Source organism: Streptomyces ipomoeae 91-03 (assembly GCF_000317595.1).
GTDB lineage: Bacteria > Actinomycetota > Actinomycetes > Streptomycetales > Streptomycetaceae > Streptomyces > Streptomyces ipomoeae.
Genome location: NZ_AEJC01000303.1, coordinates 1 through 41916 on the forward strand (window position 1 = coordinate 1; position 41916 = coordinate 41916).

General features: G+C 68.3%; 30 protein-coding genes, 1 tRNA gene and 2 pseudogenes. 19 read left to right on the forward strand and 14 right to left on the reverse strand.

Annotated elements, in window-relative coordinates; all coding sequences use genetic code 11:
* Positions 1-162: pseudogene (locus STRIP9103_RS46740) on the reverse strand (arginase family protein); the annotation flags it as partial.
* 24 nt (positions 163-186) lie between these two features.
* Entirely contained in the window at positions 187-636 is a 450-nt protein-coding gene (locus tag STRIP9103_RS20330) for a DUF5707 domain-containing protein (protein WP_048820637.1), read from the reverse strand.
* A gap of 373 nt (positions 637-1009) precedes the next feature.
* Here STRIP9103_RS20330 and STRIP9103_RS51665 point away from each other — a divergent pair.
* The 3 genes and pseudogenes from STRIP9103_RS51665 to STRIP9103_RS20345 all read left to right on the forward strand — a co-directional run.
* A pseudogene (locus STRIP9103_RS51665) lies at positions 1010-2137 on the forward strand (sensor histidine kinase); the annotation flags it as partial.
* Positions 2134-2814: a response regulator gene (locus STRIP9103_RS20340; protein WP_009315863.1), complete on the forward strand. Its 681-nt coding sequence runs from the start codon at positions 2134-2136 to the stop codon at positions 2812-2814. The pseudogene STRIP9103_RS51665 and the gene STRIP9103_RS20340, both read left to right, overlap by 4 nt.
* Positions 2815-2859: 45 nt before the next feature.
* Positions 2860-3189 (forward strand): SCO4225 family membrane protein, encoded by a 330-nt coding sequence (locus tag STRIP9103_RS20345; protein ID WP_009315832.1) that lies wholly within the window; start codon positions 2860-2862, stop codon positions 3187-3189.
* A gap of 337 nt (positions 3190-3526) precedes the next feature.
* Here the strand turns inward: STRIP9103_RS20345 and STRIP9103_RS20350 are convergent, their stop codons facing one another.
* Together STRIP9103_RS20350 and STRIP9103_RS20355 are read right to left on the reverse strand one after the other, a co-directional pair.
* The gene (locus STRIP9103_RS20350; protein WP_009315867.1) at positions 3527-4213 is read right to left on the reverse strand and encodes a response regulator; all 687 of its coding nucleotides are present in this window, start codon (positions 4211-4213) and stop codon (positions 3527-3529) included.
* A complete protein-coding gene (locus tag STRIP9103_RS20355; protein ID WP_100243949.1) occupies positions 4210-5385 on the reverse strand; it encodes a sensor histidine kinase in 1176 nt (391 codons plus the stop codon). Before STRIP9103_RS20355 ends, STRIP9103_RS20350 begins: the two co-directional genes overlap by 4 nt.
* A gap of 144 nt (positions 5386-5529) precedes the next feature.
* Between STRIP9103_RS20355 and STRIP9103_RS20360 the strand changes: the two genes are divergently transcribed.
* Complete coding sequence (locus STRIP9103_RS20360; RefSeq protein WP_009315874.1) at positions 5530-7323, forward strand: PDR/VanB family oxidoreductase; 1794 nt, start codon at positions 5530-5532, stop codon at positions 7321-7323.
* A gap of 1000 nt (positions 7324-8323) precedes the next feature.
* Here STRIP9103_RS20360 and STRIP9103_RS20365 read toward each other — a convergent pair.
* Positions 8324-8746: a PIN domain nuclease gene (locus STRIP9103_RS20365; protein WP_009315880.1), complete on the reverse strand. Its 423-nt coding sequence runs from the start codon at positions 8744-8746 to the stop codon at positions 8324-8326.
* Positions 8743-8958: a type II toxin-antitoxin system VapB family antitoxin gene (locus STRIP9103_RS20370; RefSeq protein ID WP_033320602.1), complete on the reverse strand. Its 216-nt coding sequence runs from the start codon at positions 8956-8958 to the stop codon at positions 8743-8745. The genes STRIP9103_RS20365 and STRIP9103_RS20370 overlap by 4 nt, the downstream gene beginning before the upstream one ends.
* A 293-nt stretch (positions 8959-9251) precedes the next feature.
* Between STRIP9103_RS20370 and STRIP9103_RS20375 the strand changes: the two genes are divergently transcribed.
* The gene (locus STRIP9103_RS20375) at positions 9252-11285 is read left to right on the forward strand and encodes a TerD family protein (protein WP_009315845.1); all 2034 of its coding nucleotides are present in this window, start codon (positions 9252-9254) and stop codon (positions 11283-11285) included.
* A gap of 452 nt (positions 11286-11737) precedes the next feature.
* Here the strand turns inward: STRIP9103_RS20375 and STRIP9103_RS50015 are convergent, their stop codons facing one another.
* A complete protein-coding gene (locus STRIP9103_RS50015; RefSeq protein ID WP_141586245.1) occupies positions 11738-12031 on the reverse strand; it encodes a hypothetical protein in 294 nt (97 codons plus the stop codon).
* Positions 12032-12586: 555 nt separating this feature from the next.
* Between STRIP9103_RS50015 and STRIP9103_RS20385 the strand changes: the two genes are divergently transcribed.
* The 4 genes from STRIP9103_RS20385 (at position 12587) to STRIP9103_RS20400 (ending at position 25084) form a co-directional block, all read left to right on the forward strand.
* Positions 12587-16237 (forward strand): laminin G domain-containing protein, encoded by a 3651-nt coding sequence (locus STRIP9103_RS20385; protein WP_408995605.1) that lies wholly within the window; start codon positions 12587-12589, stop codon positions 16235-16237.
* A 233-nt stretch (positions 16238-16470) separates the two neighbouring features.
* Positions 16471-22935 (forward strand): RHS repeat-associated core domain-containing protein, encoded by a 6465-nt coding sequence (locus STRIP9103_RS20390; RefSeq protein WP_009315852.1) that lies wholly within the window; start codon positions 16471-16473, stop codon positions 22933-22935.
* Between the two features lie 572 nt (positions 22936-23507).
* A complete protein-coding gene (locus STRIP9103_RS20395) occupies positions 23508-23945 on the forward strand; it encodes an NfeD family protein (protein ID WP_009315856.1) in 438 nt (145 codons plus the stop codon).
* A 29-nt stretch (positions 23946-23974) separates the two neighbouring features.
* Positions 23975-25084 carry an SPFH domain-containing protein gene (locus STRIP9103_RS20400; protein WP_009315865.1) on the forward strand — a complete coding sequence of 370 codons (1110 nt, stop codon included), beginning with the start codon at positions 23975-23977 and terminating at the stop codon, positions 25082-25084.
* Between the two features lie 119 nt (positions 25085-25203).
* Here STRIP9103_RS20400 and STRIP9103_RS20405 read toward each other — a convergent pair whose 3' ends face one another.
* From STRIP9103_RS20405 to STRIP9103_RS20415, 3 genes are all read right to left on the reverse strand, one after another.
* Positions 25204-25938, reverse strand: coding sequence for a hypothetical protein (locus STRIP9103_RS20405; RefSeq protein WP_009315834.1), 735 nt, complete (start codon positions 25936-25938; stop codon positions 25204-25206).
* Between the two features lie 128 nt (positions 25939-26066).
* Positions 26067-27074 (reverse strand): thiopeptide-type bacteriocin biosynthesis protein, encoded by a 1008-nt coding sequence (locus STRIP9103_RS20410; RefSeq protein ID WP_009315830.1) that lies wholly within the window; start codon positions 27072-27074, stop codon positions 26067-26069.
* A gap of 21 nt (positions 27075-27095) precedes the next feature.
* Entirely contained in the window at positions 27096-28100 is a 1005-nt protein-coding gene (locus STRIP9103_RS20415) for a glycoside hydrolase family protein (RefSeq protein WP_009315843.1), read from the reverse strand.
* A gap of 510 nt (positions 28101-28610) precedes the next feature.
* Between STRIP9103_RS20415 and STRIP9103_RS20420 the strand changes: the two genes are divergently transcribed.
* The 5 genes from STRIP9103_RS20420 (at position 28611) to STRIP9103_RS20440 (ending at position 31135) form a co-directional block, all read left to right on the forward strand.
* On the forward strand, positions 28611-28868 hold the full coding sequence (locus tag STRIP9103_RS20420; RefSeq protein ID WP_048820639.1) for a helix-turn-helix domain-containing protein: 258 nt from the start codon (positions 28611-28613) through the stop codon (positions 28866-28868).
* 140 nt (positions 28869-29008) lie between these two features.
* The gene (locus STRIP9103_RS20425) at positions 29009-29221 is read left to right on the forward strand and encodes a helix-turn-helix domain-containing protein (protein ID WP_009315848.1); all 213 of its coding nucleotides are present in this window, start codon (positions 29009-29011) and stop codon (positions 29219-29221) included.
* A complete protein-coding gene (locus STRIP9103_RS20430) occupies positions 29221-30372 on the forward strand; it encodes a tyrosine-type recombinase/integrase (RefSeq protein WP_009315846.1) in 1152 nt (383 codons plus the stop codon). Before STRIP9103_RS20425 ends, STRIP9103_RS20430 begins: the two co-directional genes overlap by 1 nt.
* Positions 30373-30461: 89 nt before the next feature.
* Positions 30462-30740, forward strand: a complete 279-nt coding sequence (locus STRIP9103_RS20435; RefSeq protein WP_009315873.1) for a hypothetical protein — start codon at positions 30462-30464, stop codon at positions 30738-30740.
* Positions 30737-31135 carry a type II toxin-antitoxin system VapC family toxin gene (locus STRIP9103_RS20440; RefSeq protein WP_009315853.1) on the forward strand — a complete coding sequence of 133 codons (399 nt, stop codon included), beginning with the start codon at positions 30737-30739 and terminating at the stop codon, positions 31133-31135. The genes STRIP9103_RS20435 and STRIP9103_RS20440 overlap by 4 nt, the downstream gene beginning before the upstream one ends.
* A gap of 582 nt (positions 31136-31717) precedes the next feature.
* On the opposite strand, the gene STRIP9103_RS46760 is transcribed toward STRIP9103_RS20440, so the two are convergent.
* Positions 31718-32592 (reverse strand): IS5 family transposase gene (locus STRIP9103_RS46760; protein ID WP_234022174.1). Its coding sequence is split into 2 segments (ribosomal slippage): positions 31718-32211 and positions 32211-32592, totalling 876 coding nucleotides; the frame shifts between segments, so codons are not numbered across the junction.
* Between the two features lie 1031 nt (positions 32593-33623).
* On the opposite strand from STRIP9103_RS46760, the gene STRIP9103_RS20455 reads away from it, so the two are divergent.
* The gene (locus STRIP9103_RS20455) at positions 33624-33959 is read left to right on the forward strand and encodes a CU044_2847 family protein (RefSeq protein WP_009315836.1); all 336 of its coding nucleotides are present in this window, start codon (positions 33624-33626) and stop codon (positions 33957-33959) included.
* An 8-nt stretch (positions 33960-33967) separates the two neighbouring features.
* The gene (locus STRIP9103_RS20460) at positions 33968-38179 is read left to right on the forward strand and encodes an nSTAND1 domain-containing NTPase (RefSeq protein ID WP_158696896.1); all 4212 of its coding nucleotides are present in this window, start codon (positions 33968-33970) and stop codon (positions 38177-38179) included.
* Positions 38180-38716: 537 nt separating this feature from the next.
* On the opposite strand, the gene STRIP9103_RS20465 is transcribed toward STRIP9103_RS20460, so the two are convergent.
* From STRIP9103_RS20465 to STRIP9103_RS20475, 3 genes are all read right to left on the reverse strand, one after another.
* Positions 38717-39283, reverse strand: coding sequence for a PIN domain-containing protein (locus tag STRIP9103_RS20465; protein ID WP_009315876.1), 567 nt, complete (start codon positions 39281-39283; stop codon positions 38717-38719).
* Between the two features lie 3 nt (positions 39284-39286).
* Positions 39287-39745 (reverse strand): helix-turn-helix domain-containing protein, encoded by a 459-nt coding sequence (locus tag STRIP9103_RS20470; RefSeq protein ID WP_009315871.1) that lies wholly within the window; start codon positions 39743-39745, stop codon positions 39287-39289.
* Positions 39746-40119: 374 nt separating this feature from the next.
* Positions 40120-40190: transfer RNA gene (locus STRIP9103_RS20475), tRNA-Gly, on the reverse strand.
* A 327-nt stretch (positions 40191-40517) separates the two neighbouring features.
* Here STRIP9103_RS20475 and STRIP9103_RS52815 point away from each other — a divergent pair.
* The 3 genes from STRIP9103_RS52815 to STRIP9103_RS20490 all read left to right on the forward strand — a co-directional run bounded on the left by STRIP9103_RS52815 (position 40518) and on the right by STRIP9103_RS20490 (position 41830).
* Positions 40518-40640 carry a hypothetical protein gene (locus STRIP9103_RS52815; RefSeq protein ID WP_258540036.1) on the forward strand — a complete coding sequence of 41 codons (123 nt, stop codon included), beginning with the start codon at positions 40518-40520 and terminating at the stop codon, positions 40638-40640.
* Positions 40641-40733: 93 nt separating this feature from the next.
* Positions 40734-41309: a dCTP deaminase gene (dcd, locus tag STRIP9103_RS20485; protein ID WP_009315825.1), complete on the forward strand. Its 576-nt coding sequence runs from the start codon at positions 40734-40736 to the stop codon at positions 41307-41309.
* 2 nt (positions 41310-41311) lie between these two features.
* Positions 41312-41830: a phosphoribosyltransferase gene (locus STRIP9103_RS20490; RefSeq protein WP_009315861.1), complete on the forward strand. Its 519-nt coding sequence runs from the start codon at positions 41312-41314 to the stop codon at positions 41828-41830.
* The last annotated feature ends 86 nt before the right edge of the window (positions 41831-41916 follow it).

Genomic DNA, 41916 nt, shown 5'->3' on the forward strand with positions numbered 1-41916 from the left:
GTACAGCGGGCCGCGCGTGCCCACGTGCGAGAGGGCCGAGGTGTCGAGGATGCCCTCCTCCGCCGCCCGCCGGAACGGCGTGCCGTGCGTGTACTCGGCGCCGAAGTACGTGTCCCAGGTGTCGAGATGCGCGTCGAAGTGGAGCAGGGCCACCGGGCCTCTCGACCTGGGGGCTCGACGTGTGGGTCAGTGTGTGACGTCGAAGGTGGCGGCGCGGGGCACGAACGTCGTGTCCCCGTCCGTGGCAGTCGCCAGTGCCGAGACGTACCAGGTGCCCTTGGCCAGTTCGGCCGCCTCCCGCTTCGTGACCTTCAGCGTGTAGGTGCAACGGGTGGTCTCGTCCGAGGTGCCCTTGCACTTGGCGCTCTCCGCCGAGCGAAGCTCCGCCTCGGTCGGGTCGAGCTTCGAACTCGCGGGCCAGGCAAGGACCTTGAGGTCCCGGACGCCCGAGTCGTCACTCACCGCCACGGTGTAGGTGAGCGAGCCCGCGCTGCCTTCGGACGGAGCCACGTAGCGGGCCGAGCCATTCTCCAGGGTCGGTTCCGTGGAGGCAGAGGCCAGGGCAAGGCCGCCGCCGGCCACTCCGGCGAGGGCGACGGCGCCGATGAGCGAGGAGAACAGAACGCGCTTGGACATGGGAGATCCCCCTGAATTCGTTGGAGCGTCGGATACGCGGAAAAGCGTGGAAGAACTGCTGGAAGAACCGCTGGTGGAAGCAGCCTTGGAAGTGGTCGTAGAAGCGGTGGCCGACCGCGTTCTCGATGTGATCGAGCCTATGGCCGAGGCCCTGGCACCGTCCTCGCGCTGCGGGACGATTGGCGCGTCGAACCGCAGGCAGAGCATCTGCAACCCAGGTAAGAGACCGGGATCCGCCTCCAGCCCGAGTCGGGCCGCTCACCTGCGGCCATAGCCTTGATCCGCCATGAAATCCGTCATGAACCGAACCGACGACCGGCTTCTCCCGGTCCTGCTGATCTGCGCCCAGGCCGTGGTCTGGCCCGGAGCGGCGCTGGTCATCCGGGCGGAGGACGTGTCGAGCGGGACGCGGGTATCGGCGGGCGTCTTCTTCGCCCTGCTGTGGCTACGGAGGGCACCCCGGACGGCATACGGCGCGCTGCTCGGCCTGGCCCTGCTGTGGCCGGTGGCGATGGCGGTGGGGGACTACAACGGCCCGATCCTCCTCCCACCCGCACTGAGCCTGCTGGCCACCTGCGCGGCGCTGGGCTCGGACGAACTCCGGGGGACAACCCCCGGACCCCCAGCGGAAGAGCAGGTCGGCCGGCGTGACCGGCGCGGACGTCGCGAGGCACGTCTGACTGACATCGCCGCTCTCCCGGCGGAGTCCTCCGCCGTGCTCGTGCACGCGGCAGCCGCCACCGCCGCGGTCCTGGACCGGGGCACAACGGTTCCCACATGGGCGGTACCCGCGTTGGCCGCACTCGCCGCATCCCTCGCGGTCGCCGCGGCCCGCTGGGCCGGGGCCCTGCGCGATCGGCGCGAACGAGCCGACCGCGGCGCCCGGGACGAGCGCCTCGCCACCTGGACCGAGGAAGCCGTCCGGGACGCCTGGGCCGAGCGTCGCCGTATCGCCGCCGGCCTGGAAACCACCGTGCTGGCCCGCACCGCCGACATGGTCACCGAAGCGGAGGCCGGCCGGCTCGACGCGGCGGCCGACCGCGCCCGCGAGGCCCTGGCCGCGGCGCGTGCCCTGCTCGACACGGTCCGGGAGGGCGAGACAGCGCCCGAGCTGCGGCCGCAGCCCACCCTCCAGGCGCTCGACCTGCTCGCCCACCAACTCCGGGCCACCGGCCGCGACGTCGAGATACGGCTGACCGATCGAGTACCGGAACGACTGCCCACCGCCGTCGACTTGGCCGCCTACCACGCCGCCGAGACAGTGCTCGCGACCGGCGGTGAGGAACCGGCGGCGCTCGAACTCGACGTGGACGACGATACGTTGACGCTCACGGCCACCGGGGTGCCCCGCGCCGCCGACCCGGCCGTACGAGAACGGCTGACCACGCGGGTCTCGGCACTCGGCGGCACCCTGACCACCGGCCCGCAGGGCACCGTCCGTCTCTGGCTGCCACTCGCCGTCGCGCAGGGCAACTCGGACAGCGAGGAAAGGCAACGATGAGCCTCAATGTGCTGGTCGTCGACGACCAGGGCATCGTACGAGCGGGATTCGCCGCCGTGATCGACGCCGAAGAGGACATGAGGGTCGTCGGCGAGGCCGCGGACGGCGCGGCAGCGGTGCGGCTGGCCGAGGAACTGTCCCCCGACGTGGTCGTCATGGACGTACGCATGCCCGAACTGGACGGCATCGCCGCCACCCGCATCATCACCGGCCGCCAGGACGCGCCCCGTGTCCTCGTCCTGACCACCTTCGACCTCGACGCGTACGTCTTCGACGCCCTGCGCGCCGGCGCCTCGGGCTTCCTCCTCAAGGACGTACACCCTTCCGAACTGCTGCAGGGCATCCGGGTGGTGGCGGCCGGAGAGAGCGTGCTCGCCCCGTCCGCGACCCGCCGCCTCATCGGCCACTACGCGTCCGGACCGAGCGCCGCGGTCCCGGCCGGGAGCTCCCCCGAGCTGGACATCCTGACCGGCAGCCAGCGGGGCGTCCTCACCCTGGTCGCGGCCGGCCTCACCAACGCGGAGATCGCCGAGCGACTCGGCATCACCGTGGGCACCGTGAAGTCCCACGTGAACGCGCTGCTCCGCAAACTCGGCCTGCGCGACCGCGTACAGGCGACGATCCTCGCGTACGACCTCGGCCTCGCCCGCCCGAACCCACCCGGCACCCACCTCTGACCACCGTCCTCCGACCACCGCGACGCAACCTAAGGAGTCCGTCCCGTGACCGGTACCGATCATGATTCCGTCAAATCCGACTTCCGCCGCTTTCGTGACCACCTCGGCGTCATCGGCCTCCTCTACCTCGCGGTCTGCGCCGTCCTGCTCGTGTGGGCGCTCATGGCGAACGCGGGCGACAGCTCGGGCGAGTCCATGGCGGGTGTCATCCCGCTCCTCGCCACCGCCCCCGCCAGCCTCGTGTACCTCGTGCTGCCGGACAACACCGTGATGTTCATCAGCGCCGTCGCTCTCGGGGCAGAGGTCAACGCCGAGATCATCGGCTGGTGCACCCGCGCACTGCGCCGCGGCGGTCGCCCGGACTCAGCGTCCTGAGCCGCGGCACCACTCGCTCGCCCGCAAACCCTTTGGGGCGCGCGGAGGGCACGAACCTGCGAATTGGACTAGACAACAAACAAACCCCAGGGCTACTGACCTGGGCATACGTGCTCTGGGGTAGCGCTCGGGAGCGTAGGATCGCACCGCTGTTGACCGTGGTTTACCGGTCTTGTGGGCACGCTATGGGCACGCCGTCGGCTCGGGGACGTCGGGAGCCCTTCTGGGAGGCTGACGACGGCCCAAGCCCTGGAGGCGAGCGCCGGCCGGAAGGGCGCCATTGCAGGAGCACACGCAGGAGGGGGCAGCGGCGGCCGACCAACTCGGGGCGGAGGTGTCAGTCGAGCAAGCCGGCTTGGTGAGCCAGGATCGCCGCCTGCACCCGGTTGGCGAGGTCCAGCTTGGTGAGGATCCGGCTGACGTGGGTCTTCGCCGTCGCCTCGCTCATGTAGAGCGTGGCCGCGATCTCGGTGTTCGACAGACCGCCGCCGACGGCGACCAGCACCTCTCGTTCCTTGTCCGTGAGCGCTGCGAGCCGCTGCTCGGCGTCGCTGCGCCGAGCCGGTACCGGCTCGGCGAATTTCCGCAGCAGCCTGCGGGTGATGCGCGGGGAGATCATCGCGTCGCCGCGCGCTGCGCTGCGCACCGCGGCGAGCATGTCGTCGGCCGACGCGTCCTTCAGCAGGAACCCGACGGCGCCGTTGCGGAGCGCGGTGTGCACGTACTCGTCGAGGTCGAACGTGGTGAGCACGACGACGTACGGCGGCGGGTCGAGCCGTGTCATCCGCTCGGTTGCCGTCAGCCCGTCGCCTCGTGGCATCCGGATGTCCATGAGCACGACGTCGGGCTGGAGCGTCCGTGCGAGGTCGACGGCCTCGACGCCGTCGGACGCCTCGCCCGTCACCGTGATGTCGGGTGCCGCCTCCATGATGGTGCGCAGCATCGAACGCACCATCCACTCGTCGTCGACGATCAGCGTCCTGATCGGACTGATCGGACTGATCGGATTGACCGGAGCGGTCATCGATCCTCCCCCCGAGAGATCGGTATCTCGGCGATCACCTCGAAGCCGTCGTCGGAGGTGGGACCCCCGGTGAACTCGCCGCCGACCAGCCGCACCCGCTCCGCGAGCCCGAGCAGTCCATGGCCGCCGGCCGGCAGTGAGGCATCGGTGGCCCGCCGCCCCCGGCCATTGGTGACCGACAGCCGCAGCAGCCGCGGAGTCTGCTGGATGCGTACTCGGGTCCGTGCTCCCGGCGCGTGCTTGTGCACGTTGGTCAGCGCCTCCTGTACGAATCGGTAGGCCGTGTGTTCCACGAGCAGCGGGGGCCGCTCCCCCGCGCGGTTCGCCACGTCCAGGGTGACGGGGACGCCGATCCGGCGGGACTCCTCGATCAGGGCGTCCAGATCGGCGAGCCCCGGCTGCGGAGCGAGCGGCGCGTCGTCGTCGTTGCGCAGGACCTCCACCAAGGAGCGGAGTTCGGCGAGTGCCTCGCGCCCGGTCGCTCCGATCTGTTTTCCGATGGTGACCGCGTCTTCGCCCTTGGACACCTCCAGTGCGGTGGCCTGAAGCACCATCAGCGAAACTCGGTGAGTGACCACGTCGTGCATGTCGCGAGCGATGTGAGCCCGCTCGTCGCTTCGGGCCCGTGCGATGCGCTGCTGCTGCTCGCGTTCGATGCGTTCCGCCCGCTCGCGGATCCGTTCCACCAGTTCGTGCCGGGTGCCGACATACATGCCCAGAAGCGCCGGGGCGACGCATACCGCGATGCTGATCGGGATCGCGCCGTCGCCGCCGGCGTGCCGCCAGATCGGAATGCCGACCACGATGGCCGAGGCCAGCATGCCGACGACAATCCTGGGCCAGGCGGTGGTGCGCTCGGCCAGCGTGTACAGCGCGACCACGACGGCCGCATGAGCTGACACGAGAGCATTCGCCAGCAGTGATCCCACCAGAAGGATCACCGGAAGCCCGTGCCGCCACCTGGTCAGCAGCCCGACCCCCACCGCAAGCGGGACGCCGAGCCACAGCGGCGGGAAGCGGTCGTCGAATCCGGCGAAGCTGGGCCCGAAGAAGTCGTTGGTACCGAACTCGCCGGTCGCCGTGAACACCACGACGACGAGCGCCACTGCCGTATCGATCACAGGGCGGCGGCGGTACCGGGGCGTCGCCAGGTGTGGGTCCTGCGTAGTCATCGTGCTCTCAGGCTAGGTGTCCCCCACCCGTGCGCGCGTCAGCAGAAAGTTGTACGCGACGCCGGAGAGTCACAGCCGATCCGGTGACCCGCTTTCCCGGATCGGCCGATGCCCCGGCAGGGCACTACCGGCAACGCTCATCGCATGGTCATCACAGAACGTCTGGGCCGGTGGCTCAGCCCCAGAAGCCTGCAACTCGCCTTCGGTGTCTTCTCACTCGTCGCGGGCGCCTTGATCGCGCTGCGGCAGGACGTCAACCATCCCCTGTTCCAGACCGCCGGGACGGTGGGCTACGCGGTTGCCGCGGTGCTCTCGTTCTGCGGTCGGATCGCGCTCGGCCGCGCGGCGAGCGCCGCCCGCGCCCGGCGGATCCTGATCGTCTTCCACCTGCTCTTCATCCCCGCCCAGTTCCTGTTCCTGCTCGCCCACCAGATGCCGTGGCTCGGCATGCTGCTGTCGACGATGATCACGGTCGGGCTGAAGCCGCGTTTCCCGCGGCTCGGGCGGATGTCGCGCAAGATGTGGCTGACGCTGCACGTCGGCGTCGGCGTCGGCTGGCTGGGTGTCTCCCTCGCCATGCTCGCCCTGTCCATCGTTGGCGTGACCACGGACAGCCATGAGGTGCGGCACAGCTCTTATGTGCTCATGAACACGTTCGATGTCGCCCTGGCGATCCCGAGCGTCTTCCTGGCGATCATCACCGGCGTCGTGGTGTCGCTCGGCACGCCCTGGGGGCTGGTCAAGCACCGCTGGGTACTGGCCAAGCTGATCATCGCGCTCAGCCTTCCGGTCCTCGCCACCTTTGAGGGTGAGTGGATCGACACCCTGGCAGCACGCACCGAGAACCCTGCCGCCGAACCGGGAGAGACCGGGATCCTGCTGGTCGGAGCCATGTCGCTGTTCCTGGCCCTGCTCTGGACCGCGGTAATCCTCTCCGTCTTCAAGCCCGGCGGCAAGACGCGCTGGGGACGCAGGGAGGGCAGGCGGCGACGCCCTTCGGAGACCGCGGTCACCGTGGCAGCCGTCCAGCCGGTCGCGGACGGCATCATCGCGCTGGACCTGGCGCCGGCCGACGGCGCCCGGCTGCCGACCTGGAAGCCCGGCGCGCACATCGACCTCGTACTGCCGTCCGGCCTCGTGCGACAGTACTCCCTGTGCGGCGACCCAGCCGTCGCGGACCGCTACCGCGTCGCGGTCCTGCACGAACCGGACGGACGCGGTGGATCCACCGAAGTCCATCAGCTCGCACCGGGCACCACCCTCAAGATCCGCGGGCCCCGCAACCACTTCCCGCTGGTCGACGCGCCCTCGTATCTTTTGGTCGCCGGTGGTATCGGGATCGCCCCGTTCGTGCCGATGATCGAGCAGTTGGCGGCTCAGGACGCGGACTGGCACCTCGTCCACCGCGGCCGGTCCCTGGCCGAGATGGCCTTCGTCGAGCAACTCGCCCGGTCCCACCCACAGCGGGTGACGATCTCGTCGGCCGACAAGCAGCAGCGGCCCGACCTCGAGGCGATTCTGCGCGCGGCGTCCGCCGGGACCGCGGTCTACTGCTGCGGCCCAGAGGCGATGCTCGACGCGGTCGAGGCATTGATGCCCATCGCCTGCCCGCGGGGCACGCTCCACGTGGAGCGGTTCACGGCGAGCTCTCGCGCGGGTGAGACCCCCAGTGCACCGTTCGAGGCCGAACTGCGGAGGTCGGGCCGGGTGGTGCGGGTGCCGATCGGCCAAAGCCTGCTGTCGGCGCTGCAGGACATCGATCCGAGCCTGGACTTCTCCTGCGAGAACGGGGTGTGTGGCAGCTGCGAGATCCGCGTGCTCGGCGGCGTCCCGGATCACCGCGACCACGTGCTGCAGCCCGACGAACGCGACCGTCACGACGTCATCTACCCATGCGTCTCTCGCGCGCACGGCGCCCGGATAGTCCTCGACGCCTGACCGACGGCACGCTGAGTATGAAGTTCCGGGCAGTGAAGCCCCCTGAGGGGCTGGAGCAGCTGCCCAGCAAGGTGCCGGCTTTCGCGCAGCTGCTCCCACATCCCGGCGTTGCCGGGCGTCTTGTCCACGATGATCTGCTTGCCGCTGCGCACGAGCTCCCGGTGCGTGATCGGCTCGCCGAGCCACAGGTGGCCACTGCCGCATGGTCCGCAGATCGAGGCGGAAGCGCACTGGTTTGCGGCCGCGAGAGGTTCTGAGCCGACCAGACATAAGCACCGCACACCGAGGTGCCGTCCGGGCCGGAAGCCCTTCACCGGGGCGTGAGGTGGGTGATGTCGACCCGGCGACGGACGGATGACCGACACGGAAGGGGCCGGTCGGTCCGGAGGAGAGGCGGCCACGGGCCGGACGGTGTCCGTCGACTCACTCGTCGACGGCCTGTGGGAGAGAAACCGCCAGCCGACGTGGCCAACTCTCTTGCGGGCGCTGGTGTCCCGGCTGCGCAGGGCGCTGCGCGGGTCCGCGACGGTGGAGTCCGTGTCCGGCGGCTACCGGCTCTCGCGGGCCGGGGACGTTCACCGCTTCGGTGATCTGATCGATCGGGAACAGGCATGGACAACAAACAAACCCCAGGCCGCTGACCTGGTGTTTCTCTCTGGAGTGGGTGACGAGAATCGAACTCGCGCTCTCAGCTTGGGAAGCGACGGCGCTTGGGTGGGCGTTATGGCTCTGACCTGCACAGATGCTTTCCCTGCCGGGTGGTCGTGCGGGTCGGATCGCACCGGTGTTGACCGTGGTTGTCCGCTCCTACGGGCACGCTATGGGCACGGCTTCGAAGAACGGCAGGCAGGAGGCGTGCGCGAACGGGCTCTTGGCCTGACTCGACCGGTTCGGAGGTCCGGTTCGGAGGACCTTCGCGTGCGCACAGGAGGTCCGGCGAAGCGCGTGCCTGTCAGGGGTTGGTTGTTGCGTTCCTCGGAGCAGCCGACGCGGCCCTGATTCACTTTCCGGCTTCTGGGCCGTACCACTGGAGTGCCTGGCCGGTGACGGCGGCGATGCACTCGAAGTCCCGGTCACGGTGCAGGAGGGTCAGCCCCTGTAGTTCGGCTGTGGCGGCCACGACGAGGTCGACGGGTCCGGCGCTGCGGTGCTGTCCGCGCTGGGTGAGGATCTCCTGGACCTGCCAGGCGCGGTCGTAGGCGCGGTCGTCGACCGGCACCCAGCCGAAGAGCAGGCGCATGTCCTCGATGCCCTGCGCACGGTCGGCGGCGGAGCGCGCGCTGTAGAAGAACTCAAGCTCGGTGATGGGGCACGTGGCGACGAGTCCGGCTGCTGCTGCCTGATCCCATCCGTACTGTTCGGCGTCGCCGCGCAGCAGGCGAGCGAGCGCGCTGGTGTCGATCAGGTATTGCGCGGCGTTCACCGGCGGTAATTCCCCTTGTCCTCGAAGAGGTCCAGGTCGAAGGCGCCTTCTTCCGCCGCCGCGCGCAGGCGGGTGAGTGCCAGAGCGCGCCGCCGGTTTTCGAGCACCTCGCGCAGGGCGGTGTTGACCGTTTCCTTCTTGGTGCTGGTGCCGAGGGCCTTGGCCACGTCAGCGACCAGCTGATCGTCGAGGTCGATCACCGTTCGACTCATGGGGCACCTCCATAGATATAGTCCATGACACAGATGATATCCGTACTGGTGCATCGGGTCACTTCCTGCGAACCGTGCGGTGGGCCGGGGCTCCTGATGGTCGTACTCAGCGGACCGCGGGTCACTGTGCCCCCCGGCGCTCTTCCTGACGTTTCTTGCGGACAGCCGGAGCCTGCGTTCGTCGAGTACTACAGTTCCGCTGTGCATTGAGTGTGCGGCACGTCACACGGGATTCGCCGACAGTGGTGAAGGGCGGGCGATTCAGGTCTGACGTGCCCTATTGGGGGTGGGGCATGTACGAGTTGACCAAGGGTGCCAATGTGGGGCTGACGAGCCTGAGCGAGAGCGTCGACTCCGTGATGGTGAGTCTGGACTGGACCAGTCCGACGGGTGAGGGCGACGCGGACGTATCCGTACTGCTGCTGGATGCGGGCGGCAAGGTCCGCAGCGACGCCGACTTCTACTTCTACAACAACCCGGTCGCCGCCGACGGGAGCGTCCAGCTCCTCGGCAAGACGCCCACGGGGAGCGGCAGCAAGGACCAGATCAGTTTCGACCTCACCTCGGTCCCGGACGACATCGACCGGATCGTGGTGGCCGCGAGCCGGTACGGCGGAGCTCACTTCGGGGAGCTGGACGATCTGCAGCTGACGTTGGCCGACAGCTCCGGCGAGGGGCTGCTCCGGTTCGCCATCGATGACGCCGACTCGGTGAGCGCGTTCATCTTCGGTGAGCTCTACCGTCGCGGCGGAGAGTGGAAGCTCCGGGCTGTCGGGCAGGGCTACGACGCGGGACTGGCAGGTCTGGCGACGGACTTCGGCGTCGACATCGACGATGACGCGGCTGCCGAGGAGGCGCCCGACGGCACAGCAGGCGACGAGCAGGCGGATGCCGCGGGTCCGGATGCCGTTCCCGAACCACACGCGAGACTGGAGGCCGTCCCGGCACCCCGGCGGCCCGACGCGGACACGGAACCGAAGAAGGTGCCTTCACGGCCCCGCACGGCCAAGAAGAAGGTCACCTTGCCCAAGGCGGTCAAGAAGTCCTTGGCGGAGAACGAGTCGTGGAAGGAGGCCAGGCTCTTTCCGGTGTCCGCGCTCAAGAGCGATCGGGACCGTGAGATGCGGGCCACCTCGGTGCTGTTGTCGGTAATGGCGCAGATCCCGGAGTTCGGCAGAAGACTCACCGCCGCGTTCGGAGCACCCGCCGGCCGCATGGAGACGTTCACCGAGGTCTCACTGCCGCACGGCGACACCCCACGGCGCCCGGACGGAGTGATCCGCGTCGAGCGAGCCGGCAAGCTGTGGACGGCACTGGTCGAGACGAAGACCAACGGCAATGCCCTCAAGGCCGAACAGGTGCAGGCGTACATGGACATCGCCGCGCGCCGGGGCTACGAAGCCGTCATCACGCTCTCGAACGACGTCGCCCTCGAAGGCAGCCCGCTGGTCGACGTCAGGATCGACGGACGGCGCAAGCACAAGGTGGCCCTGTGGCACCTGTCCTGGGCCGAAGTAGCCCACCAGGCCCAGATGTTGATCCGACATGAGGGCGTGGGCAACATGGCGCACGCCTGGCTGCTCCAGGAATTGCTGCACTACCTCCAGCACGAGAACTCCGGATGCCACGGCTTTCAGAACATGGGCTCGGCCTGGGTCCCCGTACGCAACGGCATCGATGAGGAAACCCTGTGTCAGGGGGACTCACGTGCCCTCGAGGTGGTGGAGAGCTGGGAGCGGCTTATCCGTCAGGTCTGTCTCAGACTCGGTGGCGAACTCGGTCAGAAGGTCCTGCCTGTCCAGCGCTCCAAGCGCGGAGCCGATCCCGGAGCCCGCCGGGCCCGCCTGGCCGATCAGCTCTGTCTCGAAGGAAGACTGCAGGCGGAGCTGCGCATCGAAGGTACGCCCGGCGTTCTCGCGATCACCGCCGACCTGCGCACCGGCAAACTCCGCATCTCCATCGAAATCCCGGCGCCTGCACAGGGCTACCCCCTGACCTGGGCAAAACGGCTCGTACGATGTCTCGCCGAAGCTCCCGCGGACCTCCACATCGAGACCCTGGTCGACGGCGAGGCCGGAGGGCCTCGGAGCACATTGGAGCGGCTGCGCCCGGAGCCGGCGGACATGCTGCCGAAGAACGGCCTGCAGATCACCGGTTTCCGGCTGTCTCTCCTCAAGAGCATGGGCAGCGGCCGCGGCAATGCCGAGTCCGGCTTCATCCGCAGCGTCGACGACGCCGTGCACCGGTTCTACGCCACAGTGGTGGCCCACCTGGACCGTCCGGCAACTCGACGGGCATCGCCCGCGGAACGATCTGCCACAGGTTGAGGGATGTCTCGGGCAGGGGGACAGCCATCCTGACCATGGCGCGACGGACATGCGAAGCACCACAGGGAGAGAACGGGGAGCCCTCTCCCTGATGGTGCGGTTGGTGGTGCGCCACCCCTCCCGGTCTAGATAACAATGAACCCCCGGGTCTCTGACCTGGGGGTTTCGCATGGAGCGGGTGACGAGAATCGAACTCGCGCTCTCAGCTTGGGAAGCGACGGCGCTTGGATGGACGGATGGCTTCTGACCTCGGCATATGTGACTTGGTGTGGCGTCCGGGAGCGCACGATTGCACCGCTGTTGACCGTGGTTTACCGGTCTTACGGGCACGCTATGGGCACGGCGCCGGCTCGAAGGCGTGGAGGGCCCCTTTTGGCGGATGACGGGCGGCTGAGCTCTGGAAGCGATCGGTGACCGGAAGGCCGCTGTTGCAGGAGCATATGGAGGGGGGCTCAGTGGCGGCCGAACAACTCGGGGCGGAGGTGGCTCGGAGCGGCTCCCGCGACACGGGCCTGCTCGGGGTGGACACCGCCGAGGCGATAGAGCGGGCCGACGTCGGGGAGAGGGGCCGCGAGGAGGTGTCGGTCATTGGGGTGTGCGAAGGCCATGAAGTACGCCTGGGCCAGGATGCGCTCGTTGACCTCTTTCGCCGCTTCGTGGCTCTCTTCTGGAGTCAGCTGAAGGTGAGAGGGCCTGTCAGCGGCAGAGTGACTGAAGACCGGCAGGGTGCGTCGGCCCACAGGCATGACGATCTCGTCAACCCTGGCCAGTCCTCGGTTCCGAGTGCTCTGGACCTGGATGAGGGTCCTCGTCTGCCGGATCTCTCGCTGTCCCACTCCGTTCTCTGACTGGGCACAGCCTCCCATCGAACGATGCGTGCCGGGCCCAGCACGGCACTTGGGATGGCTCGCTGTGCTGGTTTCGGTTGTCCTGCTGCTGAAGGGCATAGAGCTGACAAGACATGGGGCGTCGCGTTGGTGGCCGATGAGCGCAGGCGCGATGCTCGTCCTCAGCCTCCATGGGCTGTATCGGATCCGGCGGGACAGTCGCCAGAACGGGCTGTGATCGCTTCTTGTCTGCTGGGACGTGGGCAGGGCACAGCACTGGCCAAGGGGCGTAGCGCTCGGGGCAGTGCCGCCCGATCGCGTCATGGTGCACCGCAACCTCTTTAGTCACATTTTCATCACGCGATGTTTTCGTTGCGCGCTCATGGCAAATATTGCGCCAAGTAATCGTCATGACTTGGTCGTGAGCACGGGGGCTGGATCGTGAGTTGGAGACGAAGACGTCGCGTCGTCGACGTGCACGGAAGACGGGTACGGCTCCTTGGTTCCGCTGCGATCGCGGTGGCGGTCCTGGCGGCACTGTCCGCAGGGGCGCCGGTCTCGCAGGCGGTGGCGGATGAAGCGGAGCAACCGCTGTCGGAGGGGCAGAAGGCGCTCGCCGCGGCTCAGGAGTCCGGGAAGCGCGTCGAAGTCGTAGGCGAGCGTACGGAGCGCACGACTGTTTTCGCCAACCCGGACGGTTTCACCTTCACGTTGGAGGAGTCCGCGGTCCCCGTGCGGGTGCCCACGGCAGACGGGGGCTGGCAGGCGCCGGACGCCTCCCTGGAGGTCCGGGCGGACGGGACGGTGGTGCCGAAGGCCGCGGCGGTGGAGATGGAGTTCTCGGGCGGCGGGACGAAGCAACCGCTGGTGAAGATCTCCGACACGGGACGGTCGCTCCGGATCGGCTGGCCCGGAGAGCTTCCCGAACCGGAGTTGGACGGGAACAACGCCGTCTATCCGGAAGTGCTCCCAGGCGTGGACCTGAGGATCACGGCGTCCGTGGAGGGGTTCCGCCATGTACTGGTGGTCAAGTCTCCCGAGGCCGCGGCCCAGGAGGAACTCAAGGAGATCGACTACGCGTTGAAGGCGACCGGCCTGACCCTGCTCAAGGGCAAGGCGGGCAACCTCACCGCGATCGACGACGACGGCAACCGCGTCTTTCGGGCCCCGCCCGCACAGATGTGGGACTCCGCCGGTTCGGCGTCCGGCGCGCAGCCCATGTCCCTGGCGGCAACCGCCGAGGACGAGGGCTCGGATCCCGCCGAGACGGGCGCGGCTTCCGCGGAGGATGCGGAACCCGGCGCGGGGGCCACCGTCACCACCATGGACGTCAAGGTCTCCGACGAGGCGCTGACGGTGATCCCGGACGCGGAGATGCTGACCGGCACGGAGGCGTCGGCGTTCCCGCTGTACATCGATCCGACCGTGACCTGGGGCGAGTCGGAGCGCACGCTGTTGCGCAGCGACGGCTACGAGTCGTACGGCTGGGGCAACGGCGACGACGGCCTGGGCAAGGGCGCGGGCAAGTGCGGTACCTGGAACAACTATTACTGCGGGCCGGGCTATGTGCAGCGGCTGTACTTCGAGTTCTCGCCGGCGAGCCTGAAGGGCAAGCACGTTCTGGACGCCACGTTCCGGGTGACCGAACCGTGGGCGTTCCAGTGCGACCCGCGCTGGGTGGACCTGGTGCGCACGAACAACATCTCGTCCTCCACCACCTGGTCCTCGCGGCCCAAGGCGCTCGATCTGATGGGCGACCGGCATGTGTCGGCGGGGCGCGGTTCGCTGTGCGACCCGGACTCCCCGGACGCACCCATCGAGTTCAACGACAACCCGGAGGAGACGAACGAGAACCTCACCCCGACCGTGCGGAGCTTCGCGGCGGGCAAGTTCTCCCGGCTCACCCTGGAGATCCGGGCGCACGACGAGAGCGACACCAGCGCGTGGAAGCGGTTCAAGAACGACGCCGTGCTGGCGGTCGACTTCGTCGGTCTGCCTGCCAAGCCCACGGGCATCGGCCTGGTGACCGGCTCCGGCACGGTGTGCGAGACGAGCGAGTCGGACCCGGCGATCGTCTCCGACCCCACCCCGGCCCTCACCGCGACGGCGCAGACCTCGGCCGGCGGCGAGAAGGACGCTCAGCTGCGCGTCTACCACGACCTCGACCACAAGAACAGCGACGGCACCTGGTCGGACACCACGGCCGGCAACGGTGACCTCAGCCCGTCCAGCGGGTACGTCGGCGACGGTGTGAAGCTGACCAAGTCCTGGTCCACGCTGACCGAGGGCAAGCTGTACCGGTACCGGGCCTGGGTGCGGTCGTACTACAACAGCGGAGACAGCTACCTGGCGGGGCCGTCGAACGCCTCGACGAGCGGCTGGTGCTACTTCAAGGTCGACCCGACCGCTCCCAAGGCCCCGAAGATCACCGTCGGCAGTCCCTACTCCGCCTGTACCGACACGGCCTGCCCGGCGGGAGGCGGCCCCGGCCAGAAGGGCACCTTCACCTTCGGTCCAGCCACCGGGGACTCCAACGTCGCCTACCAGTACAAGCTGTCCACCGCGGACGCCTGGTCGACGCCCATCAACGGATCGACGGTGTCGAAGGACATCACGCCCGACAGCTCCGGCACGTACAGCGTGTATGTACGGGCGAAGGACAGCGTGGGCCGCTGGGGCGCGCAGAACGTGGTGGACTTCCTCGTCGCCGCGGGTGAGGGCCCGGTCGGGCGCTGGCACTTCGACGAGCCGGACGGTGTCGCCAAGGACTCCGCGACCGCCGACGGCGCCGACGACGCGACGCCGGCCGGGGGCGCGGCCCGTGACGACCGCGGGCGACGCGGACTGATCACGCACGACAGCGAGGGCCAGCCTCTGGCAGAGGCGGTCACGGACAAGGGGCTGTCGCTGAACGGGACCACCGCCTACGCGGAGACCAGCGCGCCGGTGCTGGAGACCCGCTCCGCCTACACGGTCTCCGCCTGGGCGCGGCTGGACCAGGGCGGCAAGAACGCCTCCGTGCTCGCACAACCCGGGGGACAGGGCAACACGTTCGTCCTCTGGTATCTCGCCGATGTGAAGCAGTGGTTCTTCGGCGTGCTCGACCAGGACGGATCCACGCTCCGCGGGAAGTATTCCGTCTACGCCGCCCAGACGGGGGTGTGGACCCACCTGGCCGGCAGCTATGACCCGGCCACGGAGGAGCTGATCTTCTACGTGGACGGCCGTCGGCAGAGCCAGCCCCTGGCGACCGGCGCGGGCTCCTGGGAGTCCACCGGCGGACTGCAGTTCGGCCGCTACAAGTTCCCGAGCGGCAGTTCCACGTACCACTTCCCCGGCTCGATCGACGAAGTCGCCGTCTGGCAGCGGGTCCTGACCCACGAGGAGGTCGCGGACGAGACAAAGCTGTTGGTCTCGGAGAACTTCGCCGGCGTCGAGTTGGTGGCGGACTGGAACGCGGCGAGGGGAAGCGGAACGACCGTGACGGACACCACGTCCGGCTACGGCAGGAGCCTGACCCTGGCCGGCGGCGCCGCCATCAGCGATGAGGCCATCGTCCTGGACGGAGTGGATGACGCGGCCACGGCCCCGGGCCCGCTGGTGTACGACCATGCCCCGTTCACCGTGTCCACGCTCGTCGAACTGGACTCCGCGAAACTGGTGAGCAAGGACATCGGATACACCGGCCAGGTCCTGGGCCAGCGCACGGAGGACGGCTCGGCCTGGGGCTTCTGGTACGAGCTGACCGGCAAGGACACGGTCCTCGACGAGGAAACGCTGGAGGAGACCACGAGGCCCGTCGGCGTCTGGCACTTCGGCCGCCTGAACGCTGACGGCACCTTCTCCTCCGTGGTCTCCGACGAAGTGGCCGCCCTGGACAGTCCGGTACGGCTGACCGGCATCTACGACTCGGTGTACGGCACGATCAGCCTCTATCTGGGCTATGGGCAGAACGGCGACGCCAAGGCGTTCACCGTCCAGCTGGGCAGCGGCGACTTCGCCATCGGCAAGGGCTTCACGAACGGCACATGGAAGCACTACCTGCCCGCCCGTGTCTCTGAAGTCCGTCTGTGGGCGGGGGCGATGGCAAGCCCGGAGCAGGTCGAAGTCCGCGTAGGCGACTGATCTGATCCGCGTGAACTGATCGGCCTGATCTGATCCGCGTGATCTGATCCGCGTGAACTCACGTGGACCGATCCGCGCGCAAGGAGTGGTGCGGCGCCGTGACGGCGGCGTCGCACCACCCGACCGGCACATCACCTGTCACCGGCACATCACCGATCACCGGCACGTCACCGATCACCGGCACGTCACTTGTCAGCTTTCACGGCTCGGAACAACGGGGTGGTCCAACAACCATGGCTATTGGCATAGGCACATCAGAAAGAGCGCGGGCTGGGGGCAGACGTCGCGTCGGGGCGATCGTCGCGACCCTGGCCCTCTCGCTCGTCGTCCCGACCGGCCTCACCCCGGTCGCACAGGCCGCCGACAAGGGACTCGGCCGGCCCGATGTCCCCGAGCAACGGGTGAGCAAGGTCGAGAAGGTCGACGGGCCTGGCGCCAAGAAGGCGCGTGAGAAGGTCGCCCAGGGGAAGAAGGCCGACGCCGAACGTGCCCGGCGGGCCCGCGCCGAGCAGCAGGCTGCCTGGCCCGAGCAGGGCGACGCGGTCATCGAGTTGGACACCGGCAAGTCCGCACAGGCGAAGCCCGGCGGCCTCCCCGTCACCGTCGCGCCGGCCGACGGCAAGCAGGGTGTCGACGACGGCACCACAGCCCGGATCACCGTGCTCGGCCAAAAGGCAGCCCAGCAGGCAGGGATCACCGGCGTCCTGCTGACCGCCGAGGCCAACCACGCCGGACGGGCCGAGATCGCAGTCGACTACAGCGGCTTCGCCTCGGCCGTCGGCGGTGGCTGGTCCTCCAGACTGCGCCTCGTACGCCTGCCTGCCTGTGTGCTCGACACGCCCGAGAAGGCCGCGTGCCGTACGGCCACCCCCGTCGCGTCGGACAACGACGTGGCCGACCGGACCATCACCGCCTCTGTTCCGCTGACCAAGACCGACGAGGGCCTCACGACGCAACTGGCCAGTGCCGCGGCGGCCACGGACGCCACCGTGCTCGCGGTCACCGCCACCGACCCCGGCGCGGGCGAGTCCCCCTCGGGCGCCGGTGACTACTCGGCCACGGAACTGTCGGAGTCCTCCTCCTGGGCGGCGGGCGACAACTCCGGTTCGTTCACCTGGAACCACGACTTCAACGTGCCGTCCGCGGCGGCCGGTCCGGAGCCGGAGCTCTCCCTGTCGTACGACTCGGGCAGCGTCGACGGCCGTATCGCCACCACCAACAACCAGGGCAGCGCGGTCGGTGAGGGCTTCGGCCTGAGCGAGTCCTACATCGAGCGCGGCTATGGCTCCTGCGACGACGACGGCCACGAGGACGTCTTCGACCACTGCTGGAAGTACGACAACGCCCAGCTGGTCCTCAACGGCAAGTCCACGAGGCTGGTGAAGGTCTCCGGAACCTGGAACAGCACCTGGCGGCTGGAGAACGACGACGCCTCGATCGTGACCCGCTCCACCGACGCCGACAACGGCGACAACAACGGCGAGCACTGGACCGTCATCACCGGCGACGGCACCAAGTACATCTTCGGCCTGAACAAGCTCGACGGCGCCACCGACCAGCGCACCAACTCCACCTGGACCGTCCCCGTCTTCGGCGACGACTCCGGCTACGACAACGGCGACGCTTTCGGCGAGCGGGCCGTGACCCAGGCATGGCGGTGGAACCTCGACTACGTCGAGGACACCCACGGCAACGCCTCCACGTACTGGTACGCCAAGGAGACCAACCACTACAAGAAGAACAAGTCCACCACCGCCAACGCCTCCTACACACGCGGCGGTTACCTCAAGGAGATCAAGTACGGCCTGCGCAAGGGCGCGCTGTTCACCGACGATGCCGACGCCAAGGTCACCTTCACCCACGCCGAGCGGTGCACCGCCTCAGACTGCTCCTCGCTGACCAAGGACACCGCCAAGAACTGGCCCGACGTCCCCTTCGACGCCCTCTGCACCGACGGCGACGACGACTGCCTGGCCAACGGCCCCTCGTTCTTCTCCCGCAAGCGCCTCACCGGCGTCGACACCTTCTCGTGGAACGCCGCCACCAGCGCCTACGACCCGGTGGACTCCTGGGACTTCACGCAGGAGTACCTGGACGGCGGCGACATCGGCGACACCTCCGACCACGTCCTGACCCTGAAGTCGATTCTGCGGACCGGCAAGGCCGGCGACACGGCCATCGCCCTCAACCCGATCTCGTTCACCTACCAGTGGCGGGAGAACCGGGTCGACGGCACCGACAACATCCTGCCCCTGACCCGGCCCCGTATCTCCACCGTCACCTCGGAGACCGGCTCGATCACCACCGTCACGCTGTCCTCGCCGGAGTGCGTGCGCAGCGAGGTGCTGGGCGCGGCCGAGGACACCAACACCCGCTCCTGCTATCCGAAGTACTGGAACATCAACGGCGCCAGCGAGGCGTCGGTGGACTGGTTCCACAAGTACCGGGTCGAGGCCGTCGTCGTATCGGACCCGGCGGGCCACAACGACGCCGTCGAGTACGCCTACGACTACAGCGGCGCCGCCTGGCACCACACCGACGACCCCTTCACCCCGAAGGCCGAACGCACCTGGTCCGGCTGGCGCGGCTACCGTCAGGTCACCGTGCACACCGGTGCCGTGGAGACGACCCGCTCCAAGACGGTCTCGCTCTACTTCCAGGGCATGCACGGCGACAAGAAGAAGGACGGCACCACCCGGTCCGTCTCGCTGGCCCCGCTGTCCTCCCCGTCGATCGGGGTGGGGAGCGTCACTGACAGCGACCAGTACTCCGGTATGCGGCGCGAGCACGTCACCTACGACGGCTCGACACCGATCACCGTGGAGGTCAACGACCCGTGGTCGAAGGAGACCGCGCGCCAGAGCGCGCCCTCCGACGCAGCCGACCACGTGGCCCGCTTCGTCCGTACGGAGAAGTCCACCACCCACGCCTATCTGACCACCGCGAAGACCTGGCGCGCCCGCGCGCTCACCACCACCTACGACGACCACGGCATGCCGGTGACGGTCGACGACTCCGGTGAGGTCGGCAAGGGCGGCGACCAGACCTGCACCCGCACCTGGTACGCCCGCAACGCCGACGCCGGCATCAGCGACCTGGTCTCCCGCAGCCGTACCGTCGGCCAGTCCTGCTCGGCGGCGGACACGAGCCTGAACCTGCCGGCGGACTCCAAGACCCGCGGCGATGTGCTGTCCGACACCGCCACCGTCTACGACAACCCCTCGGCCACCGCGTGGTCCGCGACCCAGACTCCCACCAAGGGGGCGGCGACCTGGACCGGCCGTGCCACGGGATACGGCGCCACGGCGGGTGCGGACGGGCTGCGCCCGGCCTCGGGATGGCAGACGACGAGGACCACGAAGTACGACGCCCTCGGTCGGCCCACCGACGTCACCGACGCCCACGGCGAGACCACCAACACCGCCTACACGCCCGTCGCCGCGGGGCCGCTGACGAAGACGATCGTCACCAACCCCATGACCCACAAGGTCACCAGCTTCCTGGACCACCGGCACGGCCAGCCCCTGCGCGTGTACGACGCCAACCTGAAGAAGACCGAGACCACCTACGACGCCCTCGGCCGACTGACGGCGGTCTGGGAACCCAACCGCAACAAGGCCGCGGGCTACAGCGCGAACACCACGTTCAAGTACCGGATCAGCAGCAGCGAACCGTCCTGGGTGTCCACTTCGAAGCTGAAGAAGGACGGCGAGACGTACAACACGGGCTACGAGCTGTACGACTCGATGATGCGCCCGCTGCAGACCCAGTCCCCCACCCCGCTCGGCGGCCAGGTGCTCACCGACACCCGCTACGACACCCGGGGCCTGGCGTACGAGACGTACGAGGACATCTTCGACAGCACCACAACTCCCAACGGCACCTACACGCGCGCGGAGTACGGCGAGGCACCCAGGCAGATCGAGACGGTCTACGACGGCGCGGAACGGACCACGACCAGCACCCTCTACACATACGGGGTGAAGAAGTGGTCGACCACCACCAGCCACACCGGTGACTCCACCGCCACCACCGCCGTCCAGGGCGGCTCGGCGACCCGCACCATCGTCGACGCCCGCGAACGGACCGTCGAGACCCGCGAGTACGCGGGCAGCAGCCCGGCCGACCCGCAGTTCGGCGGCGGCTCGGGCACCGCCTCGTACAAGTCCACCAAGTTCCAGTACACGCTGGACGACAAGCAGTCCCAGGTCACCGGCCCCGACGGCGCCACATGGTCGTACGGCTACGACCTGTTCGGCCGCAAGACCAGCGCCGACGACCCGGACAAGGGTCTGACCGAGCTGGAGTACGACAGTCTCGACCGGCTGACCAGGACCACCGACTCCTACGGCCGCGCCGTCATCTCCGGATACGACGCGATCGGCCGTGTCACCGGCACCTGGACCGGCTCGAAGACCGACGCGAACCAACTGACCGCCCTCACCTACGACTCCCTGCTCAAGGGCCTGCCGGACGCGAGCACCCGCTACGTCGGCGGCAAGACGGGCAAGGCGTACACGAGGACCGTCACCGCCTACGACAGCCTGTCCCGGCCCACCATCACCAAGTTGACTCTGCCGGGCTCCGATCCGCTGGTCTCGGCGGGCGCACCGGCCGCCCTCGAGTTCGAGAACCACTACAACATCGACGGCACGCTGCAGAACAGCAAGGAGCCCGCGCTCGGCGGACTGCCCTCGGAGATCGTCGACTACGGCTACACCGGCACCGGCCAGGTCAGTTCCATCGGCGGCAGCACCGGCTACCTCCTCGACGTCGACTACTCCGCCCTCGGCCAGGCCCAGCAGCTCGTCCTCGGCACCGCGAACACCGAGGAACACAAGAAGGCGTACGTCACCAACACCTGGGAGGAGGGGACCGGGCGGCTCCTGGGCAGCCATGTCACGGACCAGACCCACCCGTACAAGCTGCAGAACCTGGCCTACACCTACGACCAGGCGGGCAACGTCACCTCCATAGCCGACACCAGCACTCTGGGCGGCACCGCACCGGCGGAGACCCAGTGCTTCGCCCACGACGGGCACCGGCGCCTGACCGAGGCGTGGACACCCGCCTCGCAGAAGTGCTCCGACGCCCGCAGCGCCAGCAGCCTGGGCGGCCGGTCCGCGTACTGGACCAGCTACAACTACAACGACGCCGGTCAACGCACCAAGGAGACCGAACACACCGCCACCGGCGACACCACCACGACCTACTGCTACGAGAAGACGGACCAGCCCCACGCCCTGACCGGCACCAGCACGAAGGCCGACTGCACCGCCCCCGACCGCTCCTACGAGTTCGACAGCACCGGCAACACCACCAGCCGCCCGGACGGCACCGCCACCCAGGACCTCGACTGGTCCGACGAGGGCAGGCTGGCGACCCTCACTGAGAACGGCAAGACCACCGAGTACCTGTACGGGGCCGACGGCACGCTCCTGATCCGTGCCACGGAGGGCGGTGAGCGGGTCCTGTACGTGGGGGCCACCGAGCTGCATCTGCGGGCGGACGGCAGCACTTGGGCCCAGCGCCACTACGGCTCGGGCAGCCTGACCGTCGCCGTCCGCTCCAACGAGAGCGGCGCCAACGAACTCAGCTATCTCGTCACCGACCAGCACGGTACGGCCACGCTCGCCATCGACGCCACGAACCAGGAGTTCTCCCGGCGCTACACGACCCCGTTCGGCGCGCCGAGAGGCGAGACCACCGGGGCCGCCTGGCCCGACGACAAGGGGTTCCTCGGCAAGACCACCGACACCGGCACAGGTCTCACTCATGTCGACGCCCGCCAGTACGACCCCGAGATCGGCCAGTTCATCAGCGTCGACCCGCTCCTGCAGACCGGCGTGGGGCAGACCCTCAACGGCTACAGCTACGCCGTCCAGAACCCGTCGACGCTCGCCGACCCGTCCGGCCTCGGCGTCCCCGAGTGCAGGGAGCCGCAGAAGTACGGCATCACGTGCCGGGGCGGCATTCCGGTCAGCAGCGGCAAGAAGAAGACCACCGGCAGCAGCGGTGAGGGCCCCGTCCGGGCCTGCCGCTGCGGAGGACGGCCCACGCTCGTCAAGGGCATGAAGCCCACCGGCCTCGGCGGCATCCCGGGCCGACGCAACATCACCCTGCCCTCGACACCGCCCCCCACGGGCTGGCTCAAGGTCATACCTCCGCCCAACCCCGGCCCCAAGCCGAAGGCCGAGGCCAACAAGAACTGGTTCGAGAAAGCCACCGGCTGGCTGCCCTCCTGGGAGGACGTCAAGGACGGTTACGACTACGTCATGTCGTACAGCAGTACATCCGGCCTGTGCGTGAGCGGCAGCGCGATGTTCGGCGCGGGAGTGGAGTATTCGGGATGCTTCATGCGCGTGGGCGACGAATACGCATTCGCCTGGGTCGAGGAAGAACAGTCAGGTGGAGAAGCCTCCATCGGTGTCACCGCCGGTCTGGTCTGGAGCAACGCGGACTCGATCGATCAGGTCCGGGGCCAGTCGGCGGGTATCGGCGGAAGCGCCGGCCCCTTCTCGCTGAGCCACCGCGGAACTTTCGGAACCAGGAACAGCCGCGGTGACATCGTCCACAGCGTGACGACATCGGCCGGTGCTTTCGGTGGCCTCGGCGGCAATTTCGGTGCCGGAAACACCAAGATAGCCAGCGCGGGAACCGTGTTCGGGGAAGTGGGGGATTTCCTGAAGTTCTGGTAGAAAATCGCTGCCGCGCCGCTGTTGTAGACTGCGGCGCGGCAGTCTCAGTACATTTACTCATTTCGCACAGCTGGAGAGGCAATGCCGGGAAGCGTGATAATTGCAGCTGGCCCTGACGGGGCTTTGGGCTTCCTTTATCTGGCTTGGAAGGGAATTCTGGGCGTTCTCGGATTCTGCCTCGCCCTCAACGTTCGTGACGCCGCCTATCGGGTCTACGAGTTTTTCACCAGCCGCGGGCCATTCGCCCCTGGCCCGGGCTTCAGCCCGCTGGTCATCAGGATCGTCGGGGCACTCATAGGTGCCGTTTCGACTTGGTCATTCGTGAGCGGTGTGACTTCATAGTGCCGCCAGGTGCCGCGACGGTTTGCGGCACGCCTCGCCTGCGGTCTGCCTCCTACCCAGGCACTGTCCGGTGAGCCGGCCCGGGCTCGGCCCGACGGTGCGTGGGCGGCGTAGGCCAGGCGGGTGCCCGACGATCAGGAACCACGGCTGCTGTGCCTGTTCAGCGCCTGTTCAGCGCGGCGGCCCGGAGGGTAGCTTGGTGGAGAAGGCCCCTGAAGGAGGGCGATTCGATGCCGTGGTTCGTATGGCTGCTCGCCGCCGCGGCACTGGGTGCCGCGGAGTTCTTCACTCTGACACTGGTCTTCGGGTTGCTGGCGGGCGCCGCGTTGGTCGCCGCCGTGGTCGCCGGCGTGGGCATCGGCCTTCTCGGCCAGCTGCTCGCCCTGGGGGCAGCGGCGGCAGCGGGCCTCGTCATCGTCCGTCCCATCGCGATGCGGCACATGGCACAGCAACCCCTCATGCGCGAGGGCAGTGACGCGCTGATCGGCAAGCGAGCCGAGGTTATGCAGGAGGTCACCGCGACCCGCGGCCTGACCAAACTGTCCGGCGAGGAGTGGTCCGCGCGCGCCCTCGACGAAAGCCTGGTGATCCCGGTGGGAGCGCTGGTGGATGTCATGGAGATCGAAGGCGCCACGGCCATCGTCTATCCCCGCGAACTCCTTCCGTGAACGGCTGAACACATAGCAACGGAGGCACTGTGGATCCAGTTGTCGTCCTCACTCTTGTGGCGGCCATCGTTGTCGTCTTCCTCGTGGCCTCCACTGTGCGGATCGTCCCGCAGGCGCGCCGCTACAACATCGAGCGGTTCGGCCGATACCGCCGGACGCTGCAACCAGGACTGAACCTGGTCCTGCCGGTGGCGGACCGCATCAATACCAAACTCGACGTGCGCGAGCAGGTCTATTCGTCGGACCCCAGGCCGGTGATCACCGAGGACAACCTCGTGGTGAACATCGACACCGTGCTCTACTACCAGATCACCGATCCACGGGCGGCGGCGTACGAGGTCGCCGACTACCTGCAGGCGATCGATCAGCTCACCGTGACCACGCTCCGCAACGTCATCGGCAGCATGGACCTGGAGGAGACGCTCACCTCGCGTGAGGAGATCAACTCCCGGCTCCGCGCCGTGCTCGACGACGCCACCGGCAAGTGGGGTATCCGGGTCAACCGTGTGGAGATCAAGGCCATCGATCCACCGGCCACCATCAAGGAAGCGATGGAGAAGCAGATGCGGGCCGAGCGTGACAAACGCGCGGCCATCCTGCACGCCGAAGGGGAGCGGCAAGCCAAGATCCTCACCGCGGAAGGCACGAAGCAGAAGGACATCCTGGAGGCGCAGGGCGCGCAACAAGCCATGATCCTGCGGGCGGACGGTGAGGCGAAGGCGGTGGAGCTCGTCTTCCAGGCCGTCCATCGCAACAACGCCGACCCGAAGATCCTGGCCTACAAGTACCTTGAGACACTGCCGCACTTGGCGAGCAGCGACAACAACACGTTCTGGGTGATCCCGGGGGAGCTGACCGAGGCAGTTCGGACCGTCACCCGTGCGTTCGGTGACCAGTCGACGGCGGGCCCTCCCCCAACCGCGCAACCTGAGGAAGCAGCCACCGCCGACGCTGACGACGCGTTGCACGAAGGCCGACCTCCGGCGCTCGACGCGGGCTGGACGGCTTCGCTCGACGCCGCTGCGGCTGCCGACGAGGCCGAGAAGCAGGCCGCCGCCGCGGTGAGCGACGCCAAGGCGGAGGCCGAGGCCGCGAAGTCGCCCCAGACGCCGCGCCGGGGGCAGACGTCCGGCGGTTGAGCCCATCCCGGCCGCGCGGCATTTACATGAACCGGTTCGTTGTCAACCAGTCTGACGTGCAGAGGCCGGTTCGGAGGGCGTTGTTTGTGGCGTTCGTTTGCGCCTTGCCCTGTGGCGCTTCAGCACTCCGGAGGCGATGAGCGCGACACCCTCAGGATCGGGTTCCAGGCGAACCAGCCGAGACTCTCGGCGCCCAGTTCCCAGGGGGCGTTGAGCAGAGCCTTCTCGGTCGTCTCCAGGTCTGCGGTGACCGCGTCCGGCGCCGGCCCGATGCGCTGCATGAGTTCGCCGCGCTTGCGGAAGAACTCCTCGTCCTCGCCGCGCAGGCGGCCGATCGCCGCCTTCACGCAGGTCGGCCACCTCGGCATGCCGAAGTGGTCGTCGTGGGTTCCGAGTTGAGGGGCGGCCACGAAGATCAGGAAGTCGTCGTGAGACAGCTGTTCCTCGAAGTGCATCAGTGTGTTGACGCGTCTCTTGACGTGCTTCTTGATCTCCCCCAGGAACCCCCAGCCGAAGTCCGTCAATGTCCCGTCGCACCCAGGCCAGATTGCATCGCGGTCCAAGACCACGTCTTCGAGCTCCAGCAGCCGGAAGGGTTCAGCGCTCCCCAAGGCGTCGAAGGCTTGTCGGGTCAGCCATGTGTTGCGGGCGAACATTGCACCGTCGTGCAGGTTCTTGCGCCGCTTGCCCGGCGGAGAAGCGTGCGCGTCCTCGATCGGGCCATTGCGCCACACGAACAGCATGATCCCGTGGGCAGCTGCCCAGCGGAGCCCCTCCGTGGTCTGGAAGACGCCCATCTCTTCGAGCTTCTGCCGACCCCACGCCAGTCTCTCCCGCAGTTCTTCGTCCGTCACCCCGCGATGTCCTTCCCCCTCCACGACAGCCACGCTTACCGGCTGACGACGTCCGTCCCGCTGGTATGCGGTGCGGCGTACCCGAGAGGGTACTTCGACGGGCTCACGTGAAGTCTCTGTGAGCGTGGTCAGTTACCGAGAATCGTCTCGCGCGCCGCTCGTGCCCAGATGGCTTGCCGACGCGTGGTGAAGCCCATGCGGTTCCAGTGAAAGACGACGTGCCGCGCCAGGATGCCGCGGATGCCAAGGCCGAGCCGTCCTGCGTTTCCGGCGTGTGCAAGGGCTTGGCCGTTGCGTTCCATGCCGGCCAACCAATCCGTGTAGGGCGCGAGCTGCTCCATGTCTGCGCGGGCGAGGCGGGTATCGATCGCCAGGAGAGCGCGGAGCGCGCTGGTCATGGCGGTCACACGGTCCACCGGGACGTCGTCGGGCAGGGGTCTTTTCGCTTCGACGCGCGCCCATACGTCTCCCTGTTCGCTCCACTCCTGGCCGGCGGCGCGGAGCAGGCTGCTGATGACGAGGAGCGAGGTTGAATTGGCACTGATGACGAGGAGCGAGGTTGAATTGGCGTCGAGTCGCTTGTCATCGGCCGTACGCGTTCGGTGCGGGTAGTCGAGGGAGCCGACGCTGTCGACGTGGAACAGGTCGTGGGCGATCTTGATGCCTTCCGGGCCGCCGAACGCCGTGGTCTCCGGTTCGTACAGCATTGGGCACCAGCGTTTGACCGCTCCCCGGGCCACCGCGCTGTCGAGAGCCCCGGTGAGGCGCTCCGGCAGCTCCTTGCACGTGCTGTCTCGGCCGGAGATGACTCGAAGCCGCCAGCAGGGGTACTTGCGGATGAACCACCAGGCTCCGACCGTTCCGGCTTCCGTCTCCTGCCGCAAGGGCGGCAGGAGGTAGGCGAGGAAGGTGTGTTCGGCGGTCGGGTAGTCGGCGAATTCGATGTTCACCTGGTGCCAGATGGACGTATCTGGAGGAGCGCTGAGAGCTGTTCGGCCTGCAGAGCGGTACCGCGCGGTGGCTTCGGCGAGATGTTCGGGGGACGAGCCCGCCCACTCGGCTGCCTCTGCGATCGGGGTGCCAGTAAGGACGGCGAGGACGGCCTGCTCGATTGTGGTGCTGTCGTGCGGGTCCACCCGGATTCCTTCGGATCGCGGTCAGGTGAGGAGGAGGCAGGCGTCCCAGTCGCTGGTCGGCAGGATGCCTTCCTGGATGTCCTGGAAGGCGAGGGTCGAGCCGACAGCGCCGTCGAGGAAGCCGATCTCCACGGGAGGCTCGGCGGCGAGGAAGCGTTCGCTGAGCTGTGGCAGGTAGCCAATGAATGCGCGTGGTTCGTCGGCGTCCTGGGTGACGCGTTGGACGACGCGGAGGAGGCCGGCGATGCCGTGGCACAGGCCACGGTTGGTGAGTTGGTCGAGTTGAGCGGGATCGGCCAGGCAGTACAGGAGTGCTCGTTCGGCCATGCGTTTGCGGTCGGGGTCGTTCAGGGCGAGGGCGGCGAGCTGCTGGGCCGAGACGGTGTCGGGCGCGGGGGCGCTCGCGCCCCCCGAAGGGGTATTTCCTAGATCCATGGTCCTAGGTCCTAGATCCGGACCGTGAGGGCTCACTGGGTCTGCGGTGAGTCTTCCCTGTTCCCTCACGGAGGGTTCAGTGAAACGCCTCTGACCTGCGGTATCTCCCTCGTTGGCGGAATGCGGCGCAGCCTCACGAATCTCTCGGGAGTCCTCATGGAGGACTCCGTGAGCCATCGGGGAGGGCTCCGCGAAGCTTCCCCTTCCGGCAGGCGTGGCGATGCTCGGGACGGTGCCGAGCGGGGCGTCGTGGCGCGGGCACTCAGGCAGGCGGCTCTTGCTGGGCCGGTTGATCTTCTGGTGCTGCTGCCAGGTGACGATGTGCAGGTACCGCTTGTCGTCCGGCCCCTTGTAGCGGCAGACCAGACCGGCGTCGGCGAGCTGGGCGAGGTCCGTCTCGACATCGGACGGGGTGTGCTCCGGGCGCAGCACCCACAACTGCCCGGCGATGATCGCGGCATGGTCGCGGTGGCGGCCCTGGTCGTCGGCTTGGGTGAGCAGCCCGAGGAAGGTGCGCTCGGCGGTCAGGGAGACGGCGGCCAGGGACTCGGAGACGAAGGCTTCGGGCTTGATGGTGCGGATTCGCGCCAAGAGGGGCGGTTCCTCACTCGGTTGCAGGTGGGCAGGCACCCACGGCTCACCGTCGATGGGCGGTACGGGCGTCAGGGATGGGGAGTTGGCCGATTGGCGGCGCGGAGGGCGCTGTTGGCCGCTCGCGCTTTCCGGGGGTGTCGTCAACATAGCCACACCCAGGCCGCGCAAGTCCAGCCCGACCCGGCGCAATCTCTTACGGCAGAACGGCTGCCGAAAAGCAGGCTGGAGAGGGCTGGGCCAAAACCGTAAGACACGAATGCCGGTTGACCAAATAGTTGTCCCGGAAGCCGAGCCAGAAGGATCACATCGGCAAGTGTTGACGCGCTGCCGACGGTGAAGCTACAACACAACACCCCACGTCAGTGCAGTGTCAGAGCACCGATCGACGTGTCGGTTTCCGACCCTTCCCCGCCCCCGGGAATCCGCTTCGCGGCCAACCGTGCGAGCGGAACATAGACCACGATCGCCGGTTAACCAAACCGGCGAATGGACGCTTTAATTGGAGTCATGCCCGCACGCTCACTGGAAATCGGGCCCGCAGGAATACGGGCGGCCCGCACCATCGAAATCCTCCGCACCGAACGCGGATTGTCGCAACGCCAGCTTGCCGGCCGCGTGACCGCCCTCGGCCACCCGATGTCCAACACCATGCTGTCCCGCATCGAACGCGCCCAGCGCCGATGCGACGTCGACGACCTCATCGCGATCGCCGAAGCGCTTCACGTCTCGGCCTCCGTGCTGCTGCGCGGCGGGCCCGTCGTCTGAACCGCCACCTGCCATCGCCATACCGAGGCTCGCATCGCTCCTACCGCTCCAGAGTGAGGACCCACCGCTCTTGCGCCGACCCGCAATACCCCCTGCCTTCGCCCATACCCAGCACCGCGCCCCGAAGGTGGTGATCGTGAATGACTGACCGCCTCCTGACAGTGGCCGAGGCCGGCGAGATGCTCGGCACGGGCGAGCGTTTCGTCCGCCGCCTGATCGCCGAGCGTCGCATCCGCTACGTCAAACTCGGCCGCCCGGTCCGCATCCCGGAGAGCGCGATCACCAAGTACGTCGAGGCACGTACCGTCGAGCCGGTCCGCCGTGTCCGTGCCCGCTACGGGAAGGTGGCCTGATGGCGGGACGCAAGCCGCAGCGGCGGCGCGAGTTCGGCACGACGCGCAAGCTTCCCTCCGGTAGGTGGCAGGCCCGCTACATCGGGCCGGACGGCCAGCGATACACCGCCCCGGAGACGTTCGACACCAAGTCCGACGCCCAGGACTGGCTCAACCTCACCCGCGCCGACATCGAGCGCAACCACTGGCGCGACCCGGACGCCGGCGCCGTGAACTTCGAGAAGTACGCACTCCGTTGGATGGAGGAGCGTGGCCTGGCACCAACCACGGTCGACCGCTACGACGGCCTGCTGCGCCTGCACATCCTGCCGACCTTCGGCGGCAAGAACCTGGACGCGATCACCCCGCCCTCCGTCCGTACATGGCGGGCCGAGCGTCTGAAGGCGACCGGCGCCACCACGGTCGCGAAGTCGTACCGGCTGCTGAAGGCCATCCTGCAGACGGCGGTCGACGACGACCTCCTGAGCAGCAATCCGTGCCGTATCAAGGGCGCCGGCAAGGAGGAGGCCGACGAACGCCCCACCGCCACGATCGAGCAGGTCTTCGACCTTGCCGACGCCATGGGCCCGCGCCGGCGTCTGATGGTCCTGCTCGGCGCGTTCGCCTCCCTCCGCCCGGAGGAACTGGCCGAACTACGCCGTCACAGTGTCGACCTGGACGAATGCTCCCTGCGCGTCACGCTCGCCTCCCCCGAGCTGACCAACGGCAAGCGCGTCACCGGCGACCCCAAAACGAGGGCGGGCAAACGCACCGTCTACCTCCCCGACTTCCTTCTCCCCGAGCTGCGCCGCCACCTGCAGTGGTTCGCCGAGAAGGGGCCCGACGGCCTCCTCTTCGTCGGCGAGAAAGGCGCACCCTTCCGTCGCTCCACCTTCGGTCGCAAGTGGCGCAAGGCGAGGACCAAGGTCGGCATGCCGGAGAACTTCCGCTTCTACGACCTGCGCCACACCGGCAACACCCTCGCCGCCGACACCGGCGCCAAGCTGAAGGACCTCATGGTTCGCGCCGGCCAGTCCTCGGAGCGGGCCCAGCTGATCTACCAGCACTCGACGGCGAAGCACCAGCGAAAGTTGGCGCAGAGCATCGATGTGGAGGTGCGGCAGCAGTTGCGCGAGTCGGGTGCGGGGCGGCAGCAGGCACGCGATGCGTAGTCGTCCACCGCAATCAGGCACGGGGCTCCGTGCAAAAGAGAGGTGAACCCATCCTTCGCTATAGCATCTTCAATGGCATACTCGGAGTCATGGCTGACGACGTGGACTTCCTCCCCGGTGACGGTCCCACCAGCGGCATCTCCGTCACTCTGACCGCCGGAACCCTGCAGGCGATCCGTGAGCGGGTCGGCAAGCGGGGCGTCTCGGCGTACCTGGAGAAGGCGGCCCAGCGGCAGATCGAGCGGGACAACCTTGACGAGCTGATTGCGGACTTCGACAAGGTGCACGGCCCGGCCGACCCGGAGGCTGTGGCGGCCAAACGCGCGCGTCTGACCGGCGGCACCTCGGGTGCGGGGGCGGCTGCGTGAGCGGTGCCCTGGTCCTGGACAGCGAGGGCCTGGCGAAGGCGGTGCAGAGGGATCGGGAGGTCCATGAGTGGCTGACGGCCGCCCGCGATGCCGACCTGCCGGTCGTCACCTCCGCGGCCGTCCTTGTCGAGGTCATCCACCCGAAGATCAACGAAGCCGCGCTGAGGTGGACGCTGTCCCGAATCCGCGTCGAGCCGGTCACACAGGGCTTGGCGCAGGCTGCCGCCACCCTGCTGAGGGCAGCGGGGCTGCACGGCCACAAGTACGCCATCGACGCCATGCTGTGCGCGACCGCGCTTCAGCATCCTGGCCGGGTGACGATCCTGACGTCCGATGTCGAGGACATCGGCCTGCTCACCGTCGGGCATCCACGCGTGCTGGCCGAGAAGGTGTGAGGAACAGAACCGCGTCACCGACCGGTTGCGGTCGGCGGGCCGCCGTCGCGGCTGTGCGCGTATCGTCAGGGATCACCGCTGTCGGCGCGCCGTCGTGATCGAACGCCGCGACTTCGTCGTCCAGTGAGCACGGGCTGTACCACCGATTCCGCCGAGACCCTGCCCGGTGCCTTGATGGGGGCGTCCACTCGCCGATGGGCAGGGCACGCGGCGGACTCCCGGCCATGACTGATGCCCCGCCGCTCACCGAGACGGCCACCGCCGCGCAGGAGCGGTGGCTGACACCAGGTGTGAAAGTGATCGGCACCGGGAGCTTCCTTGCCGACGTCGGCCACGAGATTCCCACCGCGCTGTTGCCGTCGCTGCTGACCTCCACGCTCGGCGTCCCCGGCTGCAGCCCTCGGCGCGATCGAAGGCGTCTCGGACGCCCTGGCCGGCGCGGTCCCCTTCGGCGGCGGGCGTGCCCACCGGCGCCCCGGCTCGCCGCCGCAAGTCGCCGTCAGCGACTACGCCACCACCGTGGTCCGGGGCGCTGCGACCGCCAGGGCTACTGCGGCCTAGGGTGCGTTTTGAAAGTGCTGGTCACAGCCACTCGTTGATGGCTGCGACCAGCACGGTCGCCTCGTAGCGAACTGCCAACTTGTCGTATCTCGTGGCGACAGCGCGGTGCCGCTTGAGGCGATTGATTCCGCACTCGACCGCGTGGCGCTCCTTGTAGTCGGCCTTGTCGAACTTAGGTGGCCGGCCGCCGTGGGAGCCGCGGTTCTTGCGGTTGGCGATCTGGTCGCGCTTCTCCGGGATCGTGCAGCGGATACCGCGCTTGCGCAGGTAGGCACGGTTCGCGCGGGAGCCGTACGCCTTGTCGGCACGCACCTTGTCCGGCCGGGTGCGCGGGCGGCCCGACCCGAGCCGGGGCACCCGGATGCGGCCCAAGACCACCTGGAACTGCGGGGAATCACCGCGCTGTCCTGCCGTGATGACCAGCGACATCGGTTTCTGGGCCTGCTCGACCGCCAGGTGGAGCTTGGTTGTCAGCCCGCCCCGGGAGCGTCCGAGCCCGTGGTCGTCGGGCTCGATGAACACACCGCCTGGCGGCTCGGTCTGCAGATCCCCTTTTTGCGGGCGCCGGCCGCATGCTGGTGGGCGCGGGCGATGGTCGAGTCCACCGAGACGTCCCAGGTGATCAGTCCCTCGGCGTCGGCCTGGGCCTGCAGCTGTTCGAAGATGCGGTGCCAGGTGCCGTCCCGCTGCCAGCGGCGGAACAGGCCGTAGACCGTCTCCCACGGGCCATAGCGCTCGGGCACGTCCCGCCAGGGAGCACCGGCGCGGGTGCGCCACCGTATGCCGTCTATCAGTTGCCGCTTGGTGTGCACCGGTGGCCGTCCAGGCTTCTTGCCGACCGGGAGCAGGGGCTCCAGCTTCGCCCACTGTGTATTCGTCAGATCATGCCGCCCCACGAAGTGGGATCTTGACACATCAAGATCCACATATGAAACGCACCCTAGCTGTTCACTCAGGAAACGCCCGGACTTTTGGCTGACGTTCCATCAGAATTCACCTCTCGGTGTCCCTTCCGGTGGTGCATCGGTGCGACTCAGGGCACGCGGAGGGTGCGCCACTCTCAAATTGGACTAGACAACAAACAAACCCCAGGCCGCTGACCTGGGGTTTCATCGTGGAGCGGATGACGAGAATCGAACTCGCGCTCTCGGCTTGGGAAGCGACGGCGCTCGCGCAGGCGCTACGCCTCTGACCTGGGCAGATGTCTTCTCCTTGGGGTGGCCGTGCGGGTCGGTTCGCACCGCTATTGACCGTGGTTTTCCGCTCTTAAGGGCACGCTATGGGCACGGCGTCGTGGATCGGCGGGATATTGCGTGGGCGCGATGGCCGAAGCGCCGGGCTCGGCTCGCTCTGCTGTCTGGGTCAGAAGCCCCATCGCGAGTGCATACACCGGTGTGGCAGGGAGTCACGCTACGACAGGCTTGCCGGGCCGGCGTCACTTCCGCGGGTCAGTGTTGAAGCCCCTGATCGATCGGGAAGATCAACTCCCGTTGAGGGGAGGGACTGGTGCAAAGCGGACCAGGGTCAGGGGCGCGGAGGTGCGCTGCTCACCGTCCGGGTGGAGGTGGCTCTGTTCGGAGAGGTAGCCGAGGATGAGGGCTGACCGGTCGGTGTCGTGACGGCCTCGCGGGCTGACGGTGCAGGGGCGTCGCGGGACGCCGCCGGTGTGGGGCAACAGGTGGCGTGCTGGCACAGCCCCGAGCGGGTGGCCCTCGACCTCCGGTCGGCTTCAAACAGGTCGAGCCGAAGGTCTGCCGATAGAAGGTGGCCGACCTGAGGCTGTCCAGCGCGGCCAAGGCGGATATCCGCCTCTACGAACCGGGGTTCGCCTGCCGTGACCGTCGGTGATGCGCGAAGATCCTTATTGGCTGGGCCAGTTGATGGCCGGATGAGTTCGTGACGATCTTCGAGTGCAAGGGATGGACGCGTGACGCGGATCGGGGAGATGTGGCTCAGCGACGGGACCGCGGTGCGGGTCGAGGTCGATGGGCAGCCGGACAGTGGGATCGACCGCGTGGGCCGTGGGTCGGTGTCCGAGGTCGTCCGCGGCTCAGCGCATACACTCCAGGAGGCGCTCGCGCACATCAGACCTGCGGTCGAGGCGGTCGCGGACAGCGTCCGGGAACTGGTGAGCCGACCCGACTCGGTGAGCGTGGAGTTCGGGATCAAGCTGTCCGCGGAAGCGGGCGTGGTGGTGGCGAAGGCGGCGAGCGAGGCCAACTTCGCCGTGCGTCTGGAGTGGGACGCCCGCGACCCTGGATAATTGTGTACATGACAGTGCTACTGCTACGGGGTGAAGCGGCGCTGGAATCGGGCCTTGTCCGTATACGGGGCGCCGACGAGGTCGCGGGGGCGGGCTTTCTCGTGGCGGCCGACATCATCTGCACGTGCGCGCACGTCGTCGCGGACGCGCTGGGGCTCCCGCGGGACACCATGGCCGCGCCCTCCGAGGCTGTACAGGTGGAGTTCCCGCTGGTGCGCGACGCGGACGGAGGCATCCCCGCCCGGCGTGCCCGGGTCGTCTCCTGGCAGCCGGTGCTGGAGGACGACAGCGGCGACGTGACCCTGCTGCGTCTCGACGCACCCGTGCCCCACGCTCGCCCGGTGCCGCTGGTGGACGGTACGTCCGTGTGGGGGCACTCCTTCCGCGCGTACGGGTTTCCCGGCGGTGGAGACCACGGGGTGTGGGCGACCGGCATGTTGCGGAGCGTTCAGGGCGCGGGCTGGGTGCAGATGGACACCGGCCCCGGCGGCCCGCGGGTGACCAACGGCTACAGCGGCGCGGCGGTGTGGGACGACGTGCAGGGCGGGGTCGTCGGGCTGGCCGTGGCAGCTGGTCGCGGCGACTTGGCGGGCACTGCGTTCCTCGTTCCGTCGGTCGCGCTCGTGGACGAGGAGGTGCTGCGTCCGACATGCCCGTTCCGCGGCCTCGATGTGTTCGAGGAGGAGGACACAGAGTTCTTCCACGGGCGCGAGGAGGACACCGAGCGGCTGGCCGCATCGATCGCCGAGCGCCCCCTCACCGTGATCGTCGGCCCCTCGGGAAGCGGCAAGTCCTCACTGATCCGCGCCGGTCTGCTGCCGCGGCTCCGGGCGGACGGCATGGGCGTGACCGTGCTGCGCCCCGTGCCCGGTACACCGCCCGAGACGCTGCTGGCGCACGCGGTCGTACCCGTCCTGGAGCCTGGTGTCGGGGAGGTCGACCGGCTGAGCAAGGCGGGCGAGCTGGCGCGGCTGCTGGGCGGTGGGTCCGGCAGTCCTGCCCGGGCGGCGGAGCAGGCCGGAGCGGACCGAGGCCGGACGCCGCAGGCCATCGCCGCGCTGCGCGCCTCACTCGAAGAACGGGCCGGGCAGGGAGGCCACCTGATCGTCGTCGATCAACTGGAGGAGTACGTGGGCGCCGAGCCGTCGGCCGCGCGCACCCTGCTCAGCCTCCTCCTCGCGCTGACCGAGAGCCCGGGCGCCGGGCGCGGCCTGCGCATCGTCACCACCGCACGTCAGGAATCCCTCGACGTCCTGCTGACCTCCCGGACGTCCGGCTCGCTGAGCGATGCCGTCGTCTTCCTCGCCCCGCTCGACGCGGAGAACCTGTACCGCGCGGTCACGGGCCCCGTCGACGCCGTACCCGGGCTGTGGCTGGAGCCGGGACTGGCCGAGCGTATCGTCGAGGACGCGGCGGACGAGCGCGGCCGGATGCCGCTGGTGGAGTTCACCCTCACCAGGCTCTGGGAGCGGCGCGAACGCTTCATGCTCACCCACGCCGCCTACGACGAACTCGGTGGCGTCGCCGGAACCCTGGTGGGTTACGCGGACGACGCCTACGGCACGCACGTGCCGGCGGCCGAAGAGGCCGTCGCGCGCAGGCTGTTCGTGCAACTGGCCCGTCCCGACGACCGGGGCGGATACACCCGCCGTGCCGTCCCCGTCACCCAGCTCGATCCCGCCGCTGCGGCGCTCGCCCGTCGGCTGGCTCGGGGAAGGCTGGTCGTCATCGGCCATACGACCGAGGGCACGCAGATCGTCGACCTCGCGCACGAAGCCCTCACCGGGTTGTGGCCCAGGCTGAGCGCCTGGCTGGACGACAGCAGGAGCTTCCGGCAGTGGCAGGAGCAGCTCCGTGCGGACATGGCGCGCTGGGAGGCGACGACGAGAGAAGTAGGTGCCTTGCAGCGCGGCAGGACCCTTGCGGTGAGCGTGGAGTGGCTCCAGCAGCGGCCCGCGGAGATGACGGCGGACGAGCGCGCCTATATCGAGGCGGGCCGCCGTTACGCGCAGAGGATGGTCCGCAGGCTGCTCGCGGGAGCCGCGCTGCTGACGGCTCTGCTGGTGGTGGCGGGGACGCTGGGCGTCATCACCTGGAACACCAGCCGGAATCTCGAGAGTCAGCTGCGTACCCTCGCCTCCCGCGCGCTCGCGGAGGAGTCGGGCAGCCGGCAGGCCCGGGAACCGGGCACGGCAGTGCAGTTGGCGCTCGCCGCCTGGCACGCCGACCAGACGCCGCAAGCGAGGGAGGCCCTGCTCGCACAGTACGTGCGCGCCCAGTACGCACGCGGCCTCCACACCGGCCTGTGGCGGGGCCGGGTCCAGGATCTGGACGCCACCCCGGACGGCCGCATCCTCGCGGTGCGCTCCAAGCCCGACAGCGGCGACTCGTACGAGGTGTCGATCGTGACCGGCGTACTGGACGGCACACCGCGGCACTACACGCTCAAGGGCGTGCCCAAGACCGCGCTGCGCGGCGTGATCAGCCGCGACGGGCGGCACTATGCCGCGGTGATGCCGGACGGCACGGTACGGCTGTGGCGGCTGGACGGCGAGGGCAGCGAGCCAACGCGGCTCGGCGAACGGCTCACGAGCGAGCACGAGGGTGTTCGCGACGGTGTCAGCGCCGGGCTGGACTTCAGCGCGGACGGCAGCCGGCTGCTGCGTTTGCTCGACATCCACACGCCCGGCGGTGAGGGCGCGAAGCCGAGGGCCTTCCTCGATGTGTGGGACCTGGACAGTCTCAAGCCGCTGCCGGTGGCGGACACGGTGGTGTCGACCGCGGGGGACCAGAGCGTGCGCTTCGGCGAGGACGCCGACACGGTCGAGGTCACGACGCGCCTGTCCGAGGACGCCAGAACACCCAACGGCACCGTGCTGCGTGACCTGCGCACGGGGCGCGTGCTGCGGAAGATCCCAGCCGACGACGCGTCCGGTGTCTGGCTCTCCTCCGACGCCACGGGCGCCTATGGCTTCGACACCACAGAGATCACCGAGTTCGGCTACGCCGAGCTGATCCTCGGCAGGCGGGACACGGACGACACGTTCGCCACTCGGCTGCCTCTGGACGATGAGCCGGGCTACGAGGGTCCGAAGCTCGCCGTCGCCCGGAGCAAGGAGGGCGCACTGACCGTGCTGTCCCCGGTCGGGAACACCCTGGTCGTGGCCTACGCGCCCGCCGCGCCCCGACCCGACTCCGGAGAGGAGATCGACCCGCCAGTCCTGTCGCCGGACGGTGACAGGGGCGCGCGGCTGACGGAACGCGGGCTGCAGGTGGTGGACCTGGTGCGCGGAGGAACCACTGTCGGCAAGCTGCCGACTGGGGGCGGCGGGGGGAGCCTCGTATGGACGCGGGACGGCAAGTATGTCGTGCTCGCGCGGGAGCGTGGTTCGCACCTGCACGTGTACGACGCCGACGCGCTGTCCAACCGTGTCGACGTGCCGTTGGACGCGGGTCGGGAAACGGGCGAAGAGGAGGGGCTCATCGGCATGGTCGAGCCCCTGTCCGACGGCGATATCGCCGTCCTGACCCAGAGCGGTACCCTGCTCCGGGTGGACCCGGAACGGGGTGCGCAGACAGGTGAACCGCTGACGGTCGACCGCTCACCGCGCGGCCAGACCTTCCCCCCGGTCAGGAGCCAGATCCTGGGCCGTCCGAGCCATCCGGGTCAAGTCGCCGTGGTGACGCCCGATGACGGGGAGAAGGGCACGATCCAGATCTGGGACCTGCGGACCCGTACACGGACGTTGACACTGAAGGGCGATGAGGTCGGCTGGGCCTTCGACGGGGACGACGCGAGCAACCTGGCCTTCTCCCCGGACGGCCGGTACCTGGCGATGGCCTACAACGACGGCAGGCTGCACCGCTGGGATCTGGAGGAGAAGCCCCGCGTCCGCACACCCGTCGCCATCCCTACGAGCGACAGTGTCGTGGCGGTCACGAACAGCGGAGTGATGGTCACGGCTGACGTGGACAGGTACGAGCTATGGGCTGCCGACGGCAAACGTATGGGTGTGATCCCGAGCCGCGTCGGCTCCAGGGCGGTTCTGCGAGACACACAGCTGATCGTCGTCGCCGAGGGCCGACGCAGCGCCTTCGAGCTGAGCGCCGACACCTGGCTCAGCCACCTCTGCGAGCACGTGGGCCGCGCCTTCACCGACGAGGAACGCGAGCACCTCCCACCCGGCACCCCATCAGAGCCGCCGTGCACCGGTGCATAGGTGAGTGAGTCTGTCTTCGCCTTGACGGTCGAACCTGTAAGCACAGGAGCGATGGAGACGGGACCTTACAGGGCATCGCGCGGGGCTCGCGCGCGCGGGACACCATCGGCCTGTTCGGAGGGACTTGAGAAGCGGCTCTTCTCACGAGAAGCCGCAACATCGCCGCCGATCGACAGATGAGCCTCAAGATCCTCGGGATAGGGTGCGGGGCACCTGCGAGGGGTACTTCGGGGACTCGCGTGAAGTCGCTGTAGAGCGTGGTCAGTTCCCGAGGATCGTCTCGCGCGCCGCTCGTGCCCAGATGGCTTGCCGACGCTGGTACCGAGCCCATGCAGCTCCAGTGGAAGACGACCTGCCGGGCGAGGATGCCGCGTGTGCCAAGACCAAGCCGCCTGGCGGCCGCCAGACGCTTCCGGCGCGGCGGGGGCCCGGCCGTAGCACCGCATACCGGACATTCATTCAGCGTACGGAGCGAGCTGGCCCGCGCCCGCGCAGGCGAGACTCGGTCACCGCCCGCTAAACGCACGGCAACGGCAGTCAGGGCGTGATCGCAAGCGTTCGGAGGGCTGCCGCCGAAGCGACCAGGCCCTGTCGCTCCAGCCTGGTGATCACGTCAGCCACTGTGCCTGGCGGCTTTCGCCAGCTATCCGCGATTCTCTGCACCGCGCCGTAGACGACCTGCGGGGCCAGATCGATCTGTGCCTCCAGGAAAGTGTCCGGATGTACCGCTTCGACGTCCCAGGGAGCCAGGGCATCGGTCGGGAAGTCCTTCAGGTTGAAGGTGACGACGACCTGTGCCTTGGCCCGGATCGCCGCGGCCAGGACATGTCGGTCGTCCGCGTCCGGCAGCTCCACGGCATCGATCAGCGGCTCGTATCCCGTGACCAGGCAGTCCCGGATCGCTCGGATCATCAGAGCGCGGACGCGATCCAGTTTCTCGGGCGGAATGTCCGGACGGTCCTTGAGGATGTTACGGAATGTCTCGTCGAGGATCTGGTCGGTCCACTTGGCTTGGACGAGGCCACCCTGCGCGATTCGGATGAGGACGTCGCGCAGGGTGCTGGGATAGAGGACGTTGGCGTCGTAGATGGCGACGAAGGCCATCTGCTAGATCATTCCCATTTCCTGGCCGAGCTGGGTGAGCTCGTCGGCGGCTTCGCGACGACGCCGGTCGTCCTTGCGCTTGTACTGAAGGAGCGACGACGCGGTGATCCGCCGATGCGTGCCGACGGTTCGGTGTTCGATTTCTCCGGCCGCGAGCAGGCCGATCAGGAATGGCCGCGACACGTTGAGCATGTCCGCTGCCTGCTGTGTGGTGAGCTCTGCGTCGGACGGGACGACCGAGACGGCGCGGCCGGCCCCCAGGTGGGCCAGCATGCCGGCTAGCAGTTCCACGGCTTCGCGGGGCAGGGCGAGGGGCTCGCGCTCTCCGTCCTCGACCGTCACGGTGATCTCTGCGAGGTCCTGGTGGGCCGCCAGGTAGCTGCGGACCTGTGCGAGCGCGTGAGCTGCGGCCGCGGTCTTCTCAGGCGGCAGCTTCACGGGTCGGATGTCTGTCTTGGTCATGGTGCGCCCCTGTCGGTGCGGGAGGCAGGCGTCGAGTCTGCGTGTACCCATTATTTGAAACAATCGAAGTAAACGCAACAAATGAAACAAGATGATCGCTCGAGAGGCTGTCGAGCCTACGGCGCTCCGAACATCCAGCCCTCTTTGTCGGGGAACGGCAAGCTGATGGCTTTGGCTCGTGTCTTGCCGTGGTCCCGTGCGCAAGGGACCTTCCAAACCGCGCAGTTGAGGAGAGGTCAGGTGGCGACCAAATCCGCCGAAGGGGATCCCGTGCCCTCCGCGTGCCCTATCCCGAGCCGTGTCTGGGGCGCGACGGCGACAAAAGGTCTGGACAACAAATAAGCCCCAGGCCGCTGACCTGGGGCTTCAAGAAGAGCGGGTGACGAGAATCGAACTCGCGCTCTCAGCTTGGGAAGCTGATGTTCTACCATTAAACTACACCCGCGTAAGACGCCGGTCGGTGCCGGTGTCGGGACGCGTCGTTACTTTACCTCATGTCGGGCCCCGCGCGCTGGAAGCGTGGGGCCCGGGTCTGTTTGAGGGTGGGACGGGGCTGCGGGGGGCGGGAGTTGGGGCGTACGGTGGAGGCGTGGGAGAGGGTCTGGGTGGGCCTTCGAGGGAGTCGGGGTGCCACCTGGAGGGCCGTCCCTTTCATCCCGTAATGTGGCTTTCGTCGTCCGGTCGACGTCAGGTCGACCACCAGACGCGGCTCTTGGGGAAGGGACTCTTGGACTTGATGGAGCGCACCGTCGTCCGTTGTGCCGATGGGCACGTGTTCAGCACCGCTTCGTTCCCGATGCAGCAGGCCGAGCGCCTCGGCCCCGGCCGGCTCATCCGCTGCCCTCGTTGCGCCCGGTTGCGCAGCGTCGTGCCGGTCGCCTTGGAGAAGCGGTAGCGGCAATAGCGGTGCCAGTGGTGCAGTAGCGCTGGGGCGCGCGGTTCCCTGCCCGATTGGAGGGGGTCCGCGCGTCTTGCGTATCCTCGGGGCGTGCTTCTCTCAGACAAGGACATCCGGGCCGAGATCGACGCCGGGCGGGTGCGGATCGAACCGTACGACGAATCCATGGTGCAGCCGTCGAGTATCGACGTGCGGCTCGATCGGTTCTTCCGGGTGTTCGAGAATCACCGGTACCCCCATATCGATCCATCCATCGAGCAGGCGGATCTGACGCGGCTCGTGGAGCCGGAGGGTGATGAACCGTTCATTCTTCATCCCGGGGAGTTCGTTCTCGCCAGTACGTATGAAGTCATCACCCTGCCCGATGATCTTGCCTCGCGGCTTGAGGGGAAGAGTTCCCTCGGGCGGCTCGGGCTCGTCACCCACTCCACCGCCGGGTTCATCGATCCCGGGTTCTCCGGACATGTGACCCTTGAGCTGTCGAATCTCGCGACTCTTCCGATCAAGCTCTGGCCCGGTATGAAGATCGGGCAGTTGTGCATGTTCCGGCTCAGTTCGCCGGCCGAGCATCCGTACGGCAGTGAGCGGTACGGGTCGCGGTACCAGGGGCAGCGGGGGCCCACCGCCTCCCGGTCCTTCCGCAACTTCCACCGGACCCAGGTGTGAGCATGTCCCACACGTCCCACGCGGCGTCCCAGGTGCGAGAGAACCTCACGTACGACGCCTTCGGCTCCGCCGTGCGCGAGCTCGCGCAGATCATCGCCGATGACGGGTACGAGCCGGACATCATCCTCTCCATCGCGCGCGGGGGCGTGTTCGTCGCCGGTGGGCTCGCCTACGCCCTCGACTGTAAAAATCTTCATCTGGTCAACGTCGAGTTCTATACCGGTGTGGGTACTACGCTCGAAATGCCCGTCATGCTCGCGCCCGTCCCCAACGCCATCGACTTCTCCCACAAGAAGGTCCTGATCGCGGACGATGTCGCCGACACCGGGAAGACCTTGAAGCTCGTCCATGACTTCTGCGTCGAGACCGTCGCCGAGGTTCGGTCCGCCGTGATCTATGAGAAGTCCCACTCCCTCGTCAAGTGCGAGTACGTGTGGAAGCGGACGGATGAGTGGATCAATTTTCCGTGGAGTGTCGAGCCGCCGGTCGTCCGGAGGGACGGGCAGGTTCTCGACGCCTGACATCGGCTTCGGGTTCTGACATCGGCTTCAGGTTCCGGACCGGAGGAGCCTCGGGCGTCACGCCCGCATGAATCCACATGAGTGAG

What these genes read in the sequence shown, in the direction of transcription:
- STRIP9103_RS20330 (WP_048820637.1), bottom strand. Translation starts at nt 636, where the DNA reads ATGTCCAAGCGCGTTCTGTTCTCCTCGCTCATCGGCGCCGTCGCCCTC.
- STRIP9103_RS20340 (WP_009315863.1), top strand. Translation starts at nt 2,134, where the DNA reads ATGAGCCTCAATGTGCTGGTCGTCGACGACCAGGGCATCGTACGAGCG.
- STRIP9103_RS20350 (WP_009315867.1), bottom strand. Translation starts at nt 4,213, where the DNA reads ATGACCGCTCCGGTCAATCCGATCAGTCCGATCAGTCCGATCAGGACG.
- STRIP9103_RS20355 (WP_100243949.1), bottom strand. Translation starts at nt 5,385, where the DNA reads ATGACTACGCAGGACCCACACCTGGCGACGCCCCGGTACCGCCGCCGC.
- STRIP9103_RS20360 (WP_009315874.1), top strand. Translation starts at nt 5,530, where the DNA reads ATGGTCATCACAGAACGTCTGGGCCGGTGGCTCAGCCCCAGAAGCCTG.
- STRIP9103_RS20370 (WP_033320602.1), bottom strand. Translation starts at nt 8,958, where the DNA reads ATGAGTCGAACGGTGATCGACCTCGACGATCAGCTGGTCGCTGACGTG.
- STRIP9103_RS20375 (WP_009315845.1), top strand. Translation starts at nt 9,252, where the DNA reads ATGTACGAGTTGACCAAGGGTGCCAATGTGGGGCTGACGAGCCTGAGC.
- STRIP9103_RS50015 (WP_141586245.1), bottom strand. Translation starts at nt 12,031, where the DNA reads ATGCCTGTGGGCCGACGCACCCTGCCGGTCTTCAGTCACTCTGCCGCT.
- STRIP9103_RS20390 (WP_009315852.1), top strand. Translation starts at nt 16,471, where the DNA reads ATGGCTATTGGCATAGGCACATCAGAAAGAGCGCGGGCTGGGGGCAGA.
- STRIP9103_RS20395 (WP_009315856.1), top strand. Translation starts at nt 23,508, where the DNA reads ATGCCGTGGTTCGTATGGCTGCTCGCCGCCGCGGCACTGGGTGCCGCG.
- STRIP9103_RS20420 (WP_048820639.1), top strand. Translation starts at nt 28,611, where the DNA reads ATGCCCGCACGCTCACTGGAAATCGGGCCCGCAGGAATACGGGCGGCC.
- STRIP9103_RS20425 (WP_009315848.1), top strand. Translation starts at nt 29,009, where the DNA reads ATGACTGACCGCCTCCTGACAGTGGCCGAGGCCGGCGAGATGCTCGGC.
- STRIP9103_RS20430 (WP_009315846.1), top strand. Translation starts at nt 29,221, where the DNA reads ATGGCGGGACGCAAGCCGCAGCGGCGGCGCGAGTTCGGCACGACGCGC.
- STRIP9103_RS20435 (WP_009315873.1), top strand. Translation starts at nt 30,462, where the DNA reads ATGGCTGACGACGTGGACTTCCTCCCCGGTGACGGTCCCACCAGCGGC.
- STRIP9103_RS20460 (WP_158696896.1), top strand. Translation starts at nt 33,968, where the DNA reads ATGACAGTGCTACTGCTACGGGGTGAAGCGGCGCTGGAATCGGGCCTT.
- STRIP9103_RS20465 (WP_009315876.1), bottom strand. Translation starts at nt 39,283, where the DNA reads ATGGCCTTCGTCGCCATCTACGACGCCAACGTCCTCTATCCCAGCACC.
- STRIP9103_RS20470 (WP_009315871.1), bottom strand. Translation starts at nt 39,745, where the DNA reads ATGACCAAGACAGACATCCGACCCGTGAAGCTGCCGCCTGAGAAGACC.
- STRIP9103_RS20490 (WP_009315861.1), top strand. Translation starts at nt 41,312, where the DNA reads ATGTCCCACACGTCCCACGCGGCGTCCCAGGTGCGAGAGAACCTCACG.